This window comes from Ancylobacter amanitiformis (genome assembly GCF_030814815.1).
Lineage (GTDB): Bacteria > Pseudomonadota > Alphaproteobacteria > Rhizobiales > Xanthobacteraceae > Ancylobacter > Ancylobacter amanitiformis.
In genome coordinates, this window is record NZ_JAUSVR010000001.1 from 458162 (window position 1) to 514791 (window position 56630).

Sequence of the window (56630 nt, forward strand, 5' to 3'; positions counted from 1 at the left end):
GATGGCCGGCGACCTGTTCAGCGGTCAGGGCTTCTCGCTCATCGAGGATCCCGCCTCGGTCGGCCGGGCGCTGGACCTGTGCACCGGCTCGGGCTGCCTTGCCGTGCTGGCGGCGATGATGTTTCCCAACGCGCAGGTCGACGCGGTCGACATCTCGTCCGACGCGCTCGCGCTGGCATCCGAAAATGTCCATGAGCACAATCTCGACGACCGGGTGAACCTGATCCAGGGCGACCTGTTCGAGCCGCTCAAGGGCCGTCTCTACGACCTCATCATCACCAACCCGCCCTATGTCGACGCCGAAGCCATGGCACGCCTGCCGGCCGAATACCGCCACGAGCCGGCACTGGCCTTCGACGGCGGGCCGGACGGGCTCGCCATCGTGCGCCGCATCCTGGCGCAGGCCCCCGCCCAATTGACCGCGCGCGGCGGCATCATTTGCGAGATCGGCACCGGCAAGGACCTGCTGGAATTCGAATATCCCGAACTGCCCTTCCTGTGGCTCGACACCGAGGACAGTGAGGGCGAGGTGTTCTGGCTCTCCGCCCGCGACCTCGGCGCCGGCAAGGACCTGCGCGTGATCAGCCGCATGCCGCGGTGAGCGCGAGGCGGGCGTGGACAGGGGCCCGCCGCGCCGGATTGCCGCCATGGCTGGATGCTGGATTGCCGGCCTGTTGCGTTGCCGCCTCAACCCGCCGGGAGCCTGTGACCATGCTTGCGCGAATAGCCGCCTTTCTCGCCCTCAGCCTCGCCCCCGTCACCGCGCAGGCGGAAACGCTCTGCGCGGCTTTCGCCGACGCGGCCACCGGCAAGGTGATCCGACAGGACGGCAAGGGCTGCGCCGACCGGGTCACCCCGGCCTCCACCTTCAAGATCGCGATAGCCCTGATGGGCTATGATTCCGGGATTCTGATCGACGCCACGCATCCGAGCTGGCCGTTCAAGCCCGGCTATGCCGCCTGGCGCGAACAGTGGAAGACCGATACCGATCCGACCTACTGGATGAAGGAATCCGTGGTCTGGTACTCGCAGCAGATCACCACCACGCTCGGGAAAGACCGCTTCCGCCGCTATGTCGACAGCTTCGATTATGGCAATCGGGACCTTTCCGGTGACAAGGGCAAGAATGACGGGCTGACCCAAGCCTGGCTCAGTTCCTCGCTTGCCATCGCGCCGCTGGAACAGCTGTCGTTTCTCGGGCGGATGCTGAACGGACAGCTTCCGGTTTCCGCCCACGCCGTGGCGATGACGGGCGCCATCACCCTTGTCGGCACGACCGCCAATGGCTGGCAGGTGCACGGCAAGACCGGCATGGGCTTCGCGCGCGACAAATCCGACAGGCCCGTGCGTGACCGGCCCTATGGCTGGTTCGTCGGATGGGCGACCAAGGGCACGCGAACCATCGTCTTCGCCCGGCTCGATCGCGATGCAACGCGGCAGGATACACCAACCAGCTGGCGGGCCCGCGACGCGATGCTCGCCGCGCTGCCGGCGGTACTCGACACGTTGAACTGAGGCGGAAAGCCCCTCACCCGCCGCGCCTCATGTGCTCCAGCACCTGCGCGTCCGGCCAGCAATCCAGGGGAAGGCCGTTGGCCTTCTGGTAGGCGCCCAGCGCGGCGCGGGTCTTCATGCCCGCCTTGCCGTCGATCTTCTCGGCATAGAAGCCCTTGCGGGTGAGCACCTGCTGCATGAATTCGAGGTCGCGCGTCTTCACCAGCGCGATATCGGACCAGCCGCGCGCGAAGGGGCGGTCGTCCTCGATGCGGTCGGCGAGGTGGCCGACATAGAGCACGTAGAGATCGGCGAAGTTATAGTCCTTCAGCACGAAATAATTGGCCGGGGTCAGGAAGGCCGGGCCATAGGGGCCGGCCGGCAGGATGATCGACGCCTCGTCCTTCATCGCCGCCGGCGGCACGCGGCGACCATCGGCGATTCTCACGCCGCGCTTCAGCCAGTCGGCGATGGAAAGCGTCACGCCGGGCTCGGCCCGAGTGCAATCGAACCCAACCGGTACGATGACTTCATAGGCCCAGCGCCGGCCCGGCTGCCAGCCCGCCTCGCGCAGCAGGCTGGCCGTGGCGGCCAGCGCCTCCGGCACCGAGGTCCAGATATTGGCCGTGCCGTCGCCATCGAGATCGACGCCATATTTCAGATAGCCGGTGGGCATGAACTGGGTGAGGCCGAGCGCGCCGGCCCAGGAACTCTTCATCTGCGCGCGGGTGACATGGCCCTCGTCGAGGATCTTCAGCGCGGCGAGGAATTCGGCCTCGAACGTCTCCTTGCGGCGGCCGACATAGGCCTGCGTCGCCAGCACGCGCAGCGCGTCATAATTCAGCTTGGCGCCGCCATAGGAGGTTTCGCGCGCCCAGATGGCGAGCAGGATGGAGGGCGGCACGCCGAACTGCCGCTCGATGGCGGCGAGTTCGCCGCGATACTGCCCGGCCAGCTTGCGCCCGCGCGCGGCATAGCTGCCGATCGCCTTGTCGGAGAGGTAGGCGGCTGGCGTCTGCACGAACTCCGCCTGCACGCCGGGCTTCTGCGGCTTGCCGGGAATGGCCAGTTCCGGCAACGCATAATCCGGTTCCAGCCCCCGCGTTTCGCGATCGAACGTGGCGCGGGAAATGCCCATGGCCTGCGCCGCCGGCCATTGCGCCGCCAGCCAGCGATCGAAGCCCGCATCGGCATGGGCGGGCGCGCCTGCACCGAACAGGGCCAGGGCGAGAGGGATCAGGGCGACGAGAAACGGAAGCCGGAAGCGCATGTATCCGACATAGCCGAAACGCGCCGCACCGTGAACCGCAGCCGGCTCCGCTGCGCAAGAGTTGACCGCCCTGCCCGGTAGCTGTCTCGACCCGCAGCTTCGGCGCGAAACGCCCTACCGCACCGCGACGATGAAGAGGCGCGGAAAGCGCAGCAGGACCCGGCCGTCGACGCGCGCGGGATAGGCCTGGGCGAGCCGGGCGGTGTAGTCGGCGAGGTAGGCGGCTCGCTCCCCCTCGTCCAGCGGCGCGAGGTAGCGGCGCAGGGCCGTCGAGGCAAACCATTCGGCGATGGCGGCCGGCCCATCCAGCACATGGTTGTAACAGGTGTGCCAGATGTCGACGCGGCGGGCGAGCGGCCTGAGCCGGTCGTAGTAGGCCCCCACCGGAGGCAGCACGTCACGACCGCCATCGGCATTTTTTGCCGCCCACGGTCCCCGCGCGGCGGTCTCCGCCATCAGCATATGTGACGGCTCGGTGACATTGTCCGGCATCTGCACGGCCAGCGCGCCGCCCTCGGGAAGAGCCCCGAGAAGGCGCTCCAGCACGGCGGGATGGTCCGGCACCCACTGGAACACGGCATTGCCGAAGAGCAGATCCGTGCCCGGTGCCGGGTTCCATGTCGCGACATCAGCGACCTCGAAGCGGGCGCCCGGCAGGTTTTCCGACGCCTGCGCCACCATGGCGGGCGAGGAATCGAGACCGAGAATCTCCGCCTCCGGCCAGCGCTCCGCCAGCAACTCCGTGGAATTGCCCGGCCCGCAGCCGATATCGACGACATGGCGCGCCGTCTCAAGCGGCACCTGCGCCAGCAGATCGCGCGCCGCGCGGGTGCGCTCGTCACCGAACTTCAGGTAGAGACGGGGATTCCAGTCTTCCGATGTCGTGTGCACGGCGCCCCCTGCCCTCAGCGCGTGAGCTTCTTGTGCTTCATCCGGTGCGGGACGATCTCGTCGACGCCGAGGCGGCGCTTCTTGTCTTCCTCGTAATCGTGGAAGTTGCCCTCGAACCACTCGACATGACCGTCGCCCTCGAAGGCCAGCATGTGGGTGGCGATACGGTCGAGGAAGAAGCGGTCATGCGAGATGATGACCGCGCAGCCGGCGAAGTCTTCCAGCGCCTCTTCCAGCGCACGCAGCGTCTCGACGTCGAGATCGTTGGTCGGCTCGTCTAGGAGCAAGACATTCGCCCCTTGCTGCAAAATCCGGGCGAGATGCACGCGGTTGCGCTCGCCGCCCGAGAGCATGCCGACCTTCTTCTGCTGGTCGCCGCCCTTGAAGTTGAAGGCGCCGCAATAGGCGCGCGAATTGATCTCGCGCTTGCCGAGATAGAGGATCTCGTTGCCGCCGGAGATTTCCTCCCACACGGTCTTCTTGTCGTCCAGCGCATCACGGTTCTGGTCGACATAGCCGAGCTGCACGCTGTCGCCGATGGCGATGGTGCCGGCATCGGGCTTCTCCAGCCCGTTGATCATGCGGAACAGCGTGGTCTTGCCCGCGCCGTTCGGCCCGATGACGCCGACAATGCCGCCCGGCGGCAGCTTGAAGGACAGGTTGTCGATCAACAGCTTGTCGCCGAACGACTTGGACAGGCCGTCAAAGGCGATGACGTTGTTGCCGAGCCGCTCCGACACCGGAATGACGATCTGCGCGGTGGTCGGCCCCTTCTCGGAGGCCTTCTTCACGAGGTCGTCGTAGCGCTGGATACGCGCCTTGTTCTTGGCCTGACGGGCCTTCGGGGAGGCCCCCATCCACTCCGCCTCGGAGGCGATCGCGCGCTGGCGGGCCTCGTCCTCGCGGTTCTCCTGCTGCATGCGCTTGGTCTTCTGCGTCAGCCAGGAGGAGTAGTTGCCCTCATAGGGGATGCCGCGGCCGCGATCGAGTTCGAGGATCCAGCCGGTCACGTTGTCGAGGAAGTAGCGGTCATGGGTGACGATGAGGATCGCGCCCGGATAATTGCGCAGATGGCCTTCGAGCCAGTTGGTGGTCTCGGCGTCGAGATGGTTGGTCGGTTCGTCGAGCAGCAGAAGTTCCGGCTGCGAGAGCAGCAGCTGGCACAGCGCGACGCGGCGGCGCTCGCCGCCCGAAAGCCGGGCGACGTCCGACCCCTCCTCGGGGCAGCCGAGCGCATCCATCGCCTGATCGATCTTGCTGTCGAGGTCCCACAGGCCCTGCGCCTCGATCTCGTCCTGGAGCGCGGTCATCTCGTCCGCGGTCTCGTCGGAATAGTTCATGGCGAGTTCGTTGTAGCGCTCGAGAATCCCCTTCTGCTTGGCGACGCCAAGCATGACGTTCTCGCGCACCGAGAGGGTGGGATCGAGCAGCGGCTCCTGCGGCAGATAGCCGACGCGCGCGCCTTCCGCGACCCAGGCCTCGCCGGAATAATCCGTGTCGATGCCGGCCATGATCTTCAGCAGCGTCGACTTGCCCGAGCCGTTGGGGCCGAGAATGCCGATCTTGGCCGTCGGGTAGAAGGAGAGATGCACGTTGTCGAGCACCTTCTTGCCACCCGGATAGGCCTTGGACATTCCATGCATGTGGTAGACGTACTGATAGGAAGCCATGTGCCAGATCCTGAAGGAGCGCGTCGTCCGGGCGTTCGCGGCCGTGCCGACGAACCCTCGATGCCGATGAAAAGGATTGCGCGCTATGTAAACCGCGCGCCCGCGAGCGGCAAGAGTAGAGCGGCCGCGCGAGCGTGCGGGCGTGGCGTGTCACGATATCCAGAAACCTCTCGCACCCGCCGATGCGCCCTTGCGCAGCCCGCCGAGAGAAAAAACCGCGCGGTAATGGAACGCCGGCGGCTCTTGCGGGTTATCCGGGGCGGACGACGGGTGTCGTGTTTCCGGTGCCCGGATCCGCCTCCAGCGCCACACCCGCACCGGCGGGAGAAGTGACGGAAACAGGACACGGCATGCAACCTCTTCCACGCGCCGACTGGGCACTCTTCCTCGATATTGACGGTACCCTGATCGAGCACGCGGACCATCCGGAAGGAATCACCATCCCCGCGGACCTTCCGGATCTCCTCACGCGGCTGCAGCGGGTCTTGAATGGCGCGGTGGCGCTGGTGTCCGGGCGGACCATCGACTGGATGGACCAGCGCTTCGCGCCCGTGCGCCTGTCCGCCTCCGGCCAGCACGGTGCCGAAATCCGCCTCGCGCCCGATGCCCCGGCCGTGCCCATTCCGATCCCGAAATGGCGCCGCCCGCTGGAGGAGGCGCTCACGCGTGAAATGCAGCCATGGCCGGGCGTGTTCATCGAGCACAAGCCGCTGTCGCTGGCCGTGCATTTCCGTGCGGTGCCGCATTATGGCGACGCGATCATGGCGCGGGTCATCGAACTCGGGCGCGGGCTGGACGGCAGTGTCGAGTTCCTCAAGGGCCGTTTCGTGATCGAAGTGCGCCAGGGCGGCCACCACAAGGGCACGGCGGTCGACAGCTTCATGAACAGCACCCTGTTCGCCGGACGCCAGCCGGTCTTCCTCGGCGACGATGTGACCGACGAGGATGGCTTCCGTGCCGTGCGCGCCATGGGCGGGCTGGCGGTCGCCATCGGGCCGCGGGCGACCCGGCAGGCCGATTTCCACCTGGATACGCCGGCCGAGGTGCGTCGCTGGCTCGCCAACATTCCCCCCGCGCTGGAGCGCCTCGCCTCGTGAGCAGCAACCTCAATCTCGCCACCATCGGCAATGGAACCATCGCCGCGATGGTCGATCCGCGCGGTCGGATCAACTGGTGCTGCTGGCCGCGCATCGACGGCGACCCGATCTTCTCCGCGCTGCTGGGCGGCGAGGAGCCGGAGGCCGGCTTCTTCGACGTCGTGCTCGACGGCCAGGTGAAGGCCTCGCGCCGCTACCAGGCCAACACCGCCATCATCGAGACGATTCTCGAAAATGCGGACGGCGCCCGGCTGCGCATCACCGACTTCGCGCCGCGCTTCAAGCTCTATGACCGCATCTACCGGCCCGCCATGCTGGTGCGGCGGATCGAGCCGCTGGCCGGCACGTGCCGCGTCAGCGTCCGGCTGCGCCCGCACTTCAAGTGGGGCGAGCAGCACCCTGCGCCGGTGCGCGGCAGCAACCACATGCGCTTTGCCGGCGACGACTTCACCCTGCGCGCCACCACCGACCTGCCGATCGTCTATGTCATGGAGGAGCGCCCCTTCGTCCTCGACAAGACGGCGACCATCGTGCTCGGTCCGGACGAGCCCTTCGCCGCCAGCCTCGCCGAAACCGCCCGCGCCTTCGAGGAGAAGACCCGCGATTACTGGTGGGAATGGGTGCGCTATCTCTCCATTCCCTTCGAGTGGCAGGACGCGGTGATCCGCGCCGCCATCTCGCTTAAGCTGTGCGCCTACGAGGAGACCGGAGGCATCGTCGCCGCGCTCACGACCTCGATTCCCGAGGCGCCGCATTCGATCCGCAACTGGGACTACCGCCACTGCTGGCTGCGCGACAGCTATTTCACCGTGCGGGCGCTGAACCAGCTGGGCGCCACGCGGACCATGGAAGACTTCATCCGCTATCTCACCACGGTGATCGCCTCCGATCCCTCCGGGCGGCTCGCGCCGGTCTATTCCATCGTGCCCGGCACGCCTCTGGAGGAGCGCTTCGCGCCGGCGCTCGCCGGCTTTCACGGCATGGGGCCGGTGCGCGTGGGCAACCAGGCGGCCGAGCAGGTGCAGAATGATGGCTATGGCCATGTCGTGCTGGCGGCGGCGCAGATGTTCTTCGACCAGCGCCTGCCGAACCGGGGCGACCGCGCGCTGTTCGAGCTTCTGGAAGGCGTCGGGGCCAAGGCGGCGGAATTCGCCTTCGAGCCGGATGCCGGCCTGTGGGAACTGCGCGGCAAGCGCCGCGTGCACACGTTCTCGGCGGTGATGAGCTGGGCCGCCTGCTCGCGGCTCGCCCGTATCGCCCGCGTGCTGGAACTGCCGGAACGCGCGACCTACTGGAAGGAGCAGGCGGCCACGATCCGCACACGCATCCTCTCCTTCGCGTGGAACGAGGAGATGAACAGCTTCGTCGATGCGGAAGAGGATGGGCAGATCGATGCCAGCCTGCTGCTGCTCGCCGATCTCGGCTTCGTGCGGCCCGACGATCCGCGCTTCATCGCCACCGTCGAACGGGTGGGCCGCGACCTGAAGCGCAACGGCTACCTCATGCGCTATGCCGGCGAGGATGATTTCGGCCTGCCGGAGACGTCCTTCACCATCTGCTCGTTCTGGTATGTGTGCGCGCTGGACATGATCGGGCGCCGCGACGAGGCGCGCGAGATGTTTGCCAGCCTGCTGGACCGGCGCAACGAGGCGGGATTGCTGTCGGAGGATATCGACAACCAGACTCTCGAACTCTGGGGCAACATTCCCCAGACCTATTCGATGGTCGGCCTGATCGACACGGCCATGCGCCTGTCGAAGACATGGGAGGAAGCGTTCTGGCGAGGCTCGTAATCGTATCGAACCGGGTGGCCTCACCCAAGGAACGCGCGGCCAAGGCGGGCGGGCTCGCCGTCGCGCTGCGCGAGGCCCTCGGCAAGCGCGGCGGGCTGTGGTTCGGCTGGAGCGGAGAAACTCGGCCCAACGCCCCGGCGGAACCCAAGGTCGTGCGCTCCGGCAAGGTCATGTACGCGCTGCAGGATCTCGATCCCGACGACCAGCGCGCCCATTATGCCGGCTACGCCAACGGCACGCTGTGGCCGCTCTGCCATTACCGGCTCGGCGCGCTCTCCTTCCGCCGCACCGACTGGGAAGGCTACCGGCGGGTGAACGCGCATTTCGCCCGCGCGCTGCTGCCCCTGCTCAAGCCCGACGATATCGTATGGGTGCACGATTATCATTTCATCCTGCTGGCGGCGGAATTGCGCAGGCTCGGCTTCACGGGGCGGATCGGCTATTTCCACCACATCCCGTGGCCGACGCCCGAGGTCTTCCTCAGCCTGCCCTCGCACGCGGCGCTGGTGCGCGATCTCGCGCAGTACGACCTCGTCGGCCTGCAGACCGAGAACGACGTGCGCGCGCTGCTCACCTACCTCTCCACCGAGGCGCGCGCCTGGATCGCGCCGGGCGGCGTGGTGGGGCTGAACGAGCGGCGCTTCCGCGTCGCCTCCTATCCCATCGGCATCGATGCCGACGCCTTCGTGAAGGATGCCGCCGCCTCGGTCGGCAGCGAGGAGGAGGAGCGCCTGCAATCGAGCCTCGCGGGCCGCGTGCTCGCGGTCGGGGTCGACCGGCTCGATTATTCCAAGGGTCTGCCCAACAAGTTCGCCGCCTTCGGGGAGCTGCTGAATCACTATCCCCAGCACCGCTCCCGCGTGACCATGATGCAGATCGCCCCGCTGTCGCGCGGCGAGGTCGCCGAGTATCGCGCGCTGCGGCGCGAGCTGGAGGAACTGGGCGGGGCCATCAACGGCGAATATGCCGAATTCGACTGGGTGCCGCTGCGCTACCTCAACCGCCCCTTCCCGCGCGCCACGCTCGCCGCCATCTACCGCGCTTCCAAACTCGGGCTGGTGACGCCCTTGCGTGACGGCATGAATCTGGTGGCGAAGGAATATGTCGCCGCGCAGGACCCCGATGATCCCGGCGTGCTCATCCTCTCCCGCTTCGCAGGGGCGGCGGATGAGATGACCGGTGCACTGCTGGTCAACCCCTATGACGTCGAGGGCATGGCGGAAACCTTCGATGCCGGGCTCACCATGTCGCAGGACGAGCGCCGGGAGCGCTGGCGCGCCAACATGGACAAGGTCGAAACCAACACGATTCATCATTGGTGCGAACGGTTCATTGCGGACCTCTCGCAGATCGCCGATCATTTCACCGAGGCGCCCGAACCCGGCCGCTGAATCAACCGGAACGTCGGCGCGGCGCGGAAAGGGCATGGATGTGGCAGATCCCCGAGCTACCGGCCAATGAGCCGGAGCGCCTCGCCGCCCTGCTCGCCTGCGACATCATGGATACCCCGCGCGAGGAGCGCTTCGACCGGCTGACCTGGCTGGCGGAGCGTTTCTATCGTGCGGATGTCGCGTTCCTGAGCTTCGTCGATGCGCAGATGCAGTGGATGAAGGCGGTGACATCCAGCGCCATCGGCTCCTCCATCGAGCGCCGGCGCAGCGTCTGCCAGGTGATCATCTCCGAAGGACGCCCGCTCGTCGTCGGCGATCTGCACAGCGACGCCCGCTTCGACGGCCACCCCGTGACGCCGCTGCTCGCGCTGCGCTTCTATGCCGGCGTCCCGCTGATGGTGCAGGATACGCTGCCGATCGGCAGCTTGTGCATCCTGCGCGAAGAACCGGGAATTCCCGACGGCTTCGACATTTCCGCGCTGGAGAAGCTCGCCGCCATCGCGGTGGACGAACTGGCGCTGCGCAACCTCAATCGCGACCTCACCCGTCTCAGCCGCCGCGATGCGCTGACCGGTCTCGGCAACCGGCGCTGCTTTGACGAAGAACTGGAGCGCGCCCGGCTGCGCTGCCAGCGCCTGAACGTGCCGCTGACGCTGCTGATGATCGATATCGACCGGTTCAAGGACCTGAACGACAATGCCGGGCACCATGCGGGCGACGAGGTGCTGCGCCGGCTGGGCGTCATCCTCGCGGACGTTCCGCTGCGCGCCGACGATGTCATCGCCCGCTTTGGCGGCGAGGAATTCGCGCTCATTCTCAGCGGCGGCGGAAGCGCGGAGGCGCTGCCGCTGGCCGAGCGCATCCGCCACAGCGTGCGACAGGCGCAGATGAACCACCCGACCGCCGGCACGGTGACGCTGTCGATCGGCATCGCCACCCAGCCCGCCAATGCCATCGACACCGACCGACTGATCATCGCGGCCGACCGCGCGCTCTACGCCGCCAAGCGCGCCGGGCGCGATGCGGTCATGACCGCGCCCGCCGACGACCGACCCGCGTCGCAGGCGGAAGAACGCCGCGTGACCGTGCCGGGGGGATGATCGCCCCGGCACGCGCGCTTGCGCTGTGGCTGCCGCCCTCGCGGGCGGGCGTCAGCGCCCGGGCGCCGGCCCGATCTCGTCGCCCGAGTCCGGCAGCCAGCGAACCGACATGGCGAAGTTGCGGCTCGCGCCCGGTTCGATAAGGGAGAGGCCCGGCTTGTCCGTGAACTCGGCCGGCCCCTCCGGCGGCGAGGCATAGCCGGACCACGGCTCGATGCACAGGAACGGCGCGCCGGGCTTCGACCAGAGTCCGAGCTGCGGCATGCCGGGAAACGCGACTTCCAGCCCCGGCTGGCGCGGCACGCCGAAGCGGACATGGCGCGAGCGCATATTGAGGAAGATCAGCGCATCGCGCGCGAACATCTCGTCGGTCGGCGCCATGAGCGCATCGACCGCCGGGTTCGGCTCGGTTCCCGCCGAGAGCAGCCCGCCTTCGGGACGGTGAATCGGCTCCACCTCGGCCTTCTCGAATACCAACCGATGATCCGCCCGCGTGCCTTCATAGGGCAGCGGCCAGCGGAACGCGGGATGGAAGCCGAAGCTCGCCGGCAGCGGCTCGGCACCCGGATTGCTCACCACCGCCTCGATGGTCAGTGTCGCATCGATGAGCGTGTAGGTGACGGCCAGAGCGAACTCGAACGGATACTGCTTGCGCGTTTCGTCGTCCGGCCGCAGCACGAAGCGCGCCGAGGACGGGCTCGATGCCTCCAGCGTGAAGACCCGCCGGCGCGCGAAACCGTGCTGCGCCATGGGATAGGCCACACCCTTGTGCACGAGCTGGTCGCCCGGCAGCCGGCCGACAATGGGAAACAGTAGCGGCGCGCGCCCGGTCCAGAAGGCGGGATCGCCGTTCCACAACAGGTCGTGGCCCTCGCGATCGGCCAGACGCACCAGTTCCGCGCCCAGCGGCGCGACCTCTGCGCTGAGAAAATCCGACTTCAGCTTCACCGGCAGATCGCTCATGCCCCACCCCGTCTCGACATCGCCAAAGATCACGGGTACCGGAACAACTATGATTCGGGCGGGCGCCCGAATCGGGATCCCACCATTGCTCCGTCCACCGCTGGTTCCATAATGGCCCAGACTCTCGGCCCTGTCGCCGCACTGCTGCTCGGCGTGTTCTTCCTCGTCACCGGTAGCGGCCTGCAGAACACGCTGCTGCCGCTGCGCGGAGCGTTCGAGGGCTTCAGCGCCATCAATCTCGGCATATTGGGATCGAGCTACTATCTCGGCTTCGTCACCGGCTGCCTCGCCGTGCCGCATCTGGTGCGGCGCTCGGGCCACATCCGCGCCTTCGCCGCGCTCACCGCCGGCGTGGTGGCGACCATGCTGGCGCACCCGATTTTCGTCGAGCCGTATTTCTGGTTCGTGATGCGCGCCATCACCGGCTTCTGCTTCGCCGGGCTCTACCTGGTGATCGAGAGCTGGCTCAACGACCGCGCCACCAACCAGACGCGCGGCTTCGTCATGAGCGCCTATGTCATGGTGGACTACGCCGCGCTCACCGCCGGCCAAATGATGATCACGCTCTATCCGGTGCGCAGCTTCGAACTGTTCGCGCTGGCCGCCATCCTGTTCTCGCTGGCGACGCTGCCGGTGGTGATCTCCAGCAGCGGCCAGCCGGCACCGATCGAGACCGCGCGCATCCGCCTGCCGCGGCTGTTCCGCGCCGCGCCGGTGGCGATGGTCGGCTGTTTCGTGATCGGTCTCACCAACGGCTCGCTGTGGAGCCTTGGCCCCATTTTCGGCATTGGCAGCGGTCTGACCTCGGACGGCGCCGCCACCTTCATGAGCGCCATCGTGGTGGCTGGCGCGATCGCGCAATGGCCGGTCGGCTTCTTCTCGGACCGCATGGACCGCCGGCGCATCCTCGGCGCGCTGATGGTGGGGGCGATGCTCGCCAGCCTCGCGCTGGGCGCGCTGCAATTCGGCCTTGTCGGCCTCAGCGTGCTGGGCCTGGTGTTCGGCGCGCTGGCCATGCCGGCCTATTCGCTGGCCGCCGCCCATGCCTATGACCTGACGCCGGCCAGCGACGCGGTGGAGACCGCCGCCGGCCTGCTGCTGCTCTATGGCATCGGCTCGGTGGTCGGCCCGGCCGCCGCCTCGTTCGGCATGCAGCATTACGGCCCCGGCGCGCTCTTCTTCTTCATGGCCGGGTGCTATGCCCTGCTGCTGCTGTTCGTCGTCTGGCGCATGTGCCTGGGCGACAGGCGGCCCGCGCTCAAGCCGCCCGCCATGGTGATGGAGGAAGGCGCCGCCTGCGTGCCGACCGGCACCGTGCCCGCACCCGATGGCGAGGCGGAGGAAGCCGCCCGTCAGGCTCCCCCGGTCAAGCTTTCCTCCCGCCTCTTCAAGGGCTCCGCCCGGCCGCGCGGCCCCGGCGAGCCGCCCTTCCCCGGCGATCAGGACGGGCGTTCGGACGGCGCCTAGGATCGTCTCCGCCGGCGCTCCGCCCGGCACCGCGGCGCGGCGCCTCCGCCCGCCCGCATCTCCGGAGCCATTCATGCTGCGCTATGCCGTGATCTGCCTCGTCATCTCGCTGCTGGCCGGCGCGGTGGGGCTCACCAATGTCTCAGCCCTGGCGCGCCGGATATCCCTGGTGCTGTTCGCCCTGCTCTTCCTCGGCTTCCTCGTGCTGATGGGAACAGCCGTGCTGGTCGACCACGCGATGTCGGTCCCCTGAGCGCGCACCGGGTCGATGTCCGGCGCGCGGCTGTCCCGCCTCGGCTTGACCTAGCGCAAGGCGCGCTTTTCCGGTGGGTCTAGGCTTGCGGGACGACAAGCCAGAGGAGGACGCCATGCCCATCGAATCCGTGCTTTTTCTCGCCTTGACGATCATCGCCTTTGGCGGTTTCGCCGGCACGCTGGCCTATGTCGACTGCAGCACGCGGGATGTGCGCCGCCGCAACCATCCCATTCCGGGCGAGTGAGCGGGCCGGCGGGCTCACCGTTCGGTCAGGGCGAGCTTGGCACCGAGGGCGACGAAGGCCGCCGCAAAGCCGCGCCGCAGCCACGCCATCGCCGCCGGCCGCTCGATCAGCCGGTCCCGCACCGCCGCCGCGAACAGGCCATAGAGCGCGAAGACCGCGAAGGTCATCGCCATGAACACGCCGGACAGTTCCAGCATGCGCTGGAGCGGGTGTGATTCATTCACCGCGATGAACTGCGGTAGGAAGGCCACGAAGAAGACCGACAGCTTCGGGTTCAGCAGGTTGAGCAGGATGCCGTCGCCGATCATCCGCAACGGCGCCCGGCGGCGGCTCGCCGCACCGACCTTCAGCGGACCGTCCGCCTTCAGCGTCTGCCAGGCCATGTAGAGGAGATAGGCGACGCCCGCATATTTCACGCTCTCATAGGCGAGGGCACTCGCGTGGAGCAGCGCCGCGAGGCCGCACAGCGCCGCGGCAAGATGGGGCACGATACCCAGCGTGCAGGCAAAGGCCGCGAGCACGCTCGCCCGTGGGCCCTGCCCGAGCCCCGCCGCCAGTGTATAAAGTGCGCCGGTGCCGGGCGAGGCGACGACAAGCAGCGTGACGAGCAGGAATTCGAGCGACATGGCCGGCACTCCTCATGAGGGAACGCCGCGACGCTAGCGGCGCGCCCACAGACCAGCCACCCGGAAAGGACAAAACAGGACTGGCGCGCCACACGCGGCTCGGCTATCGATAGCGTGCCGGTGCACGTGTCGCATCCGGCCGTAAGCGTCCGACGTCAGGCAACGCATCCAACCCGGTTCCGGCCGGCGGATGCTGTCGTCATCCGGATAGCCGGGACCATCCTTATGAGGATGGCTTATGCCCTCTCATTCTTCCCCTTCCCGTACATCCTTCAAACTGCCGGCGCGCTATGCCGGCATCGTGCTGCCCTTCGTGCTCTCGGTACTGATGACCTTCGTCGTCTCCGCCATCGCCACGCTGCGCAGCCTCGGGCCCGGCCCGGACTTCCTCACGACCTGGCCCGGCGCCTGGGGATTGTCCTGGCTCGTCGCCTTCCCCACCCTGCTCATGGTGCTGCCGCTGGTGCGCCGGATCGTCAGCCTGCTGGTGCACGCACCGGCGCGCTAGCGGCGAGCGGTGGTCAAAAAGAAAAGGCGGCCCGAAGGCCGCCTTTTCGCGTTTGGATGAGTTCGCTCAATTGTCGAGGAAGGACCGCAGCTTGCGCGAGCGCGAGGGGTGCTTGAGCTTGCGCAGCGCCTTGGCCTCGATCTGCCGAATACGCTCGCGCGTCACCGAGAACTGCTGGCCGACTTCCTCCAGCGTGTGATCGGTGTTCATGCCGATGCCGAAGCGCATGCGCAGCACGCGCTCCTCGCGCGGCGTGAGACTGGCCAGCACGCGTGTCGTGGTCTCGCGCAGATTCGACTGGATCGCCGCGTCGATGGGCAGGATCGCGTTCTTGTCCTCGATGAAGTCGCCGAGGTGGCTGTCTTCCTCGTCGCCGATGGGCGTCTCCAGCGAGATCGGCTCCTTGGCGATCTTGAGGACCTTGCGCACCTTCTCCAAGGGCATGCCGAGCTTCTCGGCCAGTTCTTCCGGGGTCGGCTCGCGGCCGATCTCGTGCAGCATCTGGCGCGAGGTGCGCACGATCTTGTTGATCGTCTCGATCATGTGCACCGGGATGCGGATGGTGCGGGCCTGATCCGCAATGCTGCGGGTGATGGCCTGCCGGATCCACCATGTCGCATAGGTCGAGAACTTGTAGCCGCGGCGATACTCGAACTTGTCGACCGCCTTCATCAGGCCGATATTGCCTTCCTGGATGAGGTCGAGGAACTGCAGGCCGCGATTGGTGTATTTCTTGGCGATGGAGATGACGAGGCGCAGGTTGGCCTCCACCATTTCCTTCTTCGCCTGGCGTGCCTCGCGCTCGCCCTTCTGCACCATCTGGACGATCTTGCGGAATTCCTGGATCTCCAGCCCCGTCTCGGTGGCGAGGGCATGGATCTCGGAACGCAGGTCCTTGATCGCCTCCAGTTCCTGGCCGACAAAGCCCTTCCAGCCGCGCGAGGTCAGGTTCTTCACGCGGGCGATCCACTTGGGATCGAGCTCGGAACCCTGGTACTGCTTGAGGAAGTCCTCGCGCGACACGCCGAAGCTCTCGCCAAGGCGCATCAGGCGGCCTTCCAGCGAGACGAGGCGCTTGTTGATGTCGTAGAGCTGCTCGACGAGGTTGTCGATGCGCGCCTGGTTGAGCGACAGCGACTTCACGTCGAGGATCAGGTCGTCCTTGAGCTTCTTGTACTTGCGGTCCTGCGAGGGCGACAGGCTCTCGTTCTTGAGCTTGGACTCGACGTTCTGGTCCTGCAGGCGGCGCAGCTTCTTGTAGGCGTCGGCGATGTTGTCGAAGGTCTCCAGCACCTTCGGCTTGATCTCCGCCTCCATCGCGGCGAGCGACAGGGAGTTCTCCATGTCCTCGTCGTCGTCGGCGGCGATGCTCTCGCCAATGGTCTGTTCGCGCTCCTCGTCGCCTTCCGGCGCCAGCGAGCCGCCCTCGACGATCGGGCCATTCTTCGCCTCGGGACCGGCATAGGTCGCCTCGAGGTCGATGATGTCGCGCAGCAGCACCTTGCCGTCGACGAGTTCGTCGCGCCAGATGATGATGGCCTGGAAGGTCAGCGGGCTCTCGCACAGGCCGGCGATCATCGCCTCGCGGCCGGCCTCGATGCGCTTGGCGATGGCGATTTCGCCCTCGCGCGACAGCAGTTCGACCGAGCCCATCTCGCGCAGATACATGCGCACCGGATCGTCCGTGCGCTCGCCCGGCTCGGACTTGGTCTCGGAGCGGATGACCGCGCGGGGCGCCGATTCGGCGATCTCGCCGCCGGATTCTTCCTCGTCGTCGGCCGCCTCGGCCGGCTCCTCGCCCTCGGCTTCCGCCTCGGCCTCTTCCGCCTCGACCACGTTGATGCCCATCTCGTTGAGCATCGCGTAGATGTCCTCGATCTGATCCGAGGTGTTCTGCTCGGATGGCAGAACCTCGTTCAGCTCGTCATAGGTGACATAGCCCCGCTTCTTGGCGAGCTTGATCATCTTCCGGACGGCGGCATCCGAAAGGTCCAGCAACGGGCTATCCGGGGTGTCGCCATCCTTCTCGGGGGCTTCCGTCGCGTCCGCTGCCTGCTTCGCCATGCGTGTGCTCCTCAACCGCCGAACGCAAATCCGCTCCGGCGCTCCACGACGACCGGACGACCCGGCACGCCGCTTCTCCGACCCTCGACCCCGACCCGCACTCGCGCAAGCGAATGCGACGCAATCCCAAACCGCATCCGCGAGGGCGAATGCGACGCAAACGGGGCCACACGCTCCACGGCGTTTGCAGCGCACGCGGGCGGGCGACCCATGGATCCACCTACATCGACCGCGCCGGGCGGCCAGACGCGGCGCCGAACCCCTCTACCAAAGCTTCGGTTCCGTCAAGTGCCGCCAGCTGTCTTTGTATATCGAGAAAGCGTGCCCAATTCATATCCGTGGGCTCCTCCGCGAGGCGTTTTTCCGCTTCCTTCAAGTCCTTAGATAGGGCGTGCGTGCGCCGGTGCAAGACCAGCCGCTGGCCCCACCAAAGTTCGACATCCGCGCGCGCCGCGTCGGCAAAGGCCGGCCAGTCGTGCCGGGCCACCGCCAATTGCCGCAGCCGCGCCGCCAGTGCGCCCAAGCCGGCCGTCTCCAGGCGGGCGGCCAGCGCCTGCGCATCCTCACCCTCGCCGTCCATGTGGATGTCGAGCAGCGCGCGGCGCAATTGCGCGGCTTCCCGGTTCTGCAGCGGCATGTCGGCCAGTTCCTCGGCGAACTGGTCGAGCAGCCAGGGATGGTTCATCACCGCGAAAAGCAGCAGCGCCTCGTTGCGCGGCAGTTCCGCCGCCGCCCCGCGCACCAGCGCCGAGCGGCGCATGCCCTCCCCCGCCGCGCCGGGCGCCGGGCGTCCCGAGCCGCGACCGAAGGGCTGCCGCCGGCCGCCGCGCGAATCGAAGCGACCATTGCCGCCGCCCGAATCGCGGCGCGACTGCACGCCCTGTTGCGGGGCGGAGATGAACAGCCGGCGGAAGCGCTCCATCAATTCGGCCCGATAATGCTTGCGCACCGTCTCGTCGCCGATCACCCGCACGATATCGCCGATGCGGGCCTCCAGCGCGGCGCGGCGCTCGGGGGTATCGACGCTGGCACTCTCCAGTTCGCGCGCCCACAGCACGTCGGCCAGCGGCTGGGCCTGCGCCAGCACGGCATCCACCGCCTCGCGCCCGCCGGCGCGCACCAGGTCGTCCGGGTCCTGCCCCTCGGGTAGCATGCCGAAGGAAAGGCTCACGCCGGGCTTGAGATGCGGCAGGGCAAGGTCGAGCGCGCGCCAGGCGGCGCGCCGTCCCGCCTTGTCGCCGTCGAACAGCAGCAGCGGCTCGGGCGCCATCTTCCACAAAAGCGCCAGTTGCTCCTCGGTGAGCGCGGTGCCGAGCGGGGCCACCGCGCCAGGAAAGCCCGCCTCGACCAGCGCGATAACGTCGACATAGCCTTCGACCGCGATGACCGGCGCGCCCTTGTGGGCGCTCGCACGGGCGTTGAAGCCGTTATAGAGCAGCGAACCCTTGTGAAAGAGCGAGGTCTCCGGCGAGTTGAGGTATTTCGCCGAGACGTCCTTCTCCAGCGCCCGCCCGCCAAACGCCACCACGCGCCCGCGCAGGTCGGTGATGGGAAACATCACGCGGTCGCGGAAACGGTCATAGGGGATGGATATGTCCTCGGCCGAGACCAGAAGGCCGGTTTCCACCATGTCCTCGACCGAGACGCCGCGCGCGCCCAGCGCCTCCTTCAGCGCGAAACGCTCAGGCAGCGCATAGCCCAGCCGGAAGCGCTGCTGCGTCGCCGGGCCGAGGCCCCGGTCGGCCAGGTAGCCGCGCCCCTTGGCGCCGCCACGGCTCTGCAGCATCGCCTCGAAATATTTCGCCGCCAGGTCCATCACCTCGTGCAGCGACTTGCGTCGGCTCTCGCGGACTTCCTCCTCGCGCGACTGCACCGGCATGGGCAGGCCGGCCATCGAGGCCAGCCGCTCGACCGCCTCGGGAAAGGGCAGGCCCTCCGCCTCCATCAGGAAATCGAACTGGTCGCCGTGCTTGCCGGAGGAGAAGCAGTGATAGAAGCCCTTCTGGTCGTTGACATAGAAGGACGGCGTCTTCTCGGGATTGAAGGGCGAGAGGCCGCGCCATTCGCGGCCCTGCTTCTTCAGTTGCACGCGCTTGCCCACCACCTCCGACACGGGGAGGCGGGCACGGATCTCGTCGAGGAACGAGGGCGGGAAGCGCATGATGATTCGGAAGCCTTCCACGGGGAAATCGAACGTCTCACGTCCCACGCGCCGCCCCGAGCCGGAGCGTCGCTTATCCCCGTTGTTCACATGCCAGTATAGCGACGATAGAGCGCCGCCGCGAGCACGCCGATCGCCATGGCGAGAAGCGCGCGGCGCAGCAGCACCACCGACACGAGCGTGGCGCCGACCGCGACAAAGGCGGCGCCCTCGCCCCGCACCGTCGCCGGCACCACCAGCGCCACCAGGACCGAGCCGGCGAGATAGCGCAGGAACGCCTCCAGCCGAGGCGACATCGGCATGAAGCCCACGACCCAGAGGCCGCCGGCACGGGTCGCATAGGTGATGACCGCCATCGCGAGGATGACCAGCAGGGTATCGCTCGTGTTCACGTCCGCCGCCCATGCTGGACAAGGCCGGCCAGACCACCGGCAAGGCCGCCAACCAACACATGCCAGTTGGTCGGCAGCCACCACACCGCCGCCAGCGCGGCGAGCCCCGCCACCAGCCATGGCAGATCGTCGATCCGCTTGCGGTACAGCCCCACCAGCGTGGTGGTGAAGAACACGACCAGAACCAGATCGAGACCATAGCGCTGCAGGTCGGCCAGCGTGACGTCGCCCGCCTCCGCGCCGATCACGGTCGCCGCCAGCCACACGACCCACATGGCCAGCCCGCCGCCGACCATGTAGCCGAGATCGCGCTCGCCGCGCGCCTCGGCGGCGATCAGCGCGGCCCAGTTGAGGTCGCTGAGCACGATCATCGCGGCGTAGCGCTTCCACGCCGACAATCCATGCGTCAGCATGCGCAGCGACGCCCCGAGCAGCAGGTGCCGCGCATTGATGGCGAAGGTGGCGAGAAGCAGCGGCACCCACGGCACCGGTGAATGCCAGAGATCCAGCGCCGCGAATTGCGAGGCGCCCGCGAAAACCAGCGCGCTCATCAGCGAGGCCGCCCATCCCTCCAGCCCGGCCCCGCGCGCGGCGATGCCGAAGGCGGCGCCGAACACGAAGACCGGAATGAGAACCGGCAGCATCGCCCGCGCGCCGCGCCACACGCCGGCCAGTGTCAGCGTGGCGCGTCCGCCGCCGGGATGAAAGGGGGTAGCCATGGCGCGGACGTGCTTCAGCCGGCCGTCAGCAATGTCTTGACCGTGCCGCTCGCCTTGCCGAAATCCATCACGCCGGTATAGCGCTCCTTCAGCGCGGCCATGGTGCGACCCATGTCCTTCAGCCCATGCGCCTCGATCTCGCCGATCACGGCGGCAATGGCGGCCTGCGCCTCCGCCTCGGTCAGCTGCGTGGGCAGGAAGTGCTGGATGACGACGATTTCCTCGCGCTCCTGGGTGGCGAGATCGGCGCGGCCGGCCTCCTCGTAGACCTTGGCCGATTCCTCGCGCTGCTTGATCATCTTGGCCAGCAGGCCGAGCAGATCGTCATCGGACAGCGGGTCCTTGCCGTGGCCGCGCGCCTCGATGTCGCGGTCCTTGATCGCGGCATTGACCAGACGCAGCGTGCCGAGGCGCCGCTTGTCCTGCGCCTTGAGGGATTCCTTGAGGGCGGTGTTGATAGCGTCGCGCAGCACGTTCGTTGAGCCTTCCTGCAAAATCACGATGGCGCGCGGCGGAACCTGCGTTCCGCGCTGCAACGCACGTCGCGAGCCGATGGATGATCCGCCCCGCCCCTCCCGGGTGGGTCGCCGTTCCCCGTTGCGACAGCCGGCGCCAGCAGCGGGCGACCCGCCCGGCGACACAGCCATCCGCTCACCGAGGACCAGATGCGCAGCAAGGAGGCTGGCATCCGGCGCGGCAACGGACTAATTAGGGCACACAACGACAGGGAACAAGATCAGATGAGCGGTAGCGCTGAACAGCTCTCCGGCGACGACGTGTGGGCCGAGCCCCGTCCGACCGCCCTCCTCGTGCTCGCCGACGGCACCGTGCTCGAAGGCTTCGGCCTCGGGGCGACCGGCCAGGCGGTGGGCGAAGTCTGCTTCAACACGGCCATGACCGGCTATCAGGAAGTGCTGACCGATCCGTCCTATGCCGGGCAGATCATCACCTTCACCTTCCCCCATATCGGCAATGTCGGCACCAATGAGGAAGACATCGAGACCATCTCGATGGCCGGCGCCTCCGGTGTGCGCGGCGTGGTGCTGCACTCTCCCATCACCGACCCCTCGAACTACCGCGCCACCCGCCATTTCGACCTCTGGCTGAAGGCGCGCGGCATCATCGCCATCTCGGGCATCGACACCCGCGCGCTCACCGCGCGGATCCGCGACGGCGGCATGCCCAACGCGGTGATCGCCCATGCGCCGGACGGCAATTTCGACCTTCCCGCGCTGAAGCAGGAAGCCGCGGGCTGGCCCGGCCTTGTCGGCATGGATCTGGTGCCGATGGTCACCTCCGCCCAGCGCTTCAGCTGGGACGAGACGCCGTGGCAGTGGCCGGAAGGCTATGGCCAGCAGACTGCGCCCGCGCATCACGTCGTGGCGGTCGACTATGGCATCAAGCGCAACATCCTGCGCCTGCTCGCCCGGGCGGGATGCAAGGTCACGGTGGTGCCCGCCACCACCTCGGCCGAGGAAATCCTCGCGCTGCGGCCGGACGGGGTGTTTCTCTCCAACGGCCCGGGCGACCCGGCGGCGACCGGGGAATATGCCGTGCCGGTGATCCGCGAGATCATCGAAGCCGGCGTGCCCACTTTCGGCATCTGCCTCGGCCACCAGATGATCGGCCTCGCGGTCGGCGGGCGCACGATGAAGATGCACCAGGGTCATCACGGCGCGAACCATCCGGTGAAGGACGTCACCACCGGCAAGGTCGAGATCACCTCGATGAATCACGGCTTCGCGGTCGACCGCGACAGCCTGCCGGCCACCGCGCAGGAGACGCATGTCTCGCTGTTCGACGGCTCCAATGCCGGTATCCAGCTGACCGACAAGCCGGTCTTCTCGGTGCAGTATCACCCGGAAGCCAGCCCCGGCCCGCAGGACAGCCACTATCTGTTCGACCGGTTCATCGAGCTGATCGAGAAGACCAGGAAGGCGGCCTGAGCGCCGCCTCTCGCCAGCGGGGCGGGCGCTCGTGACGGGCGCCCTTCCCCCGCGAGGGAATCTGGTTTAAGGGAAGCCCCCAATTGCGGGGTAGCCCTCGCCCAGAAAGTTCAATCCGGGTCCGCCCAAGGACGCGTTGCACAGCGCGTCCTTTTTCGTGCGCCCGGACAATTGCGCGAGCCGCACGGGATCCGATGCCGAAACGCACAGATATTTCCACCATCCTCATCATCGGCGCCGGGCCGATCGTCATCGGCCAGGCCTGTGAATTCGATTATTCCGGCACTCAGGCGTGCAAGACCCTCAAGGCCGAGGGCTACCGCGTGGTTCTGGTCAATTCGAATCCGGCCACCATCATGACGGATCCGGATCTCGCCGACGCCACCTATATCGAGCCGATCACCCCGGAGATCGTCGCCAAGATCATCGCCCGGGAGCGCTACGCGGTGCCCGGCGGCTTCGCGCTGCTGCCCACCATGGGCGGCCAGACCGCGCTCAACTGCGCGCTGTCGCTGCGCAAGATGGGCGTGCTCGACGAGTACGACGTCGAGATGATCGGCGCCACGGCGGAAGCCATCGACAAGGCCGAGGACCGCGAACTGTTCCGCGACGCGATGACCAAGATCGGTCTCGACACGCCGCGCTCGCGCCAGATCAAGACCCTGCCGCAAGCGCTTGAAGCGCTGGACGAGATCGGCCTGCCGGCCATCATCCGCCCATCCTTCACCATGGGCGGTCAGGGCGGCGGCATCGCCTACAACAAGTCGGAATATATCGAGATCATCGAGCGCGGCATCGATGCCTCGCCCACCAATGAGGTTCTGGTCGAGGAGAGCGTGCTCGGCTGGAAGGAATACGAGATGGAGGTCGTCCGCGACAAGGCGGATAACTGCATCATCGTCTGCTCCATCGAGAATATCGACCCGATGGGCGTGCACACCGGCGATTCGATCACGGTGGCGCCGGCGCTGACGCTGACCGACAAGGAATACCAGATCATGCGCGACGCCTCGCTGGCGGTGCTGCGCGAGATCGGGGTGGAGACCGGCGGCTCCAACGTGCAGTTCGCCATCGACCCGGAAACGGGCCGGATGATCGTCATCGAGATGAACCCGCGCGTGTCGCGCTCCTCGGCGCTGGCCTCCAAGGCGACGGGCTTTCCCATCGCCAAGGTCGCCGCGCGCCTTGCCGTCGGCTACACGCTGGACGAGATCGCCAACGACATTACCGGCGGGGCCACCCCGGCCTCGTTCGAGCCGACCATCGACTATGTCGTCACCAAGATCCCCCGCTTCGCCTTCGAGAAGTTCCCCGGCGCCGATCCGGTGCTGACCACGTCGATGAAGTCGGTCGGCGAGGCCATGGCGATCGGCCGCACCTTCCAGGAAAGCCTGCAGAAGGCGCTGCGCTCGCTGGAAACCGGGCTCACCGGCCTCGACGAGATCGAGATCGAGGGCCTGGGCCTGGGCGACGACAAGAACGCCATCCGCGCCGCCATCGGCACGCCGACGCCGAACCGCCTGCTGCAGGTGGCGCAGGCCATGCGGCTCGGGCTCAGCAACGAGACCATCCACGCCGGCTGCAAGATCGACCCGTGGTTCCTCGACCAGATCCGCGAGATCGTCGACACCGAGGCCAAGGTGCGCGCGCACGGCCTGCCCAAGACCGCCGGCGCCTTCCGCCGGCTGAAGGCCATGGGCTTTTCCGACCAGCGCCTCGCCGGCCTCGCCCGCCTGCATGAGGCCGAAGTCTCCGAACTGCGCCGCGCGCTCGACGTGCGCCCGGTCTACAAGCGCATCGATACCTGCGCCGCCGAGTTCGCCGCGCCGACCGCCTATATGTACTCGTCCTACGAGACGCCCTTCGCCGGCGTGCCCGCGGATGAATCGCGCCCCACGGATGCGAAGAAGATCGTCATCCTCGGTGGCGGGCCGAACCGCATCGGCCAGGGCATCGAGTTCGATTATTGCTGCTGCCACGCCGCCTTCGCGCTGAAGGATGCCGGGTATGAGACCATCATGGTCAACTGCAACCCGGAGACGGTCTCGACCGATTACGACACCTCGGACCGGCTGTATTTCGAGCCCCTCACCGCCGAGGACGTGCTGGAAATCCTGGAGCGCGAGCGCGCCAACGGCACGCTGCACGGCGTCATCGTGCAGTTCGGCGGCCAGACCCCGCTCAAGCTCGCCCGCGCGCTGGAAGAGGCCGACATCCCGATCCTGGGCACCTCGCCCGACGCCATCGACCTTGCCGAGGACCGCGACCGCTTCAAGACGCTGCTCGACAAGCTGAAGCTGCGCCAGCCGGCCAACGGCATCGCCTATTCGGTGGAGCAGGCGCGGCTCATCACCGCCGATCTCGGCTACCCCATGGTGGTGCGCCCGTCCTATGTGCTGGGCGGCCGCGCGATGCAGATCATCCGCGAGGAAAGCCAGCTCGGCGACTATTTGCTCGGCACCCTGCCCGAACTGGTGCCGAACGACATCAAGGCGCGCTACCCCAACGACAAGACGGGCCAGATCAACACGCTGCTCGGCAAGAACCCGCTGCTGTTCGACCGCTATCTCTCGGATGCCATCGAGGTGGATGTCGACTGCCTCGCGGACGGCACGGACACCTTCGTCTGCGGCATCATGGAGCATATCGAGGAAGCCGGCATCCATTCGGGTGACAGCGCCTGCTCGCTCCCGCCCTATTCGCTGAGCCCGCAGATGATCGGCGAACTGGAGGCCCAGACCCGCAAGCTGGCGCTGGCGCTGCAGGTCGGCGGCCTGATGAACGTGCAATACGCCATCAAGGACGGCCGTATCTACGTGCTGGAGGTGAACCCCCGCGCGTCGCGCACCGTGCCCTTCGTCGCCAAGGTGGTCGGACAGCCGATCGCCAAGATCGCCGCGCGAATCATGGCCGGCGAGAAGCTGGCGAGCTTCGGCCTCACCCCCTTCACCGGCGACCATGTGGCGGTGAAGGAGGCGGTGTTCCCCTTCGCCCGCTTCCCCGGCGTCGACACCGTGCTCGGACCGGAAATGCGTTCCACCGGCGAGGTGATGGGCCTCGACAAGTCCTTCGCGGTGGCTTTCGCCAAGAGCCAGCTGGGCGGGGGCACCAAGGTGCCGACCTCGGGCACGGTGTTCATCTCGGTGCGCGACGAGGACAAGGCCCGCATTCTCGACACCGCGCGGCTGCTGGTCTCGCTCGGCTTCAAGATGATGGCGACCTCGGGCACCCAGCGCTATCTCGCGGAGAACGGCGTCACGGCCGAGAAGATCAACAAGGTGCTGGAAGGCCGCCCGCATATCGTCGACGCGATCAAGAATGGCGGCGTGCAACTGGTGTTCAACACCACGGAAGGCGCGCAGGCGCTCGCGGATTCGCGTTCGCTCCGCCGCGCCGCCCTCTTGCACAAAGTGCCGTATTACACCACGCTGTCCGGAGCCATTGCAGCGGCTCGGGGGATCAAGGCCTATATTGGCGGCGACCTGGAAGTGCGCGCGCTGCAGGACTACTTCAGCTCCGATCACCACTGATCGCGCCCACGGCGCGCTCCGGCGATCGGGAACGACAGAAAATCAGCCTGTCGCGGACGGTTCTTCGAGGCTTAAAGGCCCGGAGCGCCCCCCGCGGGGGTTTCATTTGCTTTTGGGAGGTCAGATAAAGACCGATGGAAAAAGTTCCGATGACGGCCGGCGGCCATGCTGCGCTGGAGAGCGAGCTCAAGCAGCGCCAGCAAGTCGAGCGTCCGCGTATCATCGAGGCCATTTCAGAAGCCCGCGCCCATGGCGACCTCTCCGAGAACGCCGAATATCACGCGGCCAAGGAGCAGCAGGCGCTCAACGAGGGGCGTATCGCCGAGCTTGAGGACAAGCTGTCGCGTGCCGAGATCATCGACGTGGGCAAGCTCACCGGCGACGTCGTCAAGTTCGGGGCCACGGTGACACTGATCGACGAAGACACCGAGGAAGAGCGCGTGTGGCAGATCGTCGGCGACATGGAAGCCGACGCCAAGGCCGGCCGCATCTCCATCTCCTCGCCGCTGGCGCGCGCGCTGATCGGCAAGAAGAGCGGCACCTCGGTGGAAGTGGTCACCCCCAAGGGCGCCCGCTCCTATGAGATCGCCGGCGTCCGCTTCGCCTGAAATCCCGGCCTGGCCCGAAACCCCGGTTTGGCCTGAGACGCTAGGCTTGGCCTGAGACGCTAGGCTGGGCCTGAGACGCTAGGTTTGGCCTGAGACACCAGGCTTGGCCTGAGACACCAGGCTTGGCCTGAGACCCTTGCCGCCCGCGCCGTCTGGAGCGGGCGGCACCCTTCCCTTCTCGCCCCATCCTTCCCCGATCCGCCAACCGCGCCGAGCCGCCATGCACCCGGATGAAGGCCCCGCCTGGCCGGAAGGCATCGAGGCGGTGGCGCCCAGCTTCAAGCGGCGCTTTTCCGGCGTGGTCGCAACCGTGATCGGCGTCGTCCCGGCGCAGGCCCGCCACCTCGCCATTCGCGCGCTCGGCCCCCTGCCCGATTCGGTACCGCAACTGGGCTGGCGCCAGTTCCGGCTGGGCAGCTGGCGGCGACCGAACGGGCGGCGCTGGCGCATCTGGCACGCGCGGCGCGACACGGAAATGATGTTCGGCCTGCTGCTGCGCGATGTGCTGCGCCAGCCGTGGAAGCTCGTCTTCACCTCCGCCGCGCAGAAGCGCCACGGCCCCTTCCTGCGCTTTCTCATCGCCCGGATGGACCGGATCATCGCGACCTCGCCGCAGGCCGCCTCCTATCTCGACGTGCCCTCCACCGTGGTGATGCACGGCGTCGACACCACGCGTTATCGCCCGGCGCCCGCGCGCGCCGCCGCATGGGCCGCCACGGGCCTGCCCGGCCGCTACGGCATCGGCGTGTTCGGCCGTGTGCGGCACCAGAAAGGGCAGGACCTGTTCGTCGAGGCCATGGCGGATCTGCTGCCGCGTCATCCGGACTGGACCGCGGTGGTCATCGGCCTGTCGACACCGACCGAGCAGCCCTTCCTCGCCGGCCTCAAGGCGCGCATCGCCCATGCCGGGCTCTCCGAGCGCATCCTTATCCTCGGCGAACAGCCGATCGCCAAGATGCCGGAATGGTTTCGCTGCCTGTCCATCGGCGTCATTCCCGCGCGCTGGGAAGGCTTCGGGCTGGTGCCCATCGAGGCCATGGCCAGCGGCACGCCAGTGGTCGCCGCACGCTCGGGCGCGGCTCCCGATCTGGTGAAGGATGGCGTCACCGGCCACCTCGTGCCCGTAGACGATCAGGCCGCGCTCACCCACGCGATCGATCGCCTGATGGGGCTGGATGAAGAGGCTCGCGAGGCGGTGGGCCGCACGGCGCGCGCGCATGTGCTCGCCGAATTCTCCATCGAGCGCGAGGCCGAGAAGATCAATGCGGTCTATGAGGAGATCTGGCGCGGCTGAGGCGGCGCGGCCTCGGTCGGTTCCCCGGCCTGCCGCGCCAGCGCCACCCGCGCGCCATCCCGCCCGCGCTTCCAGTAATCGCGCACCCAGTCCACCGGCCCGAAACCGGGCCGCATGCGCGTGCCCCAGGCGCCCGCTCCGTCCTCGGCCACTTCCAGCGGCTTGGGCGCGCCGTGGAACACCACCACGGCCGCCCGTGCCGGCTTGCGGATGCGCTTGAACAGCAGGTTGAGCGGGTAATGCGGCACGAGATGCCGGCGGAACGAGACGGCGAAACCGGGGGGGAAATAATGCCGGTCGCGGGCCTTGATGCCGATATAGCGCTGGTCGTTCTTCACCAGCGCATAGGCCGCGTCCGGGTTCGCCATGACATCGAGATAGAGGTGATCCTGCTCGCCCGGCCGCCACGCGACCATCGAACTCTGCGCCCCGCGATCCGGCCGCATCGAGACGGGCAGCAGTTCCCACACATTGGGGTTCCACTCGCGCAGCACATGCAGGCCGGGCCGGGCTCGCGCATGCGCGATGATCGGATCGAGCGAGCGCAGGATCACGATGTCGAGGTCGAGATAGACGGCGAGGTCGACGCCCGCGAGGATGCCGGGCGCGAACATGCCCAGCTTGGGCCAGCAGCCGCGCCAGCGCAGGCCCAGCGCCCCGGTGGCGGGCAGGTCCGCCACCTCGACCTCCGGCCGCAGCCCGTCCGGTCGATCGGTCAGGCAGATGAAGCGGAACGGCTCGCTCACATGGTCGCTGACGCCCTGGTAGAGGATATTCACATCCTCCGCCGGGTAGGCCTCGCCCCATTTGATGCAGACGAAGGCGAGCGTCATGACGCGTTTTCCGGAAAGGTGAGGCCGAGCATCGGCGCGATGGCGCGGGCCAGCAGGTCGCGCGCATTCTCGGGCGGTGGAACCAGCCGCGCCAGCGTCGCGGCGAAGGGATCGGGCGTGATCGTCGCCATCGGCAGGATGGCGAGGTGCGGGCCGGCCATGCCGACGATGACCTCGTTGGCATAGTGCTTGTGCACCAGCCGCGACTTGAGGGCAATGACCGGGCGCCCGGCCGCCAGCCCCTCGGCCAGCATGCTCATCGAATCCTCGGTGACGACCACCGCATCCGCCCCGAACAGGTCGCGCACCGACCCGGCGCCGGCGTCGCGATAATCGAGGAATTCGGCCAGCGTACCCGCCTGCGCCAGGGCCTTGAACCGGTCGGAGACCGCCTCCGGCGTGCGGCGCGAATTGGCCACGCGCCAGCGCACGCCGAAGCGCGCCGTCACCGCCGGGACAAAGGCGAGCAGCGCCTCCCACTCATCCCGCGGGAATTCGCGCCGATAGGCGGAGCCGCCGATCAGCAGCGCGAGCGAGGCACCGCGCAGGTCCTCGGGCCGGCGCAAGGGGCGCGGGGCGGCATAGGCCTCGCGATCAATGGTCGAGGGGATCGGCGCATAGGCCGCGCCGGGATCGCCCGCCTGCCGCGGCGAGGAAACGATGGTCAGCGTGAGCGGGCCGGGTTCATACCCGTCGAGAGCCCCGGCGAAGATGAACGGAACGCGGAAATGGCGCGACAGCAGCAGGCCGCACGCAATGGTGGGCCAGCCGGAAGCAACGATGACGTCCGGCCGGGTCAGCGCGTCGAGATCGAGGGCATACATCCATCTGAGCCAGAAACGCGCATCCCGGCCGAAGCGCCGCATGACCAGCTTGCGCATGTCGCTGCTGGCAAAGCGCGCCGGCCGCACCTCCAGGCGTGAAACCTCGACCGGGGTCAGCCGCGCTATGGCGAGCGCCAGCCCCTCGGCCTGATGGAAATGGCCGGGCTTGGCATCGCGCAGGATGAGAACGCGTTTCATGTGGCTCCGCCGGAACCGCTCAGGCCGCGGCGGGGGAGAAGAGCCGGCGCACGCGGGCCACCAGCCGCTTGATCTTGCGTACCCGCTTCTCGATCTTGCGGTCGAGCTTGCCCTTCATGGTCGCGCCGGCATAGGCCGAGTTCGTGCGGTGCGCGAGGAAGATGTCGCGCGCGGGATGCTGCGAATCCGCGTGGTTCGGCTTGATCTGGCCGATATAGTGGATGATGCCCGCGCCGGCCCAATCGACGGGCGGGCCCTTGTAGACGCCCTTCTCCAGCCGGCGGTGCAGGTTCCAGCGCTCGTCCAGCACCAGCCATTGGCCGCTCAGCGCGCCGTTCAGCGCATCCTGATCCAGCACCGGCAGGTTCGGGTGCTCGGTGGCGAATTGCGAGGCACGCTCGGTCAGCTTCTCCTCGCGCCACTTCACGAGGTCGATCAGCAGGATGCCGGCGTTGAAATAATTGGTATCCGCCGGCAGGCCGATAGCGAGGTTGCGTTCGAAATGGCGGTTCTCGCGGCGGCGGGCATCGTCATGAACGGCGCCGACGGCCAGCCCCTGCATGTCGATGTCGCGCAGCGGCCTGAGGCTGTCGTTCACGATGGCGTCGCAATCGATATAGAGCAGCCGCGTCTCGTCCTGGTCGACCCGGAAGGGCATGAGAAAGCGGGCATAGGTGGTGCGCGAGACATGCAGCGCGATCGGCATGCCGGCGAGGAAGCGCATGTCCTCCTCCGTCAGGTCGATCATCACGAGATTGTCGAGCGGATAGCTCGCCCGCAGCGCCGCCTTCTCCGCCACGGTGAGGCGGTCGCCGAAGACATAGACCTTGGTGTAGTCGTCCCGCGCATTCGCCGCGAGCGAGGCCAGCATGACGGCCGTCAGCTCGACGTAGCCGGAATCGGTCGCGGTGGCCACGATCATGGGGAAACGCCCTCCATCGGCACCACGGCCGCATCCTTGGTCTGCTGGAGCGTGAGAGCGGTCTTCACGTTGCGCACGTTCGGCGCGCCTGTCAGTTCCAGCACGAAGTTCTGAAAGGTCCGCAGGTCCGGCGCAACACAGAGCAGGATGAAATCGGTTTCGCCCGACAGCATCCAGCAGGAGCGCACCAGCGGCCAGCGCCCGACCTGCGCGGCGAAGGCGGAGAGATCCCCCTCGGCCTGGCTGACCAGGTGCACCATGGCGAAGGCCATCAGGTCGAAGCCGAGCTTCTTCTCGTCCAGCAGGCCGCGATAGCTCTTGATGATGCCTTCCTCTTCCAGCGAGCGCACGCGGCGCAGGCAGGGAGGCGCGGAAATGCCGACGCGCTGCGACAGTTCGACATTGGTGATACGCCCGTCATCCTGAAGCTCGCGAAGAATGTTCCAGTCGATCGCGTCAATACGGCGGGCCACACGACATCTCCGTTTGCGGCGGCCGAGACGGCGCGCCCTTCGCAGCTGCAAAATAGACGAGAAGCCGCGCAGAGCAATTATCTTGCGCGCCGCTCCTGCGCAATCTTCCCTCTGGAAAACTGGTCGATAGAAACGCCATCTTCAGCCGCGCCCTTGCGGTGCAGCGTGGCAGCTCCTACATTTTCGCATGGCTGCCTTGGGCCTGCCTTGCGACGGGCGCATGAGTCACCATGTCGCGTTATTCCATCCGGGCAACGGCCGCGCGCCGCTGCCGTCTTCAGAGCGAGAGCAGCATGTCGTCGGCCACCCGTCCGGCCTCCACCCCGGCAACCAACCATGTGAAGGTGCTGATCATCGGCTCCGGGCCGGCCGGCTATACGGCGGCGGTCTATGCCGCGCGCGCCATGCTGGAGCCGGTGCTGATCCAGGGCATCCAGCCGGGCGGCCAGCTCACCATCACCACCGATGTCGAGAACTATCCCGGCTTCGCCGATCCGATCCAGGGCCCGTGGCTGATGGAGCAGATGCAGGCCCAGGCCGAGAAGATGGGCACGCGCATCGTCTCCGATATCGTCACCAAGGCCGATTTCTCGCGCCGCCCGTTCCGCATCGAGACCGATTCCGGGCAGGCGTGGATCGCCGAGACCGTCATCCTTTCCACCGGCGCGCAGGCCCGCTGGCTGGACCTGCCCTCCGAGCAGGCCTATCGCGGCCATGGCGTCTCCGCCTGCGCCACCTGCGACGGCTTCTTCTACCGCGGCCGGCAGGTGATCGTGGTCGGCGGCGGCAACACCGCCGTCGAGGAGGCGCTGTTCCTCACCAATTTCGCCTCCAAGGTCACGGTGGTGCACCGCCGCGACAGTTTCCGCGCCGAGCGCATCCTGCAGGAGCGGCTCTTCGCCCATCCCAAGGTGGAGGTGGTGTGGAACGCCGCCCTGCACGAGGTGAAGGGCGAGGACGAGCCGCCACATGTGACTGGCGTGGTGCTGAAGGACGTCGTCACCGGTGCTCTGCACGAGCGTGCGGCGGATGGCGTGTTCATCGCCATCGGCCACGCGCCGGCCACCGAGCTTGTGGCGGGCCAGCTCAAGCTCAAGCCGTCGGGTTATGTGTGGACGGCGCCCGATTCGACGCAGACCTCGGTCGAGGGCGTGTTCGCCGCCGGCGACGTGGCGGACGATGTGTTTCGCCAGGCCGTGACGGCGGCGGGCATGGGCTGCATGGCAGCCCTCGAAGTCGAACGATTTCTCGCGGCGCGTGAGCCGCTGGCCCAAGCAGCCGAGTGAAGCGGGAACCCGGGCGGATGGAAAACAAGGCGAACCGGGCACGCGACATGGATTGGGACAAGCTCAAGGTTTTCCACGTGGCGGCGGAGGCGGGCTCCTTCACCCACGCCGGTGAGGCGCTCGGCCTGTCGCAATCGGCGGTCAGCCGGCAGGTCTCGGCGCTGGAGCAGGAACTCAACATCCCGCTATTCCACCGCCATGCGCGCGGGCTGATCCTGACCGAGCAGGGCGACCTGCTCTACCGCACCGCGCACGAAGTGTTCATGAAGCTGGAGGCGGCGCGCGCCAAGCTCACCGACAGCCGCGAGAAGCCGAATGGCGAGTTGCGCGTCACCACCACGATGGGCCTCGGCACGCACTGGCTGACCGCGCGCATCGGCGAGTTCCTCGAGCTCTATCCCGATATCCGCATCACCCTGATCCTGACCGACGACGAACTGGACCTTGCCATGCGCGAGGCCGACGTCGCCATCCGCCTGCGCCAGCCGGTGCAGCCGGACCTGATCCAGCGCAAGCTGTTCACCGTGCATTTCCACGCCTTCGCCTCGGCGGAATATCTCAAGCGCAACGGCCATCCGCGCACGCTGGACGAATTGGAAAAGCACCGCATCATCCTGCTCGGCGGCCCGATCCCCTCCTATTTCCAGGCGCTGAACTGGCTGGAGCGGGCGGGCATCGAGGACGGGCAGGAGGGGCGCATCCCGGCCCTGTCGGTCAACAACGTGCTCGGCCTCAAGCGCGCGGTGGAGCGCGGCGTCGGCATCGGCATCGTGCCGGATTACCTGCTGGAGGATTCCGCCACGCTGGTGCAGCTCTTCGCCGAGCGCACCACGCCGACGCTGGAAGCCTATTTCGTCTATCCGCAGGAAATGCGCTCGGTGGCGCGCATCCAGGTATTCCGCGACTTCCTCGTCGCCAAGGCGCAGCGCTGGAATTTCTGAGCGCCCGCCCTCCCCGCCGCCGCCGCCCGCCCAAACCGCTATCGATCGCTCCAGCCCGAACCGTGTCCCTCTTGGGATGCGGCCGACGGCGTTTACGGCAGGCGCCGCGCGCTCGCGCCGACCGCACGGAGCATCAATTTTAGGCACTCATCCGAATGCCCAAAGGCTGTTCCAGACACGCGAAGCTCTGGATTCACGCAATGTGCACGCCGTATTGCAGCGGTCGCAGGGTGGACGCCCGACATTTTAGTTCTACTTTTCTTTCCAGAACGACCGTTTCGGTCCGCATTGCGCGCCGTCAGCCACTTCAATTGCGCATGCCTGGTATGCAGGCATAAATTATTGCAAGTTGCCCGCGCATTGAGCATATTCAGGACGACACCGATGCATCTGCTTCGGCTGTTCCCCTCTGGAAGGTTCGCCGCTCAGGCGGCGATACTTAGCCGGGCTCTTTTGAGCCCGGCTTTTTTTTGGCTCGTGCCCATTTTGTCCCGGCGCCACCGCAGGCCGCCGACGCGCGCGGCATGCCGGCATTGGCATTGCTTCCCATTGGCCGCACACTGCGTCGGGGGATGAGCGATGCCGCTCGCGGAGTGGCACGTCGGGGGGCAGGCATGCTGCGGGCCGTGCACGACAAATACGCCGTCGCCCTGCTGATGGTGCTGTTCTGGGGTGGAGCGCTGTGGCAGGCGGATCTGCCCGGCCTCTACATGGACGGCGTCAACCCGGATTATCTCGCCGCCCGCTTCTTCAATCGCGCCCTGCCCAATACCGTGTGGATCCTGCCGGCGAAAGGCCCGATCCTGCTCGGCTCGCTCTATCACGGGGTGCAGAACTATTATGTCGACCTGCCGGTGTTCTGGCTGCTCGGCATTTCGCTCCTCTCGATCCGCATCGCCCAGTCGCTGTTCGGCGCGGCGATCGTCCTGCTGCTGTATTTCCTTGCCGTGCGCGTGACACAGAACCGCCTTGTCGCGCTCCTCACGGCGGCGCTGCTGGCGACCGACATCGCCTTCCTCGTCTCGTTCCGCACCCAGTTCTACATCGTGCTGGGCGGCGAAGCCTGGCTGTTCGCGAGCCTGCTGGCGCTGTGGTCGCGCCACCGGGCCGGACCGTTGCTTTCCGGCCTGTTCTTCGGGCTGGCGATCTACGGCTATTTCGTCTTCGCCTTTTTCCTGCCGGCGATGATCCTGCTGATGCTGGCGCAGCCGCAGCGACATGTCCGGCTTTGGATGGGCGGTCTGGCGCTCGGCCTCCTGCCCTATGTGCTGGGCTATGTCTTCCTGTTCCGCGCCATCGGCGACGTTTCGTCGGCCATAGAATACCTCACCAGCCGACTTAGCGGCGTCGCCCCGCTTTCCGCCGCGGAATCGCTCTGGGAGCGGATCGAGGGCGCGTTCGCCCTCACGCGCCTTGCCATCACCAATGGCGGCAACGAAGCGATGATCTTCAGCGAGGCCCTCGGCAGCCCGTGGGGAGAGATCAAACTCGCGCTGTTCGCGACGATGGTCATCCTCGCCCTGCTCCGCCTGCGCTGGACGCCGCCGCATCGGCTCATCGTGCTGCTGCCGATCTCCTACCTGATCTGCGCCACGCTGCTCGGCAGCCGCCTGTGGGTGCACCATTACAGCGTGCTGGTGCCCCTGGGCTACCTGCTGCTGGCGGTCACGGTAGGCGACCTCGCCCGCGACCGGCGGCTCATCGCGGCGTCGGCCGTGGCCGCCCTCGCGCTGCTCGCGGTGAATGTTGGCCAATCCATCGGCTTTCACCGGGAACTGGCGGAAACCGGCGGCGTACGGAAACAGTCCGACGCGCTCACCCGGCTGGCGCAGGAGGCGCGCGAGCGGCCCCCCACCCTCTACGTGTTTCCCGAATGGGGGTTCTTCATGTCCTTCGCGCTGCTCACGGAGAACCGCGTGCGCTATGTGCTCGACCCCGCCGAGATCACGCGTGAGGCCTGCGCCTGCGATCAGGTGGCGCTCGCCTATTGGAACGACGCCGATACCGCTGCCTACCGGTCGCTGCTGGAGGCGAAGAACCTCCGCAACATCGAGACGACCGTCTACGCTCAGCGCGACGGTCGCCCGGCCTTCCATCTCATGACGGGCACCTTCTGACGTGCCCGTCGCGCCGCGCCGCGCCAGCGCTCACATGAACAGTTTCTCGCTCGTCAGCCCGGCATAGAGGCCGGCCACCTGCTCGCCATAGCCATTATAGATGAGCGTGGGCAGCCGCTCGCCGGTGCCGATGTCGCGCTCGGTAGCCTGGCTCCAGCGGGGGTGCGGCACGGCCGGGTTCACGTTGGCCCAGAAGCCGTATTCACGCCCCTGCACCTGTTCCCACAACCCGACGGGGCGCTCCGCCACGAAGGAGATGCGCACGATCGACTTCACCGACTTGAAGCCATATTTCCACGGAACGGAGAGGCGCAGCGGCGCGCCGAACTGGTTCAGCGCCGGCTGGCCATAGGCGCCGGTGACGAAGAAGGCGAGATCATTGGTCGCCTCCGCCATGGTCAGCCCGTCCACATAGGGCCAGGGATAGATGAAGCGGTTCTGAGCCGGCGCCACCTTCGGGTTCACGAAGGTCTCCATGCGGATATATTTGGCACCCGACAGAGGCTTGGCCCAGGCGACCAGTTCGCGCACCGGGAAGCCGGTCCACGGAATCACCATCGACCACGCCTCGACGCAGCGATGGCGATAGATGCGCTCTTCCAGCGGCATGGCGCGGATGATGTCGTCGATCCCGACCTCGCGCGGCTGCTCGACCAGCCCGTCGATCTTCACCGTCCACGGGCGGCGCGGCATGCGGGAGGCAGCTACCGCGCACTGGTAATTGGTGCGGTCGGAACCGAACTCGTAAAAGTTGTTGTAATTGGCCGTAATGTCCTCCGGCGTCACCGGCCGCCCGGCGGAGGCGAAGGCGGGATTGGCCTTGGCGGGGTAGAGGTCCCGGGTCGGGTCGTTCGCCGGATCGCCGGGCGCGGTGGCGGCTTCAGCGGGCGCGAGGGCACCGGCAGCACCAAAACCGGCCGCGGCAAGCAGGCCCACGCCCGCCCCCATCAGATGGCGGCGGGACAGATAGACGGATTCGGGAGTTGCGGCGGATTCCGGCAACTCCCAGGACTGCCGGCGACGGATATGCATCGGGATCTCCCTCGGATGATCGATGGTGAGAATACGCGACGTCGCGCCGGATTATTTCATCGCCCGCGATCAACTGAGCGTGCGCGATGCAAAAAGGCCCGGGAGCGATCCCGGGCCTTTCGATGCCATGGAGCCGCGTGCGGGCCGGGAAAGCCGGCCGCGCCCGCTTGCTTGCCCGCGCGCCCGGTGGCGTGCGCCCAGTGGCAGCCGCTCAACTGCCGCCGCTCACTTGCACTCGCTCACTTGGAGACGAGGCGCAGATCGCCCACGCCGACGGCAAGGTTCACGCCGGTCTGGCCTTCGACGCTGACGGGCTGCAGGGCGATGGTCTTGTTGGACCCGCCGACGAGCACGTTGCCCGCCACGCCCACGCCGAGGGCGACGCTGCCGGCCACGCCGACATAGGTGCCGTCGAGGTCACGCCCGACCACGCCGCGCGACGGCGCCAGAACGCTCCACACCAGCGTGTTGCGGCCGGTCACGCCGATATCGAGGCCCCAGCGGCGGATGCTGCCTTCATAGCTGAACTTCTTGCCCCGGGGCGCGCGGAAGGTGCACTCCAGCGTGCGCTTGGAACCGATGATGAAGCTCACGGACTTGGAGCCGTTGCACTCCAGCACGCCAACCTGAACGCGGCTCGGGCTCTGGGCCGAAGCCGGAACCGCGACGAGACCGGTGAAGCCGGCCGCGAGGGAGGCTGCGAGAAGGCCGCGCGACAGAACAGTACGGATCATTGGTCAATCTCCACAATGCGCATGAACCGGCTCTCGGGAACCGGCGCCCCACCGCCATGCAGCGGCACCGACCGGGGCGCGCCGCCCGGTCGGCTGTCTCAGGTAAACTCAGCGCAGCGAGCCGCAGAAGCGTTGGATGCGCAGGCACGCCTCCTCCAGGTCCTTGGTGGCGGTCGCATAGGAAATGCGAAACGCCGGGCCAAGCCCGAAAGCGGAACCATGCACCACGGCAACGCCTTCCGCTTCCAGAAGTTCGCTGGCAAATGTCTCGTCGTTGTCGATCACCTTGCCTGCCGATGTCTTCTTTCCGATGACGCCGGCGCAGGAGGGGTACACATAAAATGCCCCTTCCGGCTTCGGGCAGGTCAACCCGTTGGCCTGGTTGAGCATGGAGACCACGAGATCGCGGCGCTCCTTGAACACCTTGTTGTTCGCGGCGATGAAGTCCTGCGGGCCGTTCAGCGCCTCGACCGCCGCCCACTGGGCGATGGAGTTGGGATTCGAGGTCGACTGCGACTGCAGCGTGCCGATGGCCTTGATCAGCACTTCCGGACCCGCCGCATAGCCGATGCGCCAGCCGGTCATGCAATAGGCCTTGGAAACGCCGTTCATGGTCAGCGTGCGATCATACAAGGAGGGCTCGACCTGCGCCGGAGTGACGAACTCGAAATCGTCATAGACGAGATGCTCGTACATGTCGTCGGTGAGAATCCATACATGCGGATACTTCACCAGCACATCGGTGAGCGCCTTCATCTCCGTCCGGCTATAGGCCGAGCCGGTCGGGTTCGACGGCGAGTTGAAGATCAGCCACTTGGTCTTCGGCGTGATCGCCGCTTCCAGCGCGGCCGCGCTCAGCTTGAAATTATCCGCGAGCCGGGTCTCAACCGGAACCGGCGTGCCGCCGGCGAACTGGACGATGTCGGGATAGCTGACCCAGTACGGCGCCGGGATGATGACCTCGTCGCCGGCATCGAGCGTGGCGACCAGCGCGTTGAACAGCACCTGCTTGCCGCCCGTGCCGACCGTGATCTGGCTGGGCTTGTAGGTGAGGCCGTTCTCGCGCTTGAACTTGGCGACGATGGCCGCCTTCAGCTCGGGAATTCCATCCACCGCGGTATAGCGGGTCTGGCCATCGCGGATCGCCTTGATCGCGGCTTCCTTGATGTTGTCCGGGGTCTCGAAGTCGGGTTCGCCGGCCGCCAGCGCGATCACGTCACGCCCAGCCGCTTTCAGCTCCCGCGCCTTGTTGGAAATGGCGATGGTCTGCGACGGGTTGATGCGCTTCAGGGCGGCGGATATCAGGCTCATGGCCGAACTCCCTTGAGGTGTTTTGCGCGCGACAACTAGTCGAGCCCTTGCGTGCCGGCAAGCGATTCCCCACCTGCGGGGCGGCCGAGCGACACGATAGGCTGCCGCCGGGACGTCTTTTTATGATTCTGCCGGGAATTTGCGCGTGCTGAAACTCCACTCCATGCAGAGTTCCGGCAATAGCTACAAGGTCCGGCTGCTGCTGGCGAAACTGGGGCGCCCGTTCCAGCTGGTCGATGTCGACGTGCTGCGCGGGGAGAATCGCACTCCCGACTTCCTGATGAAGAATCCCGAAGGCCGCGTTCCCCTGCTGGAACTGCCGGGCGGGCGCTTCCTCGCCGAATCCAACGCCATCCTGTTCCATCTGGCGGAAGGCACGCCCCTCCTGCCCACCGAGGCTTTTTCGCGCGCGGAAGTGCTGCGCTGGATGTTCTTCGAGCAGCACAGCCATGAGCCCGCCATCGCCGCCGCGCGCTTCTGGCTGAAACTCGTGCGTGGCGGACGCGAATTGCGCACGCACGATGTCGACCGCTGGATGGAGGAGGGCTATGGCGCCCTGCGCATCCTGGAGCGACATCTCGCGCGCCGCCCCTTCTTCGTCGACGACCGGCTGAGCATTGCCGACATCGCGCTGTATGCCCATACCCATGTGGCCGGTGAAGGCGAGTTCGATCTCGCCACCTTCCCCGCGCTCAATGGCTGGCTCGCCCGCGTCGCCGCGGCGCCGGGCCATGTCGATATCGGATGGCGCCCCGCTACGGCCCGGCAAATGGTTAGCAACGCTTAACTATTTGCCCTGAAATAGCCCCGAAATGATACCGGGACCAGCAAAGTCGCGCCGGAGCCGGGCCGGGTTCAGCGGCGAACTTGGCACCTGTCGGATGCATCAGGCAGATACCGACGGGAATGGAGTTCGCCATGACGCGCCAGATGACGACCGACGTCGCCGCGACAACCGTCTCTCCTTCCGCTCATCCCGGCTCGTTTGCCGCAGAACCGCGCCACACGGCCGGGCGCCGGCTGAGCCGCGCGCTGATGGAGGCGGGCGTGGTGCTCTCCCTCACCTTCGCTATCGTCGCGGTGCTGTGCATGTTCGGCCTGCAGCGGGCCTCGGCGCTCGACCTTTCCGGAATGCCGGCCCAGGATGGCCGCATCGCCATGGGCGCCGTGCTGCTCGCGCTGTTCGTCGGCCTGTGCGGCCTCACCAGCTTCATGCTGCGCAGCACGCTCAACGCGGCGGATGGGCCGCGCAGCCGTCGCGGATGAGCCCGCCATCATGCGGGTGGCTTCGTGAGGCACGGCCACCATCGCCCTCGGCCGCGCCCCCTGTCGGCCCGCCGGCGGATCTGCTTTAACGATGCGCCCCGAAATGATCCCCGCCTAATGATCCCGCCTAATGATCCCGCCTGGAGCGCCCGCGACGATGACGTTCAAGTTTGTCCTCGCCGGCTGCCTTCTGGCGCTGGTTCTCGCGGGGGGGAAGGCCGATGCCCAGGAGGAGATACGTATCGGTTCCTCCGCCGGCCCGCTCATCGTGGAAACCGTCGCCACCGGGCTGGAAAATCCGTGGAGCCTTGCCTTCCTGCCGGATGGGCGGATGCTGGTGAGCGAACGGGTGGGCCGGTTGCGCATCGTCAGCCGCAACGGCACCGTCTCGGCACCGGTGGAGGGCCTGCCGCCGGTCTTCGCGCGCGGCCAGGGCGGGCTGCTCGACATCACAGTCGCGCCGGATTTCGACAGCAGCCGGCTTGTCTTCTTCACCTATGCCGAACCCCGCGAAGGCATATCGGGTACCAGCGTCGCCCGCGCGAGGCTGGTCGAGGAGGCCGGCACCGCGCGGCTCGACAAGGTCGACATCATCTTTCGCCAGCAGCCCGCGGCGGGCGGTGCCAGCCATTATGGCGCGCGCCTCGTGTTCGATCGCGACGGGGCGCTGTTCGTGACGCTGGGCGACCGCTTCTCGCTGCGCGACAAGGCGCAGGACCTCTCCACCCATATCGGCAAGATCGTTCGCATCCTGCCGGACGGCACGGTGCCGGCGAACAATCCGTTCCGCGCGGCCGGCAGCGCCCGACCGGAAATCTGGAGCTACGGGCACCGCAACGTCCAGGGCGCGACGCTGGATCCGGTGACCGGCCGGCTCTGGACCGTGGAGCACGGCGCGCGCGGCGGCGACGAACTCAACCATCCCGAAGCCGGCAGGAATTACGGCTGGCCGGTCATCTCCTACGGCCGCGACTATAGCGGCAAGGCGATCGGCGAAGGCACCGCGAAGCCCGGCATGGAACAGCCGGTGAAATACTGGGACCCGTCCATCGCCCCCTCGGGACTGGCCCTCTATACCGGCGATCTCGTTCCCGCGTGGAAGGGAAACCTGTTCGTCGGCGCGCTGGCCGGCGCACGGCTGGTGCGGCTGAAGCTCAACGCCACGGGCAGTGCCGTCATCGAGGAGGAGGCACTCCTCACGGAATTGCGCGAGCGCATCCGCGACGTGCGCCAGGGGCCGGACGGCGCGCTGTGGCTGCTGACCGACAGCGCGCAGGGCCGCCTTCTACGCCTCGCCCCGCCCGAATGAGCCTCACCACTTCTGGAAAATGAACCACGCGCCAGCGACGATGAAGCTGAAGCCGATCAGGTGGTTCCAGCCGAGCGGTTCCTTCAGCCACAGCACCGAGAAACCGGCGAACACCGCGAGCGTGATCACCTCCTGGATGGTCTTCAGCTCCGCCGTCGAATAAGTGGCCGAGCCGATGCGATTGGCCGGCACGGCGAGGCAATATTCGAAGAAGGCGATGCCCCAGCTCACCAGAATGGCGATGAGCAGCGGCGACGACTTGTGCTTGAGATGGCCGTACCAGGCGAACGTCATGAACACGTTCGAGGCCAGCAGCATGAGGATCGGCACCAGCGCCGGGGGAAGAAGGCCGGACATCGAAACTCCGTAGGGGAAAGGCGGCGGGGCGATTCCGCTCGCGCCGCGAGAGGAGCGACACCATGCCGAGCCGCAGCCCGCTTGTCACGGTCGCGCCGCCGCGATGAGCGCGCCCCCCCGCCGCCGGCGCACGCGCCCCACCGGCGCGACCATCGCCTCGTCCCGCCCTCTCCCCTGCGCCGCGCCGCGCGCGCGCGTCCGGGTGACGCTGCGCCCTAAAGCTCCGCCCAGTGGCGCAGGAGGTTGTGATAGACGTTGGCGAGCGAGAGCACGGACGGATCCTCGTCCAGCAGCTTGGCGCGCGTCGCCATGATCGCCATGTCGAGATCGTACAGCATCGCGCGCTTGTGATCCTCCTTGATCATGGATTGCGACCAGAAGAACGAGCCCCAGCGGCTGCCGCGCGTGATCTCGTTCACGCTGTGCAGGCTGGAGGCCGGATAGACCACGGCGTGGCCGGCCGGCAGCTTCACCTCATGCGCGCCGAAGGCGTCCTCGATGACGAGTTCGCCGCCCTCATATTCCTCCGGCTCGGTGAGGAAAATGGTGGTCGAGACATCCGCGCGCAGGCGCTGCCCGGTCTGCGCAATGGTGCGGATCGAGCCGTCGACATGGGCGCCGAACTTCATGCCGACATCGTAGCGGTTGAACATCGGCGGCAGCACCCGCAGCGGCAGAGCCGCCGCATTGAACAGCGGGTTGCGCCCGAGCGCGCGCAGGACAAGGTCGCCGAGTTCGTTCGCCTCGCGCGATTCCACGGGAATCTGCAGGTTGAATTTCGCCTTGGCCGCCTGCTGTCCGGCGGTGACGCGCCCGTCCACCCAGGGCGAGGCCTCCAGCACGCGCCGGCAATGGGCCACTTCCTCGGGGGTCAGGATATTGGGGATCTGGATCAGCATGGCTCGCCCGGAAACAAAAAAGCGGGGGAGCCGGCAAGCCGGCATCCCCCTTCAAGTCGAGACGGTCAGTCAAGAGAACGGGGCCGCCGTCAGAAGGTTGCCCCCACCGTGACGGTGAAGGTGCGGCCCGAGGCGGGAATGGCGCGATTGCCCCAGCCGGCGGAATAGTTCAGCTCGTCGGTGAGGTTGTAGGCGTTCAGCGCGATGCGGAAATTGCCCTGCGCGTAGGACACCAGCGCGTCCAGCGAGAACGTGTCCGGGATGATCGCGGTGTTGGCGCTGTTGGTGAAAGATTCGTCGGCATAGGTGATGCCGCCACCGACCAGCAGCTTGCCGGGGATCTGGCTCCAGTGCTTGCTCAGCTCGTAGGTGGTCCACAGGCTGAAATTGTTGGGCGAGACGAACGGCACCTCGTTGCCGATATAGGAGGCGGTGGTCGAGGTCTGGATCTCGCTGCTGTAATAGGCGTAGTTCGCCTGGATGGTCCACGCGTCGGTGATGTTGCCGGTCATGCCCAGCTCGACGCCCTGCACCCGCTGGTTCTCGCCGGTCTCCACCGAGTCGCCCGTCACCGGGTCGGTGTAGAACGCGTTGCTCTTGTCGGTCTGGAACACCGCGCCGGTGAAGCCGAGCTTGCCGTTGAGCACGGAGATCTTGAAACCGGCCTCGTAGGTCTCGTTATCCTCCGGCTCGAGGTCGTTCTGCACCGGATTGACCACGGTGATGTCGTTGGTCGGGAACGCGCCCTGCGGCGTGAACGACTTGGCCCAGGACACATAATAGGTCTGGTACGGCGTCGGCTCCCAGATCAGGCTGAGCTTGGGGCTCCAGAAATCGGTCTGGGAATCGGCGTCCACCCAGGCTCCGGTGCTGCCGGTGCAGGTGCCGGCCGTGTTCACGCACCAGTAGCGATAATCCGACTGGTAATTGTCGTAGCGAGCGCCGGCGAGCACCGAAATCGCGTCGGTGAACCACACCCGATCGCTGACGAACAGCCCGACATCGGTCGCGCTCGAATTGCGCTGGCCGTTATTGCCGAACGGATTCGAATAGAGGAAGTAGCCCGTGGTGTCCTCGAAGATCGGGTTATAGATCGTCGACGTGCCCTTCGAGCCGTTCACCGAGACCAGCGTGCGGTCGCTGCTCACCGTGTTGAGGTCGATGCCGGCCACCACTTCGTGGCGCAGCGCGCCGGTCTCGAACTTGGCGGTCAGCGTGGTGACGTTCTGCGCGCTCCAGCTCTCCTGATAATAGCCGGGATTGCCGCCGCCGAAGGCGATGGCCGGGTCCAGCCCGTCGAAGAACTGGCCGGTGCAGCTTGCATTATACGCGGCCGCCGTCGTGCCGGTGCCGCAGCCCGGCACGGTGGTGGCGAAGTCGCGGGTGTAGTAGCCGACACGGGTGTCGTTGCTCACCGTCAGCCAGTCGTTGACGTCGCGCTTGAAGTTGACCGTCAGCATGTTGACGTCGGTGACGTCCTGATCCGTCACCTTGCCGTAGAAGGTGCTCCGCGGCACGCCCCATTCCGTCACCGGCTGGCCGAGCGAGCCAAAGCGCGCCACGTCGTTGAATGCCGGCGTGACGATGGGAACGCCGTAATCGGGCGTGCGCTCGCCATGCTGGTACAGGTAGTTGACGTGCAGCGTCTGGTCGGTGCCAAGACCGAAGCCGAGGTCGGCCATGAGGCCCCAGCGGTTCGACGAGACGTTGTCGCGATCGACGATGTCCTGATCGTTGACCATGCCGACGATGCGGATGGCCGAGGTGTCGTTGAACTGCTTGTTGACGTCGAACACGCCGCGCGCGAGCGGCCCGTTGCCGAACTGGCCTTCGAAATCATACTTGTCGCCGAGATGCGCCGCCTTCAGCGTCATGTTGATGGCGCCGCCGGTGGTTCCGAGGCCGAAGCCCTCGGAGGTCGAGCCCTTGAACACCTCGACGCTCTCGTAAGCGAAGCTGTCGCGGGTATAGACGCCGAAATCGCGCAGACCGTTGATGAAGATGTCGCCCTTGGCCTGGAAGCCGCGGATGCGGAACTGGTCGCCGTTCATGCCGCCGCCGCCCTCGCCGATGCCGGCGGTGACGCCCGGCACGTTGCGCAGCGCCTGCTCCAGCGTGGTGACACCCTGCTGCTGCATCGTCTCCTGGGTGATGACCTGCACGGTCTGCGGCAGATCCTGAATCGTGCCGGGAAAGCGGGTCAGCCCGGTCGTCGCTTCGAGCGTGTTGGCGGGGGAGCCCTCGCCTTCGACGGTGACGGTCGGCAGTTCTTCCTCCGCCGTCGTCGTGGCGGGCGGTGCCGTCACTTGCTGAGCCGCGGCACCGAACAGCGGCACCGCCGTCATGGTTGCCGCAACGCCCGCCGCGAGAGCGGCGCCCGGCGCAGTCGATCGAAGCGTCTTTAAGGTCTTCATATCCCCACAACCCCGTAATTTTACCGTAATCCGGCTCATATATTTGATTCCAAGGCCTTTCAAACATTATGTTTTTTATGAATTCCAGGGTATTTACCCTAGAGACGATCAAAACTTCAGTTTTTAATTATTAAAAACAAAAGTTCACTCCGTCTTGTTGCCGACCCCCTCGCGGAAACCTTATGGAAACGCAGGAAAATAGCGGTACCTATCCGCTGGGGCAGCGGCCGCTGCGGAGCCCGGAACAGCCATCGGCGATCGACGAGACATGCGCGAACAGTGGATTTCCTATTCGGCCCTCGAAAAAATGGGCCCCGATGTGTTGCGCGCGCGCATCAGCGAGGGGCCCGCTCAGGCAGCCCGCTGGGTGGAGGCGGCCGCGCTCAACGGGCTGATCAACGCACAACTCGCCTGGGGGCAGATGCTGGTCGACGGTCACGGCGTGCGGCGGGATCCGGCGGCTGGCCTGCGCTGGTTTTCCATCGCCGCCAAGGCCGGCAGCGCGGAGGGCGTCAACATGGTGGGGCGCTGCCATGAACTGGGATGGGGCGTGCCGCCGGACCCCACGGAAGCCGCCCGCCACTACCGCGCGGCGGCCGACAAGGGGCACGCCTGGGCGCAGTTCAACCTCGCCACGCTGCTGCTGGAAGGACGCGGCGTGCCGGCCAACCGCCACGGCGCGCTCGCCTGGTATCTGCACTCCGCGCGCGGCGGCAATGCCAAGGCGATGACGATGGTCGGGCGCTATCTCGAACTGGGCTGGGATCGCCCGGCGCGCCCCGCCGCGGCCTTGCGCTGGTATCGCCGCGGCGCCGCCGGCGCGGATTATCGCGGCCAGTTCGATTATGCGCGCCTGCTGCTGGCGATGACCGGGCAACTCGACGCCGCGCTTCCCTGGTTCACGCGGGCGGTGGAGAACGGGGTTCCCGCCTTCTGTCGCAATGTCGGCGCCGGGCTGCGCGAGGCGGATGAGCCTGAACTGCGGCGCATCGCGCACCGGGCGCTTGAGCGCGCCGCCACATCCGGCGAGGCCGCGGACCTGCGCGCCTATGCCATCGCGCTGGCCGAGGGGCTCGGCGGCACGCCGGATCCGGAGGCGGCCCGCCATGCCTTCACCGCCGCCCGCGTGGCGGAAGTGGCGGAAGATGCCGCGCGGGCGCAAGCAGCGGCGCGCCCGGCTCCCGTGCCCCGGCGGGGCGGACCGCGCGTCGTCCGCCTGCTGGCCCGCCTGCTGGCAAAGCTGCGCGCCATCGGTCAGCCTCGCGTGGCGGAGCGGCGTTGAGCCGCCCGGTCAGTTGCGGCTATTCGCCCAGGCCCGGACCTCGCCGACAAAATGGCGGAAATCCCAGAAGGCAGCGGCGAGCAGAACCGCCGGCACAAGAGCCAGCAGCAGCGCCGCGCCCGCCGACCAGTCGACCGGCCCACGCGCGAAATCATAGGCCGTATAGGCACCGAACAGGGTGACGAGAGCCGCGATGCCGAAATAGGCCAGGCGATCCAGCCGTGTCACGATGAGGCCGATCAACACCGCGATCGCGATCCCGATCAGCGCCGCCCACACCCAGCCCAGCGAGAACAGCGTCGCCATCCAGCGCCCGGCGCTGGCGGAAACGAAGACCAGCGCCACCAGCACCAATATGCCCGCGCGCAGGCGCAGTATCGATATCTTGCCCGTGGATATAGCCATGCGTGCCCCGCTCCGCCACCGCCCTCCATCGAGGGCGTGTGCCGGACGATTGAGTGCACGATCCGGGCCCGCTTCGCAATCTGGCCCGTTTCGCGCCATGATCGGTGCGCAATTGCCCGGCACCTGCTGTGCGACGCTGCGGAACCGGCCCGTACGGAACCGCGTTCGGCCTTACCGATTGCGGATACTCCATGCGCCACGTCCTCGTTCTCCTGAATGCCCGCGCCGGCACGCTGCTCGACCGCAATGCCGAGGAGGTGCGCACGCTCGTCGCGCACGCGCTGGGCGACGAGCGCCGCAAGGTGGAGGTTCATCTGCTGAGCGGAAAGAACCTCGTGCGCGGTATTCGCGAATCGGCGCGCGGCCCGCATGACACGGTGATCGTCGGCGGCGGCGATGGCAGCGTGAACCTTGCCGCCCGCAGCCTGCACGACACCGACAAGGTGCTCGGCATCCTGCCGCTCGGCACGCTCAATCTATTGGCCCACGATATCGGCATGCCGATGGAACTGGAGGCCGCGTTGGAGGCGCTGGGCGCCGCCAGGCCCGCCCGCGTGGATCTGGCCACGCTGAATGGCCGGCCTTTCCACACCATTTCGGGCATGGGTTTCTTCAGCCAGATGGCACGGGCCCGCGAAGTCGCGCGCAAATGGCGGCTGTGGCGCTTCTTCGCGGTCGCCATCGCCGCGATATTGGCGCTGCGCCGCACCGGGCGGATGCATCTCGATGTCACGGTCGACGGCACCGCCCACAGTTTCCGCGCCTTTGCCGCGCTGGTGTCGGTGAACCGCTTCACCGGTCCGGGCTGGCGACGCGCCCGGCTGGACGAGGGCCTGCTGGAAATTCACATCGCCGAGGATCGCGGCGCGCGCTCGCTGCTGAAGGCCGGCGCCGACATGGTGACGGATAACTGGCGCGAGAATCCCGGCATTGTCAGCCTGTCGGGAACGTCCATCACGGTGGCCCGCCGTCGGCGCGCCCGTTCCTGGGTCTCGACCGATGGCGAGCTCGATCGCGAGACGATGCCGCTGGAATACCGGGTCATACCCGCGACACTGACGCTGCTGATGCCCCCGCGACAGCCGGCCTGAAACCGGCCATCGCGGTGTTGCGCTTCGCGTCAGCGCGGCTCGATCTCGTAGGTGATGGTGATGTTGGCGTTGATCTCGCTCTCACCCGCCTCGATCGGCACCGAATCGGCCTTGGCCGCCGGCATGGCCATCATCCGCATCATCGGGCGGGGTGCCGCGCCCTCGCCGCTGATGGCCAGCACGCGAACGAGCCGCACGCCGCCGGCTTCGGCAATGACCTCCGCCTGGTGGCGGGCGTCCTTCACCGCCGCGACGCGGGCGGCCTCCTGCAGGTTCGAGGGATCGGCGATGTCGAAGCTGATGCCGCCGATCTGGTTCGAACCCGACGTGACGATCTTGTCCAGAAGGTCGCCGAGGCCATCGAGCTTGCGCACCCGCACCGTGACGGCGTTGCGCACCTCATAGCCGGCGATGCGCGGCGGCTCGCTGCTATCCTTCTTCGGCAGGGTATATTGCGGCTGCACGCTGAAACCCGACGTGACGATGTCGCGCGGCTCGATGCCCGCCGACTTGATCGCCTCGACCAGCCCGGCGACCGAACGGCTATTGGCATCCAGCGCCTCGCGCGCGGTCTTTGCCTCGCTGACCACGCCGGTGGAGAAGGTGGCCATGTCCGGCGCCGCCCGGGCCGTTCCCTCGCCGGTGACGGTGAGCGTGGGTCGACGCACGGAGGGCACGGCTTCCTGCGCCGCAAGCGGCGACAGGCTCGCCAGCAGCGCCGTCGCACACAGAGTGGCACGCATGAACTTCATAATCGGCATTCCTCGCAGGCCGCCGTCGGATGACGAAGCGGCACGCGGCATGCCATCGCGCGAAGACGGCGGCATTGCGGCGGCCTGTGTATTCCCCGCCATTACCCCCTTCGGGCGAGTGGACACGACAATTGGGGAGGCGGCCTCATCCCGCCCTGCCCCCGGACAGGCTCCACAAAACCGGCAGGCAGGGGAGATCCGTCGCGCACGGATGGACGTTTTATGGACGTTTTGGTGGGCCCGGTAGGACTCGAACCTACAACCAGACCGTTATGAGCGGTCGGCTCTAACCATTGAGCTACAGGCCCTTCCGGTGCAGCCCGGGCGCGGATGCGCGGGCGGAAGCTAGCAAATGCGAAGGCGTGCGCCAACCGGTCGCGCAGCACGGCCCACACCTCTCGACGGCGGCGGTCGGCAGCGATCGGCGGTGCGCGCGGCGCGGACTCGTCCGCGAACGGCGCCATGGTTGGTCAGCGCTTGGCCAGGGAGGTGTCGCAGCCTGTTGGAAACTCTTCCGGGGAAACTCTTCCAGCCGTGTCATCCCGGCATGGCCGCAGGCCATATCCGGGATCGCGGCGGCAAGCGCATGGATGGTCCCGGCTCTACACCTGAGGCCGCCGCCGGGATGAAGGTCTTCAAAGGAATTCCAAACAGGCACTTGGGGATTTCAAACAGGCACTTGAGAGCTTTTCGTCGACAGGCTCGGCGCACATATCGCGCCGAGCCTGTCGAGCGCCGTCTCACCCGGTTCACCGCCTGAACGTGGCGGAAGACTTGCGGGCAGGATGGCGCCGGCGCAGATTCGCGCGTTACTCGGCAAGCAGACGCAGCAGAACGATGTTCTTGCTCTTGTCCTTGTCCTCGGTGCTGCCGGCGACGATGATCAGCTTCGAGCCATCGATCAGCACGCCGTTGGCCACATCATCGCCCGCGCCGAGCGAAATGCCGAAAACGCCATCGGGTGTGCCGTCGCTGTTGCCGTCTGCGCCGAAGGCCGCATCCAGATTTCCATTGTCGAGATAACGGGCAACGACGATGTTCTTGCTGTCGCCTTCCGTATGGTAGCCAGCCACGACGATCTTGCCATCGGGCTGTATACCCATCGAGGCGGCGGCATCATCGCCCTTGCCAAGATCGAGGCTCACGAAACCATCGGGCGTGCCATCGCTGCCACCATCCGCGCCAAAGACCGCATCCAGCTTTCCATCCGGCAGGAATCGGGCGAGCAGGATGTTCGAACTGCCACCCGTGGACGTGTTCGTGCCGGCGATCACGATCCGGCCCTTCTCATCCAGCGCCACCGCGCGGGCGACTTCATCGCCCGTGCCCAGCGACTGGCTGACGACGCCGTCCGGCGTGCCGTCGCGGCTTCCATCGGCGCCGAAGCCCTTGTCCAGCGTGCCATCCGTGCTGAATCGCGCCACGATGATGTTGTTGCTGCCATTGTCCTTGTGCGAGCCGACAAGGATGATCTTGCCGTCGCCGTCAAGGGCGAGCCCATTGGCGATGTCATCGCCGGCGCCGAGGTCGAGGCTGACGAAACCGTCCGTCGTGCCATCGCTGCCGCCATCGGCACCAAAGGCCTTGTCCAGCGTGCCATCCTTGTTGAAGCGCGCCACGAGGATGTTGGAACTGCTGCCCTTCACCGTGTCGCCCACCACGACAATCCTGCCATCGGGCTGCAACGCCACCGCACGGGCTACGTCATCGCCATCGCCCAGCGACACGTTGACCACGCCATCGGGTGCGCCGTCGGCATTGCCATCGGCGCCGAAACTCTTGTCGAGGCTGCCATTTTCGTTGAAGCGCGCCACGAAGATATTCTTGCTCTTGCCATCGAGGTGATAGCCGGCGACCACGACCTTGCTGTCGGGCTGCACGACAACGGACGTCGCGACGTCATCGCCATCCCCCAGCGAGACATCCACGACACCATCGGGCGTGCCGTCGCTGTTGCCGTCGGCCCCGAACCTTTTGTCCAGCTTGCCGGCATGGGTATACCGAGCCACGATGATGTCGGACGAGCCCTTTGCGAAATGGCTGCCGGCGATGACGATTTCCCCGCTCGGCGCGCGAGCGACGGCATTGGCCACATCGTCGCCGCTGCCCAGCGAGGTCGAGACCACGCCGTCGGGTGTGCCGTCGGCATTTCCGTCTGCGCCGAAGGTTTTATCCAGCATGCCAGCCCCCGCCGCCAAGGCGGCGGGGGCCGCGGCCGCGAGCGCCACTACGGAAATGCTTGCAAACAAACATTTCCGTAAAGATCCTCCCGAATGAAGCATAGAAGTCATATTATCGTCGCCCCTCAGCGCATCGAATGTGCATCGCACAATGAAAACCTCGCACGAGGAGTGGTTTACTCTCTTGCACTGTGAATCCGCTAGCGCGAACGAAGCTTTGGGAGTAACGAAAATATACGCTCGTATACACGGTCGAAATGTTCGAGAGTTCCATGACTGAGTTCGACATCGGCGAGAAGCTCAAGCTGTGGCGCCGCTCGAACGGCATCAAGCAGGACGTGATGGCAGCCGCGCTTGGCGTTTCACAAGCAACCGTGTCGCGGTGGGAAAACGGCCTCGACCTGCCGTCGATCGAGATCTCGCGCCGGATAACCGATCTGATTGCAAAGCAGATCCGCGACGAACTCGCCATCGAAAGCAGGTTTATCGAGAAGCTCTCGTCGGTTCAGGCGATCTTCGACATTGACGGAATTCGTCTCCAGGCAACATCCCTGGGATGCACACGTGCCTGGCCTCTGTTTTCAAAGCTCGTCGGCCGCGCATTCGAGCCGCGGATGGTCGGAGAAAGCCGCATCGTCATCGACGACAGCGTGTCACGAGAGGCGATCATTAAAGGTGACATCGCCATGATTGTCGGCGTCAGCACTCGACATCTGGATCTGGAAGTCGACTCGCCCTTCCGGCATCGGTGGATTTCGCGTTTCTGGTTTCACGGCCATCGGGTGTTTACCACCCTGGCCTATGAACCGTGCGACGCGGACACGCCGATCGGCATCGAACAGATCTTTCGCCTGGAGGATATCTCCAAGAGGTAGCAGGGTCGTCTGCACGATACGCCCAAGCGCCAGATCCGCTGATTTGGCACCCGATCCGTGTCGCCTTATCGCCTCCCGCCCCCCTCCTCCCCGCGGCATCTGGATACGACCAATATTTGTCGCGGGTGATGACGGACACCACCTTGCGGCGTCGCCCGCTTTTCACTCATCTTGCTTCGTCAAGCCTGACCGTGTTTCGAACAAGCTACGGGCTCGATCGGGCCGGCTGCCCCCCCGGGGCCGGCCCGCATGCCCTCACCTTGCGCCGGAAAGCCGCCAGACCCTGAGGCGCGCGCGCAGTTCGGTTCGGCGCGCCCCTCGTCCGTCCTGTCGCGCGACCTCGCCGGCGGCCCATGCGTGATGCAACCGCGGGGCACCTGTCCGGCCTGCGCGGGGGAACGCATCTGTCGGATTGTGGACACTGGGGCCCACACTGGGTAGCAGCCTCATTCCGCTTGCAACCCGGCCGGCGCGCCATCCAATATGCAGTGCAGGTAAGGGGGAGTGCATGCGGGTGTGGGTGGGGGGAATCGCGCGGTTTGTCGGGTTCTGGGCGATTCCGGTCTTTCTGGTGTTGGGATCATCGCTTCTACTGTCGTTCATAAACCCAATACTTATTTTCGCAACGATTGCCGATTCAACGTCGGGCGACTTCAAGGGCATCAGCACGCCCGAGTTCGCCTATGCGCTGGCCGGCTCCCTGTTCGTCTTCGCGATGGGCCTGGGCCTTGCCTTTCTTCTCTTCCACATAGTGCCGGTATTGCGCGCGATGAGGCAGGCGAGAGAGCAGATCACCGCCAGTGTCGCCGGAAATGAAGATCGCGCCGAGATTCGGAGAGTCTTCGCCGCCAATTTTGAAACCATCGGGCAGACTCTCTCGGCCAATTGGCTCATCGGCGACGCCTGGAGAGAGTTCGACGATAGCCTCGTCGACACCGACAGTGATCGCGCCATCGGCAACACGGTCCGGCCGCATGTCTTCTTCAACCCCGGCGTCGCCCGCGAGCGATTGAGCGGGCTGAAGATGATGAGCGCCGTGCCCGGTTATTTCGTCGGCATCGGACTGCTGCTGACCTTCATCGGGCTCGTCTTCGCGCTCCACAAGGCCGGCGCGGCCGCCAGCGCGGGCGACGCGAAGAAAATGGCCGCGCAGATGGGGGAACTGCTCCAGATCGCGACCTTCAAATTCTCGACGTCGATCGCCGGGCTGCTGGCCTCCATTGTTCTGTCCATCGTCTTCCGCTGGTTCTCCGTGCTGCTGGAGGGGTCCTTTGACCGCTTCAATGCCGAGCTGGAGCGCCGGCTGCGCTATCACGCGCCGCAGTCGATTTCGCTGGAGATCCGCCGCACGATGGAGGACCAGCTCGCGCAGCTCAAGGACATCACCCAGGGCGATTTCTTCGCCCGCATGGGAACGGAAATCGCGCCGCGCCTGCATTGGGCGGTGGCCGATGCCATGGCGCCGGTCACCGAGCAGATCAGCCACGCCGTCGGCAATCTCGCCGCCAACAGCCAGGACGGCGTGCAGCAGATGCTGCACGACTTCACCGCGTCGCTGCAGCATGGCGCCGGCACCGAAATGCGGGAACTCGCCGCCACGCTCAAGCAATTGCAGATGTCGATCATGGACATGCAGGGCGGGCTGCGCGGCACGGGCGAGGATTTCTCCGCACGGCTGGGCGAAGCGGCGGACAACCTGAATCGCATGGTGGAGCGCGCGGGACAGACTTTCGAACACAGTTCCGGGCAAAGCCGCGACGCGCTGGCCAGCGTGGTCGAGAGCCTGCGCAAGACCCTGGAAAAGGCCAATGCCGAGGTGGATTCCGCCCTCGGCCAGGCCGCCGGCGGCGCCTCCGCCAAGCTGGAGGCGGCCATGGGTCTGGTCATGGAAAAGCTCGACCGGCAGATCAGCCAGATGGGGGACAATGTCGGCGACATGCAGCGCGCCATGGGCGAACAGGGCGAGCAGACGCGCCGGCAGATCGACGCCTCGGTGCATCATTCGGCGGAGGTGCAGAAGCTGGTGCTGACCGACCTGCACGCGGCGGCGCAGGGCCTTTCCGAGCGGCTGCGCACGGCGGTGGAACTGGCCCTGACCGCGGTCGGCCAGCGTTTCGGCGATCTGTCGGTCTCGATGCGGGCGATCGAGGGCGCGCTGGCGAGCCAGAAGGTGGCGCTGGAGGCGACCTCGGGAGAGGCGCGCAAGACCGCCCAGGCCTTCGGCGAAACCGCCAGCAGCGTGCGAGCGGCAACCGCTCCGCTGATCACGGTCGGAACCAGCCTCTCCGGCGCCACGGAGAAGCTCGCCTCCAGCGTCGGCACCACGCTGGAGGCATTGCAGGCCGCCCGGGAGCAGATCGCGACGCTGGCGGCGGGGCTGGCCGATACCAATGAGCGCAGCGGCGCCTTCTGGAACAATTTCGCCGCCAAGTTCGACGATGTCGACACCGCGCTCGGCAAGGCCGTGGAAGCGCTCTCGCGCTCGACCGCCGACCAGCAGGACCGGCTGCGCACCCATGTTCAGTCCGTCGATCTCGGCCTGTCGCAGGCCATCGAGAAACTCAATCCGCTGCTGGCCTCGATGTCGGACAGCGCCGAGGACATCGCCGCTGGCCTGAAGGTCGCGACGGCGTCGCGCTTTGGCGGCTCCGACATCCGGGCGCACGGAGAGGCGCGATGATCACCGCCGAACCGGATGCGTCCACCGGCAGCCATGCCGAGGAGGATGAGAACTATTTCGTGTCCATGACCGACATGATGGTCGGCATCCTCTTCATCTTCATCATCATGCTGATGGTCTTCGCGCTGAACTTCCAGCAGCAGACCGACCAGACCCGGACCCTGACGGCGCAGCAGGAGGAGCAACTGCGCCGGGCCAACGAACTGGCCGACCAGCTCGCCGCGCTGCGCCGGCAGATCGCCGAGCAGATCACCGAACTCGACAAGGCCAACCAGGCGCGCGGCGACCTTCTCGAAACCATCCAGAAGCGTCTGGAAGGCGTCGGGCTGAAAGTGACGATCGACAAGGATACCGGCGTGTTGCGGCTGACCGAGGATGCCATCCGCTTCGACAGGAATGTGTCGCTGCTGAACGAGACGGCCGCACGCAATGTCGACGCCCTCGCGCGCGTTCTGCTGGATGTGCTGCCGCGCTACACCGCCTGCGGCGAGCCGGCCGGCTGCCCGTCCATGTCGGGCTACGTGGTGGAAACCCTGTTCATCGAAGGGCACACCGACACGGTGGGTGGGCCGGACCGCAACTGGCAGCTTTCCACCGAGCGCGCGGTCAATACCTATCGGCGGATCGTCGGCGGCTTCCCGCGCCTGCGCACGCTGGTGAACTCGCAGGGACAGGAAGTCCTCTCGGTGTCGGCCTATGCCCATACGCGCCCCGCGACCAAGGGCGAGGACGAGGACGCCCACCGCATCAACCGGCGGATCGATCTGCGCTTCCTGATGGAAGCGGATCGGCGCGAGCGACTGACCAGCGTGCTGCGCCTTCTCGACGAGATGGAGACGAAGGTGAACGCACTGCAGGCACCGGTGATGCAGGCACCCGCGATGCAGCCGCCGGTGATGCCCGCCCCCTCACCCTTGCCCGAACCGCCGCCGGTGCCCGGAGCGCTCCCGTGAGCAGCCTTCTCAAGGACGCGATCAAGGACATGATGCTGCGCCACGCGCCCGCGCCACGCCGGCCGGAGCCGGAAGCCGCCGTGCTGCGCGCGGCGCGCAAGCTGCCGGAGGGGACCGGCGACACGCCGCGCGCGAAGGATTACGATGTGGTAGCGGTCAGCATCGCGCAGGCCCTGTCCCGGCAGGAGAAGCTCACCGGCCGGGAGGCGCGCGACGGGGCCTGGTGCCTGTGGACCACAAAGCTGGCCCTGGCGGCTCGCCCGCAGACGCTGGATCCCTTTCTCGCGCAACTGCGCGACCTCAAGCACAAAGGGGCCTCGCGGGCACTCGCCCTCTCCTATCTCGTCAGCTTCCACGATGACCGGCCCGGCCTTTCCGCCGTGGCGGGCGCCCTGCGCGATCTCGTTTCCGTCATGGGGCCTCCCTTCGATGTCCTGCATGACAGGTTTCGCATCTTCGACACAGCCGAGGGCCCCCGGCGCATCGGCGATGCCGCCCTGGTCGCGCGCGTATCGCCGCGCCGCATGCTGGAGGAAAACGGGTTGCGCATGGAACTGGCGCTGGCGGGCGGCTATGTCGAACCCTGCACCCGCCGCGTGCTGCAGCGCGCCGCCGAGGACAGGCGGCTGCCGCCGGCCGAGCGGCTGGATTTCCTCACCCTCATCGCGCTGCAAGGCGACCCGCGAAGCCTCGCCTTTCCCACCCACAGAAGCCTGCTGGCCGACGCGCTGCTCCTGCCCTATCGGGCGCAGCCGCCGGAAAAGGCGATCAAGGATCGCACGCTCGATCTCCTGACCTCGCTTGAAGAGTTCGGCGATCCCCGCACGAAAAGCGCGAACTGGGTCGGCATGCCCGAGGCGCGCGAAATTGCCATCTCATGGCTGACGGAACAGGCACTGCGGCAGTTCCTGGACGTCGTCCAGGCGGTCAATCCCAACCTGAACTGGAAGTACCGGCGCAAGTTCTGGGAGGCGGTGTACGAGAAAGGGCTCATCCGGGAGGCCTGGGTGGTTCTGGACCGGGTCGGCGCGAACGAAGCGTTCCGCAGCTTTGGACATAACGCGCGGTTCGCTCGATTCACGGCAGGCGGAGGCATCCAGTCCGGCCATGCCGTTCTCCTGCTCAAGGTCGGCAGTGGCATCTGCGCGGAATGGAGTTTCAACGGCAAGTGCCGGTTCTGGGTCGATGCCGATCGGCCCGGTGCGCCCAAGCTCTACGAACCGCAATATGACGGAGATTTTCTGCGCAGCGGCCAGCGCTATGCACCGGTCGAGGAGATCGAGCATATGCCACATACCGGCGCGAATGCCTGGCAGCACAAGGCGGCGCGGCGCATCGCGTCGATGACGGGAGCGCGGCTGTCGGCCCGCGAGTACATGCTGTGAAGGCCGCCTTTCGTCACGAGGTGCGGCCCGAGGGCGTTCAGATCACGCTGGAGCGCCGCCGGCTTCTCGGATCACAGATCCTGCCGCTCGACGGCTGGAGCGCAGCGGCCGGCCGCGAGGGAGCCGCCGCGCGCTACCTGCTCGGCCGGCTCGAGGCGGGAGACGGCGTCGCGATGGACAACGGCCTGCTCCTGACGCACGCCGCCATCGCCGCCCTGCCGGCAAGCGTCGCCGAGGCGGCCGGCCTGCCGCCGCTCGGCACCCTGTCGATCACCCTCGCCTTTGACGGCATCATGACGGATGCGCGGGCCCGCATTCGTGCCAGCTGGTATGACCGCGAGGATCGGTCGCTGCGGGTCAACGAGCGCCACGGCGCGCTCGTCCGGTGGGGCGCCCGATGGGGGCGACTCTCCAGCCCGCTCCACGCCCTTGTCGAGGCGATCGACGCCTACAACGATACGCAAGGTCAGGCGGCGGAGCCCCGCATCGCGGCCTGGGCGCCGGTACAGGCGGCGCTGAAACAGGTCGGCGGCGACGAGGTTCGCACGCAGGATCGTTTCCTCACCAGCCTCACCGTCTACCAGGCCGGCGCCGTCGCGCTGGATGTGTTCGAGACCGCCCACGGGC

50 protein-coding genes and 1 tRNA gene (2 of these 51 running past the window's edge) are annotated in these 56630 nt (G+C 66.9%); 27 read left to right on the plus strand and 24 right to left on the minus strand.

All coding sequences use genetic code 11. The features are described from left to right. Positions 1-601: the 3' portion of a 50S ribosomal protein L3 N(5)-glutamine methyltransferase gene (prmB, locus tag QOZ99_RS02010; RefSeq protein ID WP_306888204.1), read on the plus strand. It extends 341 nt beyond the left edge of the window; 601 of the gene's 942 nt are visible here — the last part of the coding sequence; its start codon lies off the left edge, out of view; the stop codon is at positions 599-601. A 110-nt stretch (positions 602-711) separates the two neighbouring features. Then, positions 712-1515, plus strand: coding sequence for a class D beta-lactamase (gene blaOXA, locus QOZ99_RS02015; RefSeq protein WP_306888205.1), 804 nt, complete (start codon positions 712-714; stop codon positions 1513-1515). Between the two features lie 13 nt (positions 1516-1528). Here the strand turns inward: blaOXA and QOZ99_RS02020 are convergent, their stop codons facing one another. The 3 genes from QOZ99_RS02020 to ettA form a co-directional block, all read right to left on the minus strand. After that, positions 1529-2764, minus strand: coding sequence for a lytic murein transglycosylase (locus QOZ99_RS02020; protein ID WP_306888206.1), 1236 nt, complete (start codon positions 2762-2764; stop codon positions 1529-1531). 114 nt (positions 2765-2878) lie between these two features. Continuing rightward, positions 2879-3655, minus strand: a complete 777-nt coding sequence (gene tam, locus QOZ99_RS02025) for a trans-aconitate 2-methyltransferase (RefSeq protein ID WP_306888207.1) — start codon at positions 3653-3655, stop codon at positions 2879-2881. A gap of 14 nt (positions 3656-3669) precedes the next feature. Continuing rightward, positions 3670-5325, minus strand: a complete 1656-nt coding sequence (gene ettA, locus QOZ99_RS02030; protein ID WP_306888208.1) for an energy-dependent translational throttle protein EttA — start codon at positions 5323-5325, stop codon at positions 3670-3672. A 350-nt stretch (positions 5326-5675) separates the two neighbouring features. Between ettA and otsB the strand changes: the two genes are divergently transcribed. From otsB to QOZ99_RS02050, 4 genes are read left to right on the plus strand one after another with little or no spacing between them, the layout of a single operon-like run. Next, positions 5676-6422 (plus strand): trehalose-phosphatase, encoded by a 747-nt coding sequence (gene otsB, locus QOZ99_RS02035; protein WP_306888209.1) that lies wholly within the window; start codon positions 5676-5678, stop codon positions 6420-6422. Continuing rightward, the gene (locus QOZ99_RS02040; RefSeq protein ID WP_306888210.1) at positions 6419-8215 is read left to right on the plus strand and encodes a glycoside hydrolase family 15 protein; all 1797 of its coding nucleotides are present in this window, start codon (positions 6419-6421) and stop codon (positions 8213-8215) included. The genes otsB and QOZ99_RS02040 overlap by 4 nt, the downstream gene beginning before the upstream one ends. Then, positions 8200-9606 (plus strand): alpha,alpha-trehalose-phosphate synthase (UDP-forming), encoded by a 1407-nt coding sequence (locus QOZ99_RS02045; RefSeq protein WP_306888435.1) that lies wholly within the window; start codon positions 8200-8202, stop codon positions 9604-9606. The genes QOZ99_RS02040 and QOZ99_RS02045 overlap by 16 nt, the downstream gene beginning before the upstream one ends. Before the next feature lie 38 nt (positions 9607-9644). After that, a complete protein-coding gene (locus QOZ99_RS02050; protein ID WP_306888212.1) occupies positions 9645-10706 on the plus strand; it encodes a GGDEF domain-containing protein in 1062 nt (353 codons plus the stop codon). Between the two features lie 51 nt (positions 10707-10757). Here the strand turns inward: QOZ99_RS02050 and QOZ99_RS02055 are convergent, their stop codons facing one another. Beyond that, on the minus strand, positions 10758-11669 hold the full coding sequence (locus QOZ99_RS02055; RefSeq protein ID WP_306888213.1) for an aldose 1-epimerase family protein: 912 nt from the start codon (positions 11667-11669) through the stop codon (positions 10758-10760). A 111-nt stretch (positions 11670-11780) separates the two neighbouring features. Between QOZ99_RS02055 and QOZ99_RS02060 the strand changes: the two genes are divergently transcribed. The 3 genes from QOZ99_RS02060 (at position 11781) to QOZ99_RS02070 (ending at position 13636) form a co-directional block, all read left to right on the plus strand. Beyond that, the gene (locus tag QOZ99_RS02060; protein WP_306888214.1) at positions 11781-13136 is read left to right on the plus strand and encodes an MFS transporter; all 1356 of its coding nucleotides are present in this window, start codon (positions 11781-11783) and stop codon (positions 13134-13136) included. A 73-nt stretch (positions 13137-13209) separates the two neighbouring features. Beyond that, positions 13210-13389, plus strand: a complete 180-nt coding sequence (locus tag QOZ99_RS02065; RefSeq protein WP_306888215.1) for a DUF1328 domain-containing protein — start codon at positions 13210-13212, stop codon at positions 13387-13389. A gap of 115 nt (positions 13390-13504) precedes the next feature. Then, positions 13505-13636, plus strand: a complete 132-nt coding sequence (locus QOZ99_RS02070) for a hypothetical protein (RefSeq protein WP_306888216.1) — start codon at positions 13505-13507, stop codon at positions 13634-13636. 14 nt (positions 13637-13650) lie between these two features. On the opposite strand, the gene QOZ99_RS02075 is transcribed toward QOZ99_RS02070, so the two are convergent. Next, positions 13651-14262 carry a LysE family translocator gene (locus QOZ99_RS02075; protein ID WP_306888217.1) on the minus strand — a complete coding sequence of 204 codons (612 nt, stop codon included), beginning with the start codon at positions 14260-14262 and terminating at the stop codon, positions 13651-13653. Positions 14263-14500: 238 nt separating this feature from the next. Between QOZ99_RS02075 and QOZ99_RS02080 the strand changes: the two genes are divergently transcribed. Beyond that, positions 14501-14770 carry a DUF2798 domain-containing protein gene (locus QOZ99_RS02080; protein WP_306888218.1) on the plus strand — a complete coding sequence of 90 codons (270 nt, stop codon included), beginning with the start codon at positions 14501-14503 and terminating at the stop codon, positions 14768-14770. Positions 14771-14836: 66 nt separating this feature from the next. Here the strand turns inward: QOZ99_RS02080 and rpoD are convergent, their stop codons facing one another. From rpoD to QOZ99_RS02105, 5 genes are all read right to left on the minus strand, one after another. Then, positions 14837-16834 (minus strand): RNA polymerase sigma factor RpoD, encoded by a 1998-nt coding sequence (gene rpoD, locus QOZ99_RS02085; RefSeq protein ID WP_306888219.1) that lies wholly within the window; start codon positions 16832-16834, stop codon positions 14837-14839. 220 nt (positions 16835-17054) lie between these two features. Continuing rightward, complete coding sequence (gene dnaG / locus QOZ99_RS02090) at positions 17055-18995, minus strand: DNA primase (protein ID WP_306888436.1); 1941 nt, start codon at positions 18993-18995, stop codon at positions 17055-17057. Between the two features lie 86 nt (positions 18996-19081). Then, a complete protein-coding gene (locus tag QOZ99_RS02095) occupies positions 19082-19387 on the minus strand; it encodes an AzlD family protein (protein WP_306888220.1) in 306 nt (101 codons plus the stop codon). After that, complete coding sequence (locus tag QOZ99_RS02100) at positions 19384-20106, minus strand: AzlC family ABC transporter permease (RefSeq protein ID WP_306888221.1); 723 nt, start codon at positions 20104-20106, stop codon at positions 19384-19386. Before QOZ99_RS02100 ends, QOZ99_RS02095 begins: the two co-directional genes overlap by 4 nt. 14 nt (positions 20107-20120) lie before the next feature. Then, positions 20121-20579 carry a GatB/YqeY domain-containing protein gene (locus tag QOZ99_RS02105; RefSeq protein WP_306888223.1) on the minus strand — a complete coding sequence of 153 codons (459 nt, stop codon included), beginning with the start codon at positions 20577-20579 and terminating at the stop codon, positions 20121-20123. A gap of 267 nt (positions 20580-20846) precedes the next feature. Between QOZ99_RS02105 and carA the strand changes: the two genes are divergently transcribed. From carA to QOZ99_RS02125, 4 genes are all read left to right on the plus strand, one after another. After that, complete coding sequence (gene carA / locus QOZ99_RS02110) at positions 20847-22052, plus strand: glutamine-hydrolyzing carbamoyl-phosphate synthase small subunit (protein ID WP_306888224.1); 1206 nt, start codon at positions 20847-20849, stop codon at positions 22050-22052. Positions 22053-22246: 194 nt separating this feature from the next. Next, the gene (gene carB / locus QOZ99_RS02115; RefSeq protein ID WP_306888225.1) at positions 22247-25582 is read left to right on the plus strand and encodes a carbamoyl-phosphate synthase large subunit; all 3336 of its coding nucleotides are present in this window, start codon (positions 22247-22249) and stop codon (positions 25580-25582) included. Positions 25583-25716: 134 nt separating this feature from the next. Next, positions 25717-26190: a transcription elongation factor GreA gene (gene greA / locus QOZ99_RS02120; RefSeq protein WP_183190206.1), complete on the plus strand. Its 474-nt coding sequence runs from the start codon at positions 25717-25719 to the stop codon at positions 26188-26190. A 220-nt stretch (positions 26191-26410) separates the two neighbouring features. Then, positions 26411-27484 carry a glycosyltransferase family 4 protein gene (locus QOZ99_RS02125; RefSeq protein WP_306888226.1) on the plus strand — a complete coding sequence of 358 codons (1074 nt, stop codon included), beginning with the start codon at positions 26411-26413 and terminating at the stop codon, positions 27482-27484. Here QOZ99_RS02125 and QOZ99_RS02130 read toward each other — a convergent pair. From QOZ99_RS02130 to QOZ99_RS02145, 4 genes are read right to left on the minus strand one after another with little or no spacing between them, the layout of a single operon-like run. Further along, positions 27460-28317, minus strand: a complete 858-nt coding sequence (locus tag QOZ99_RS02130) for a hypothetical protein (protein ID WP_306888227.1) — start codon at positions 28315-28317, stop codon at positions 27460-27462. The two genes, QOZ99_RS02125 and QOZ99_RS02130, sit on opposite strands and share 25 nt — an antisense overlap. Then, the gene (locus QOZ99_RS02135; RefSeq protein ID WP_306888228.1) at positions 28314-29339 is read right to left on the minus strand and encodes an ELM1/GtrOC1 family putative glycosyltransferase; all 1026 of its coding nucleotides are present in this window, start codon (positions 29337-29339) and stop codon (positions 28314-28316) included. The genes QOZ99_RS02130 and QOZ99_RS02135 overlap by 4 nt, the downstream gene beginning before the upstream one ends. A 19-nt stretch (positions 29340-29358) precedes the next feature. Further along, positions 29359-30261, minus strand: a complete 903-nt coding sequence (locus QOZ99_RS02140; protein ID WP_306888229.1) for a glycosyltransferase family 8 protein — start codon at positions 30259-30261, stop codon at positions 29359-29361. After that, positions 30258-30734 carry an Lrp/AsnC family transcriptional regulator gene (locus QOZ99_RS02145; protein ID WP_306888230.1) on the minus strand — a complete coding sequence of 159 codons (477 nt, stop codon included), beginning with the start codon at positions 30732-30734 and terminating at the stop codon, positions 30258-30260. Before QOZ99_RS02145 ends, QOZ99_RS02140 begins: the two co-directional genes overlap by 4 nt. Before the next feature lie 293 nt (positions 30735-31027). Between QOZ99_RS02145 and trxB the strand changes: the two genes are divergently transcribed. The 3 genes from trxB (at position 31028) to QOZ99_RS02160 (ending at position 35078) form a co-directional block, all read left to right on the plus strand. After that, a complete protein-coding gene (gene trxB / locus QOZ99_RS02150; RefSeq protein WP_306888231.1) occupies positions 31028-32020 on the plus strand; it encodes a thioredoxin-disulfide reductase in 993 nt (330 codons plus the stop codon). Between the two features lie 47 nt (positions 32021-32067). Further along, entirely contained in the window at positions 32068-32961 is an 894-nt protein-coding gene (locus QOZ99_RS02155; protein ID WP_183190312.1) for a LysR family transcriptional regulator, read from the plus strand. Between the two features lie 614 nt (positions 32962-33575). Beyond that, positions 33576-35078: a glycosyltransferase family protein gene (locus tag QOZ99_RS02160; protein ID WP_306888232.1), complete on the plus strand. Its 1503-nt coding sequence runs from the start codon at positions 33576-33578 to the stop codon at positions 35076-35078. A 30-nt stretch (positions 35079-35108) separates the two neighbouring features. On the opposite strand, the gene msrP is transcribed toward QOZ99_RS02160, so the two are convergent. The 3 genes from msrP to QOZ99_RS02175 all read right to left on the minus strand — a co-directional run bounded on the left by msrP (position 35109) and on the right by QOZ99_RS02175 (position 38155). Beyond that, positions 35109-36110, minus strand: a complete 1002-nt coding sequence (gene msrP / locus QOZ99_RS02165; protein ID WP_306888234.1) for a protein-methionine-sulfoxide reductase catalytic subunit MsrP — start codon at positions 36108-36110, stop codon at positions 35109-35111. Between the two features lie 239 nt (positions 36111-36349). After that, entirely contained in the window at positions 36350-36844 is a 495-nt protein-coding gene (locus QOZ99_RS02170; protein ID WP_306888235.1) for a DUF992 domain-containing protein, read from the minus strand. Positions 36845-36952: 108 nt separating this feature from the next. Continuing rightward, on the minus strand, positions 36953-38155 hold the full coding sequence (locus QOZ99_RS02175) for a pyridoxal phosphate-dependent aminotransferase (RefSeq protein WP_306888236.1): 1203 nt from the start codon (positions 38153-38155) through the stop codon (positions 36953-36955). Positions 38156-38300: 145 nt separating this feature from the next. Here QOZ99_RS02175 and QOZ99_RS02180 point away from each other — a divergent pair, with 145 nt between their 5' ends. The 3 genes from QOZ99_RS02180 to QOZ99_RS02190 all read left to right on the plus strand — a co-directional run bounded on the left by QOZ99_RS02180 (position 38301) and on the right by QOZ99_RS02190 (position 40730). Next, positions 38301-38942, plus strand: coding sequence for a glutathione S-transferase family protein (locus QOZ99_RS02180; protein WP_306888237.1), 642 nt, complete (start codon positions 38301-38303; stop codon positions 38940-38942). 131 nt (positions 38943-39073) lie between these two features. Further along, positions 39074-39421 (plus strand): hypothetical protein, encoded by a 348-nt coding sequence (locus QOZ99_RS02185; RefSeq protein ID WP_306888238.1) that lies wholly within the window; start codon positions 39074-39076, stop codon positions 39419-39421. A 157-nt stretch (positions 39422-39578) separates the two neighbouring features. Then, entirely contained in the window at positions 39579-40730 is a 1152-nt protein-coding gene (locus QOZ99_RS02190) for a PQQ-dependent sugar dehydrogenase (protein ID WP_306888239.1), read from the plus strand. A gap of 3 nt (positions 40731-40733) precedes the next feature. Here QOZ99_RS02190 and QOZ99_RS02195 read toward each other — a convergent pair whose 3' ends face one another. From QOZ99_RS02195 to QOZ99_RS02205, 3 genes are all read right to left on the minus strand, one after another. Then, positions 40734-41087 (minus strand): DMT family protein, encoded by a 354-nt coding sequence (locus tag QOZ99_RS02195; protein WP_183190194.1) that lies wholly within the window; start codon positions 41085-41087, stop codon positions 40734-40736. A gap of 215 nt (positions 41088-41302) precedes the next feature. Next, a complete protein-coding gene (locus QOZ99_RS02200; RefSeq protein ID WP_306888240.1) occupies positions 41303-41986 on the minus strand; it encodes a Fe2+-dependent dioxygenase in 684 nt (227 codons plus the stop codon). Between the two features lie 89 nt (positions 41987-42075). Beyond that, a complete protein-coding gene (locus QOZ99_RS02205) occupies positions 42076-44331 on the minus strand; it encodes a TonB-dependent receptor (RefSeq protein WP_306888241.1) in 2256 nt (751 codons plus the stop codon). Between the two features lie 337 nt (positions 44332-44668). Here QOZ99_RS02205 and QOZ99_RS02210 point away from each other — a divergent pair, with 337 nt between their 5' ends. Next, positions 44669-45682 (plus strand): tetratricopeptide repeat protein, encoded by a 1014-nt coding sequence (locus tag QOZ99_RS02210; RefSeq protein WP_306888242.1) that lies wholly within the window; start codon positions 44669-44671, stop codon positions 45680-45682. Positions 45683-45691: 9 nt separating this feature from the next. Here the strand turns inward: QOZ99_RS02210 and QOZ99_RS02215 are convergent, their stop codons facing one another. Next, on the minus strand, positions 45692-46087 hold the full coding sequence (locus QOZ99_RS02215) for a hypothetical protein (RefSeq protein WP_306888243.1): 396 nt from the start codon (positions 46085-46087) through the stop codon (positions 45692-45694). Between the two features lie 191 nt (positions 46088-46278). On the opposite strand from QOZ99_RS02215, the gene QOZ99_RS02220 reads away from it, so the two are divergent. Beyond that, positions 46279-47178 (plus strand): diacylglycerol/lipid kinase family protein, encoded by a 900-nt coding sequence (locus QOZ99_RS02220; RefSeq protein WP_306888244.1) that lies wholly within the window; start codon positions 46279-46281, stop codon positions 47176-47178. Positions 47179-47207: 29 nt separating this feature from the next. Here the strand turns inward: QOZ99_RS02220 and QOZ99_RS02225 are convergent, their stop codons facing one another. The 3 genes from QOZ99_RS02225 to QOZ99_RS02235 all read right to left on the minus strand — a co-directional run bounded on the left by QOZ99_RS02225 (position 47208) and on the right by QOZ99_RS02235 (position 50260). Next, on the minus strand, positions 47208-47930 hold the full coding sequence (locus tag QOZ99_RS02225; protein ID WP_306888245.1) for an SIMPL domain-containing protein: 723 nt from the start codon (positions 47928-47930) through the stop codon (positions 47208-47210). A gap of 232 nt (positions 47931-48162) precedes the next feature. Beyond that, positions 48163-48238, minus strand: a tRNA-Ile gene (locus tag QOZ99_RS02230). A gap of 501 nt (positions 48239-48739) precedes the next feature. Continuing rightward, positions 48740-50260: an NHL repeat-containing protein gene (locus QOZ99_RS02235; protein ID WP_306888246.1), complete on the minus strand. Its 1521-nt coding sequence runs from the start codon at positions 50258-50260 to the stop codon at positions 48740-48742. A 122-nt stretch (positions 50261-50382) separates the two neighbouring features. On the opposite strand from QOZ99_RS02235, the gene QOZ99_RS02240 reads away from it, so the two are divergent. The 5 genes from QOZ99_RS02240 to QOZ99_RS02260 all read left to right on the plus strand — a co-directional run. Continuing rightward, positions 50383-50985 (plus strand): helix-turn-helix domain-containing protein, encoded by a 603-nt coding sequence (locus tag QOZ99_RS02240; protein WP_306888247.1) that lies wholly within the window; start codon positions 50383-50385, stop codon positions 50983-50985. A gap of 508 nt (positions 50986-51493) precedes the next feature. After that, the gene (zorA, locus tag QOZ99_RS02245; RefSeq protein WP_306888248.1) at positions 51494-53665 is read left to right on the plus strand and encodes an anti-phage ZorAB system protein ZorA; all 2172 of its coding nucleotides are present in this window, start codon (positions 51494-51496) and stop codon (positions 53663-53665) included. Continuing rightward, entirely contained in the window at positions 53662-54618 is a 957-nt protein-coding gene (locus QOZ99_RS02250; RefSeq protein WP_306888249.1) for an OmpA/MotB family protein, read from the plus strand. Before zorA ends, QOZ99_RS02250 begins: the two co-directional genes overlap by 4 nt. Then, positions 54615-56003 (plus strand): EH signature domain-containing protein, encoded by a 1389-nt coding sequence (locus QOZ99_RS02255; protein WP_306888250.1) that lies wholly within the window; start codon positions 54615-54617, stop codon positions 56001-56003. The genes QOZ99_RS02250 and QOZ99_RS02255 overlap by 4 nt, the downstream gene beginning before the upstream one ends. Further along, positions 56000-56630, plus strand: the beginning of a protein-coding gene (locus QOZ99_RS02260) for a DEAD/DEAH box helicase (RefSeq protein WP_306888251.1). It continues 2405 nt past the right edge of the window; the window shows 631 of its 3036 coding nt (coding positions 1-631); the start codon lies at positions 56000-56002; its stop codon lies beyond the right edge, outside the window. The genes QOZ99_RS02255 and QOZ99_RS02260 overlap by 4 nt, the downstream gene beginning before the upstream one ends.

Excerpts from the sequence above, each read along its gene's own strand:
- blaOXA (WP_306888205.1), top strand. The coding sequence starts at position 712 with ATGCTTGCGCGAATAGCCGCCTTTCTCGCCCTCAGCCTCGCCCCCGTC.
- QOZ99_RS02020 (WP_306888206.1), bottom strand. The coding sequence starts at position 2,764 with ATGCGCTTCCGGCTTCCGTTTCTCGTCGCCCTGATCCCTCTCGCCCTG.
- ettA (WP_306888208.1), bottom strand. The coding sequence starts at position 5,325 with ATGGCTTCCTATCAGTACGTCTACCACATGCATGGAATGTCCAAGGCC.
- otsB (WP_306888209.1), top strand. The coding sequence starts at position 5,676 with ATGCAACCTCTTCCACGCGCCGACTGGGCACTCTTCCTCGATATTGAC.
- QOZ99_RS02050 (WP_306888212.1), top strand. The coding sequence starts at position 9,645 with ATGTGGCAGATCCCCGAGCTACCGGCCAATGAGCCGGAGCGCCTCGCC.
- QOZ99_RS02055 (WP_306888213.1), bottom strand. The coding sequence starts at position 11,669 with ATGAGCGATCTGCCGGTGAAGCTGAAGTCGGATTTTCTCAGCGCAGAG.
- QOZ99_RS02060 (WP_306888214.1), top strand. The coding sequence starts at position 11,781 with ATGGCCCAGACTCTCGGCCCTGTCGCCGCACTGCTGCTCGGCGTGTTC.
- QOZ99_RS02065 (WP_306888215.1), top strand. The coding sequence starts at position 13,210 with ATGCTGCGCTATGCCGTGATCTGCCTCGTCATCTCGCTGCTGGCCGGC.
- QOZ99_RS02070 (WP_306888216.1), top strand. The coding sequence starts at position 13,505 with ATGCCCATCGAATCCGTGCTTTTTCTCGCCTTGACGATCATCGCCTTT.
- QOZ99_RS02075 (WP_306888217.1), bottom strand. The coding sequence starts at position 14,262 with ATGTCGCTCGAATTCCTGCTCGTCACGCTGCTTGTCGTCGCCTCGCCC.
- QOZ99_RS02080 (WP_306888218.1), top strand. The coding sequence starts at position 14,501 with ATGCCCTCTCATTCTTCCCCTTCCCGTACATCCTTCAAACTGCCGGCG.
- rpoD (WP_306888219.1), bottom strand. The coding sequence starts at position 16,834 with ATGGCGAAGCAGGCAGCGGACGCGACGGAAGCCCCCGAGAAGGATGGC.
- dnaG (WP_306888436.1), bottom strand. The coding sequence starts at position 18,995 with ATGCGCTTCCCGCCCTCGTTCCTCGACGAGATCCGTGCCCGCCTCCCC.
- QOZ99_RS02100 (WP_306888221.1), bottom strand. The coding sequence starts at position 20,106 with ATGGCTACCCCCTTTCATCCCGGCGGCGGACGCGCCACGCTGACACTG.
- carA (WP_306888224.1), top strand. The coding sequence starts at position 20,847 with ATGAGCGGTAGCGCTGAACAGCTCTCCGGCGACGACGTGTGGGCCGAG.
- carB (WP_306888225.1), top strand. The coding sequence starts at position 22,247 with ATGCCGAAACGCACAGATATTTCCACCATCCTCATCATCGGCGCCGGG.
- greA (WP_183190206.1), top strand. The coding sequence starts at position 25,717 with ATGGAAAAAGTTCCGATGACGGCCGGCGGCCATGCTGCGCTGGAGAGC.
- QOZ99_RS02125 (WP_306888226.1), top strand. The coding sequence starts at position 26,411 with ATGCACCCGGATGAAGGCCCCGCCTGGCCGGAAGGCATCGAGGCGGTG.
- QOZ99_RS02130 (WP_306888227.1), bottom strand. The coding sequence starts at position 28,317 with ATGACGCTCGCCTTCGTCTGCATCAAATGGGGCGAGGCCTACCCGGCG.
- QOZ99_RS02135 (WP_306888228.1), bottom strand. The coding sequence starts at position 29,339 with ATGAAACGCGTTCTCATCCTGCGCGATGCCAAGCCCGGCCATTTCCAT.
- QOZ99_RS02140 (WP_306888229.1), bottom strand. The coding sequence starts at position 30,261 with ATGATCGTGGCCACCGCGACCGATTCCGGCTACGTCGAGCTGACGGCC.
- trxB (WP_306888231.1), top strand. The coding sequence starts at position 31,028 with ATGTCGTCGGCCACCCGTCCGGCCTCCACCCCGGCAACCAACCATGTG.
- QOZ99_RS02155 (WP_183190312.1), top strand. The coding sequence starts at position 32,068 with ATGGATTGGGACAAGCTCAAGGTTTTCCACGTGGCGGCGGAGGCGGGC.
- QOZ99_RS02160 (WP_306888232.1), top strand. The coding sequence starts at position 33,576 with ATGCTGCGGGCCGTGCACGACAAATACGCCGTCGCCCTGCTGATGGTG.
- msrP (WP_306888234.1), bottom strand. The coding sequence starts at position 36,110 with ATGCATATCCGTCGCCGGCAGTCCTGGGAGTTGCCGGAATCCGCCGCA.
- QOZ99_RS02170 (WP_306888235.1), bottom strand. The coding sequence starts at position 36,844 with ATGATCCGTACTGTTCTGTCGCGCGGCCTTCTCGCAGCCTCCCTCGCG.
- QOZ99_RS02175 (WP_306888236.1), bottom strand. The coding sequence starts at position 38,155 with ATGAGCCTGATATCCGCCGCCCTGAAGCGCATCAACCCGTCGCAGACC.
- QOZ99_RS02185 (WP_306888238.1), top strand. The coding sequence starts at position 39,074 with ATGACGCGCCAGATGACGACCGACGTCGCCGCGACAACCGTCTCTCCT.
- QOZ99_RS02190 (WP_306888239.1), top strand. The coding sequence starts at position 39,579 with ATGACGTTCAAGTTTGTCCTCGCCGGCTGCCTTCTGGCGCTGGTTCTC.
- QOZ99_RS02195 (WP_183190194.1), bottom strand. The coding sequence starts at position 41,087 with ATGTCCGGCCTTCTTCCCCCGGCGCTGGTGCCGATCCTCATGCTGCTG.
- QOZ99_RS02200 (WP_306888240.1), bottom strand. The coding sequence starts at position 41,986 with ATGCTGATCCAGATCCCCAATATCCTGACCCCCGAGGAAGTGGCCCAT.
- QOZ99_RS02205 (WP_306888241.1), bottom strand. The coding sequence starts at position 44,331 with ATGACGGCGGTGCCGCTGTTCGGTGCCGCGGCTCAGCAAGTGACGGCA.
- QOZ99_RS02210 (WP_306888242.1), top strand. The coding sequence starts at position 44,669 with ATGCGCGAACAGTGGATTTCCTATTCGGCCCTCGAAAAAATGGGCCCC.
- QOZ99_RS02215 (WP_306888243.1), bottom strand. The coding sequence starts at position 46,087 with ATGGCTATATCCACGGGCAAGATATCGATACTGCGCCTGCGCGCGGGC.
- QOZ99_RS02220 (WP_306888244.1), top strand. The coding sequence starts at position 46,279 with ATGCGCCACGTCCTCGTTCTCCTGAATGCCCGCGCCGGCACGCTGCTC.
- QOZ99_RS02225 (WP_306888245.1), bottom strand. The coding sequence starts at position 47,930 with ATGAAGTTCATGCGTGCCACTCTGTGTGCGACGGCGCTGCTGGCGAGC.
- QOZ99_RS02240 (WP_306888247.1), top strand. The coding sequence starts at position 50,383 with ATGACTGAGTTCGACATCGGCGAGAAGCTCAAGCTGTGGCGCCGCTCG.
- zorA (WP_306888248.1), top strand. The coding sequence starts at position 51,494 with ATGCGGGTGTGGGTGGGGGGAATCGCGCGGTTTGTCGGGTTCTGGGCG.
- QOZ99_RS02250 (WP_306888249.1), top strand. The coding sequence starts at position 53,662 with ATGATCACCGCCGAACCGGATGCGTCCACCGGCAGCCATGCCGAGGAG.